This window comes from Enterobacter sp. CGMCC 5087, from assembly GCF_003144775.1.
GTDB lineage: Bacteria > Pseudomonadota > Gammaproteobacteria > Enterobacterales > Enterobacteriaceae > Enterobacter > Enterobacter cloacae_M.
Genome location: NZ_QFXN01000207.1, coordinates 1 through 56088, shown reverse-complemented (window position 1 = coordinate 56088; position 56088 = coordinate 1). Strand labels below are relative to the sequence as shown.

Below are 56088 nucleotides of genomic sequence, written 5' to 3'. Positions count from 1 at the left end.
CTGCTTTCTGGTCGTGACGTGCTGGGCATGGCCCAGACTGGTAGCGGTAAAACTGCAGCATTCTCGCTGCCGCTGCTGAACAACATTGATCCGGACCTGCGTGCACCGCAGATCCTCGTCCTGGCTCCAACCCGTGAACTGGCTGTTCAGGTTGCAGAGGCCATGACGGAATTCTCTAAACATATGCGCGGCGTAAACGTGGTAGCCCTGTACGGCGGCCAGCGTTATGACGTGCAGTTACGCGCCCTGCGCCAGGGCCCACAGATTGTTGTCGGTACGCCGGGCCGTCTGCTGGATCACCTGAAGCGCGGTACTCTGGACCTCTCTAAACTGAGCGGCCTGGTACTGGATGAAGCAGATGAAATGCTGCGTATGGGCTTCATCGAAGACGTTGAAACCATCATGGCGCAGATCCCGGACGGTCATCAGACCGCGCTGTTCTCTGCCACCATGCCAGAAGCGATTCGTCGTATCACCAAGCGCTTCATGAAAGATCCTCAGGAAGTGCGTATTCAGTCCAGCGTAACCACTCGCCCGGACATCAGCCAGAGCTACTGGTCTGTGTACGGCATGCGCAAAAACGAAGCGCTGGTACGTTTCCTGGAAGCGGAAGATTTTGATGCGGCGATTATCTTCGTTCGTACCAAAAACGCGACCCTGGAAGTGGCTGAAGCCCTGGAGCGTAGCGGCTACAACAGCGCAGCGCTGAACGGCGACATGAACCAGGCCCTGCGTGAGCAGACTCTGGAGCGTCTGAAAGACGGTCGTCTGGATATCCTGATTGCAACCGACGTGGCAGCACGTGGTCTGGACGTTGAGCGTATCAGCCTGGTTGTTAACTACGACATCCCGATGGATTCCGAGTCTTACGTTCACCGTATCGGCCGTACCGGTCGTGCGGGTCGTGCTGGCCGCGCGCTGCTGTTCGTTGAGAACCGCGAGCGTCGTCTGCTGCGTAACATCGAACGCACCATGAAGCTGACCATTCCAGAAGCGGACCTGCCAAACGCAGAGCTGCTGGGCAAACGCCGTCTGGAAAAATTCGCCGCGAAAGTACAGCAGCAGCTGGAAAGCAGCGATCTGGATCAGTACCGCGCGCTGCTGTCGCAGATTCAGCCTGTTGCTGAAGGCGAAGAACTGGACATGGAAACCCTGGCCGCAGCACTGCTGAAAATGGCTCAGGGCGAACGTAGCCTGATCGTGCCACCAGATGTGCCGATGCGTCCTAAGCGTGAATTCCGTGACCGTGACGATCGCTTCGAACGTCGTGGCGACCGCAATGACCGTGGCCCACGTGGTGACCGTCCAGAGCGTGGTGGTGAAGACCGTCCACGTCGTGAACGTCGCGACGCAGGTGACATGGAACTGTACCGCATTGAAGTGGGCCGTGATGATGGCGTTGAAGTTCGTCACATCGTTGGTGCGATCGCTAACGAAGGCGACATCAGCAGCCGTTACATCGGTAACATCAAGCTGTTCGCATCTCACTCCACCATCGAGTTGCCAAAAGGCATGCCGGGCGAAGTGCTGCAGCACTTTACGCGTACCCGCATCCTGAACAAGCCGATGAACATGCAGCTGATGGGTGATGCACAGCCACGTCCTGACCGCGGTGGTGAACGTCGTGGCGGTGGTCGCAGCTTCGGTGGCGAGCGTCGTGAAGGCGGCCGCAGCGAAGGTCGCGGTGGTGAAGGTCGTCGTTTCTCCGGCGAGCGTCGCGAAAACCGTGGCCCACGTCGTGAAGAAGGCACCAGCCGCCGTCGTTTCGGTGACGCGTAAGCCTTACGCTTCTGACGTAAAGTAAAATATACAGCCCCGATATACCCTATCGGGGCTTTTTTTATTCCCTTTGTACTCTTGTACTGGTACAGTGCGTCACATTAAAATGCAGAACCGCATGATTGACTGGAGAAAAGGCTGTATGGCGACACTAACCACCACCCAAACGTCACCCTCGCTGCTTGGCGGCGTGGTGATCATTGGCGGTACCATCATTGGTGCCGGGATGTTCTCCCTGCCAGTGGTCATGTCCGGTGCGTGGTTCTTCTGGTCGCTGGCGGCGCTGGTGTTCACCTGGTTCTGCATGCTCCACTCCGGGCTGATGATCCTTGAGGCGAACCTGAACTACCGCATTGGCTCCAGCTTCGACACCATCACCAAAGATCTGCTGGGTAAAGGCTGGAACCTGGTGAACGGGCTGTCCATCGCGTTTGTGCTCTATATCCTGACCTACGCGTATATTTCGGCGAGCGGCTCGATTCTGCATCACACCTTCTCGGAGATGTCGCTGAACGTTCCGGCGCGTCTGGCTGGGTTGTGCTTTGCGCTGGCTGTGGCGTTTATCGTCTGGATGAGTACCAAAGCGGTGAGCCGCATAACGGCGATTGTATTAGGCGCTAAGGTCATCACCTTCTTCCTGACCTTCGGCAGCCTTCTGGGGCACGTGACGCCCGCCACGCTGTTTAACGTTGCCGAAGTGAACACCTCCTACACGCCGTATCTGCTTATGACGCTGCCGTTCTGTCTGGCGTCGTTCGGTTACCACGGTAACGTGCCGAGCCTGATGAAGTACTACGGCAAAGATCCCCGCACCATTGTGAAGTGTCTGGTCTACGGCACGCTGCTGGCGCTGGGTCTGTATGTTATTTGGCTTCTGGGGACGATGGGCAACATCCCGCGTCCGGAATTTATCGGCATTGCCCAGAAGGGCGGTAACATCGACGTGCTGGTGCAGGCGCTGAGCGGCGTGCTGAACAGCCGCAGCCTGGATCTGCTGCTGGTTATCTTCTCTAACTTTGCGGTGGCGAGTTCTTTCCTGGGCGTGACGCTGGGCCTGTTTGACTATCTGGCGGATCTGTTCGGCTTTGATGATTCTGCGATGGGGCGTTTAAAAACCGCGGTGCTGACCTTCCTGCCGCCGATTGTGGGCGGCCTGCTGTGGCCGAACGGCTTCCTGTATGCCATCGGTTATGCAGGGCTGGCGGCAACTATCTGGGCGGCGATTGTGCCGGCGCTGCTGGCGCGCAAATCACGTAAACGCTTCGGCAGCCCAAAATTCCGCGTCTGGGGCGGTAAGCCGATGATTACGCTGATTCTGGTATTCGGCGTTGGTAACGCACTGGTACACGTGCTGTCGAGTTTTAACCTGTTGCCCGTTTATCAGTAAAACGAGGGGTTGACCCCCTCACCCCGGCCCTCTCCCATAGGGAGAGGCAGAAAAGCAAAAAACTACCCCACCAACTCCTCTTTCACCTGCATCGCCAGTTCAAACGAATGCAAACGCGCCTGGTGATCGAAAATCTGGCCGTTAACCATAATCTCATCCGCCTGCGTTTCGCGCAGCACCGCGTCCAGCCCGTGACGCACTTTCGCCTTATCGCCAACCAGCGACATGCTCAGCGCCTGCTGCACGCCATACTGCTCGGAGGCGGACCACAGCTGATGCATATTCTCCACCGGTGGTGGAAGCTGGCCCGTCTCACCGCGGCGCAGCTTCACAAACGCCTGCTGCATTGAGGTAAACAGGAATTCCGCGTCGCGATTGCTGTCGGCCGCAATGATGTTGATACACACCATCGCGTACGGCTTCTCAAGACGCTCGGACGGTTTGAAGTTCGTTCGGTAAAGATGCAGCGCCTGATGCAGCATATCCGGTGCAAAGTGGGAGGCAAACGCAAACGGCAGCCCAAGCTGCGCGGCGAGCTGTGCGCTGTAGAGGCTTGAGCCTAACAGCCACACCGGGATCTTCTCACCGTAGCCCGGTACCGGACGCACGTGCGGGTTCGGATCGCGCGCGTCGAACCAGTCCACCAGTTCGGCCACGTCGCGCGGGAAGTTGTCGATATCGCCGCTCATATGGCGGCGCAGGGCGCGCATGGTCGGCTGATCGCTGCCAGGCGCACGACCAAGCCCTAAATCTATACGGCCCGGGTAGAGCGTATTCAGGGTGCCAAACTGCTCGGCAATCACCAGCGGGGCGTGGTTCGGCAGCATTACGCCGCCGGAGCCCAGGTGCAGGGTGGTGGTATTTGCCGCCAGATAGCCGATCAAAACCGAGGTCGCGGCGCTGGCGATGCCAACCATATTGTGGTGCTCGGCCAGCCAGTAGCGGTGATAGCCACGCTTTTCGGCCAGCTGAGCCAGATCCAGGGAGTGCGAAAAGGCTTCTCTTGCCGAGGAGCCCTGAGGGATCGGCGCCAGATCCAGCACCGAAAACGGAATGGTTTTGTCAGTCATAACAGCTCACTTTGTCGACGGTGAATCTTTAATACTGCATTAAAAAATGATAACCGTTGTTAACAAAGTGAGCCTTTTTTACGCCTGAAGTTCCAGCCCGGCCAGGCGCTTCCAGTAGCCGTTGCAGTCGCTATTTGCCGTCAGCGGCAACGGTGAGTCACCGTTTTCGTTGGCGCGGAAGGCGTCAAGCATAGCGAACACCCCGGTATCCAGCGGCGATAAACGCACCATATCCACCAGCCCGTCCATCGACGCCAGCTCGTTGCCGAGGTTATAGACATAGCCGCTCATGGTCTGAATACCGTTGAGGACAAACACCTGCTGATTCTCCTGCGACAGCATGCTGCGTCCGTTCGGGTACTTGATGCAGCAGGTTTCGCATTCGTCTTTCGGGCGGTCTTCCGAGCGTGCGGTGAAGCAGCGGGCGGAGTAGGCCAGCGGCAGATGGCCGTAGCTCAGCACTTCCACTTCAAACTGATTGCGAATGCCCAGCTCGTCGCACTGTTTAAGCAGGTTTGCCAGCCAGTCGCGGGAGAGCTCTACCGGCATGCACCAGCGCGTCATTCCCTGTTTGAGCAGCAGGCGCAGGGTTACGGCGTTGTAGCAGTTCAGGGCATGGCCCGCGACAAACGGCAGCTTGCGTTCAGCGCACATGTTCACCACGCCCAGATCGCTCGCTTCCAGCAGGAACTCACCGTTTTCGACGTAGCGCTTCAGCTCACCCAGTTCGGACGACGCCTGCACCAGCGCGAGCGTGGAGAGCACCACCTGCTTGCCGCTTCCGGCCAGGCCTTTCGCCATATCCAGCCAGTCGCCCACTTTGGTGGCGCGGCGCTTGCTGCACACCGCTTCACCGAGGTAAATCACGTCGGCGCTGCAGGTCGCGGCCTGTTGGTAAAAATCTTCCAGCGTCTCTTTTGGCCAGTAGTAGAGCACCGGTCCTAATGAATATTTCATGATGATCTCACTGCCATTTACGGTGATACGCGCCCAGCGTGGTTTGCGTGCCTTCGGACATCGATCCGAGCGTCTCCATCCATGCCTGCTGTGGAGCGTAGTTCTGCGGGTCCACCATGCAGCGGTCAATGGCCTGACGCCACACTTTCGCTACCTGGCTCACGTAGGCCGGGCTACGCTGACGTCCTTCGATTTTCACCGAGGCAATATTGGCCGCCAGCAGTTCCGGCAGTAGCTCCAGCGTGTTGAGGCTGGTCGGCTCCTCCAGCGCGTGATAGCGCTCACCGTCGACCAGATAGCGGCCTTTACACAGGGTTGGATAACCGGCGTTTTCACCGTCCTGGTAGCGGTCGATCAGCACCTCATTCAGGCGGGATTCCAGCCCCTGTGGGGTTTGCTGCCAGCGGACAAAGCGGGCAGGAGAGCAGGCCCCGACGGTATTCGGCGATTCACCGGTTAAATAAGAGGAAAGATAGCAACGGCCTTCAGCCATGATGCACAGACTGCCAAAGGCAAAAACTTCCAGCGGCACTGGCGTGACGCGTGCGAGTTGCTTAACCTGATGAATAGAGAGCACGCGCGGCAGCACCACGCGGGCCACGTCAAAGTGTTGATGATAAAAACGCACCGCCTCTTCGTTGGTGGCAGATGCCTGAACAGAGACGTGGCGCTCAATATGGGGATAGCGTTCTGCCGCATACTCAAGCATGGCGAGGTCGGCCAGGATCAGCGCATCGGCACCCAGCTGTGCCGCCATATCCACCGCGCGCTGCCAGCGGGCATAGCCGTCAGGATGAGCAAAGGTATTGATGGCGATATGCAGCTTGCGGCGGTGCTGGTGAACGAAGTTAACGGCTTCCTGAAGCTTTTTCTCCGTAAAGTTGAGGCCAGCAAAATGGCGGGCGTTGGTATCATCCTTCAGCCCGATATAGACCGCATCGGCCCCATTTTCGATGGCCGCCTTAAGCGCCGGAAGGTTTCCGGCTGGGCAGAGCAGCTCCATAATTTATCCTGATGTAGTCGATCGCAAAATTGTTAACGAGCTGGGATTTTAATTAACCCATACGCGACAATTTTTGATTTAAGGCAGCTAATGGCGTATTGATGACACCAATAATGAGGTACGGCTGACGACGGTTTGTTGATTTACGCCGCTATGTTGTGCTTCGGATATGGCAAAATAGCAGGACTATAGATATCAGGGAGTAAAGCTCGTGCTGGATAAACTGCGTTCACGTCTCGTACAATTTGGACCATCAATGCTGAGCGTGCCGGTCAAGCTGGCGCCGTTCGCGCTAAAACGCCAGGTGCTGGAGCAGGTCCTGAGCTGGCAGTTCCGCCAGGCGCTGCAGGACGGCGAGCTGGAGTTCCTGGAAGGCCGCTGGTTAAGCATTGAGGTGCGTGACATCGGGCTGAGCTGGTTTACCTCCGTTGAGAATGACCAGCTGATCGTACGCGAATCCGCCGACGCGGATGTGAGCTTTAGCGCCAACGCCAGCGATCTGCTGATGATCGCCGCGCGCAAGCAGGATCCGGATACGCTCTTCTTCCAGCGCCGTCTGGTGATTGAAGGCGACACGGAACTGGGCCTGTACGTGAAGAATTTAATGGATGCCATTGAGCTGGAGCAGATGCCAAAAGCGCTGCGCGTGATGTTAATGCAAATGGCAGATTTCGTTGAGGCCGGGCTGAAAACCCCGCCGGACGGTAAACACACTTCAGTAGGTGAGCCATGCTGATTCGAGTCGAAATTGGGATTGATGCGCCGGGGATCGATGCGTTATTACGCCGCGCCTTTGCGAGCGATGCCGAAGCCCAACTGGTCCACGACCTTCGCGAAGACGGCCTGATTACGCTGGGGCTGGTTGCCACCGATGACGAAGGTCAGGTGGTGGGCTATGTTGCCTTCAGTCCGGTCATCGTTCAGGGCGAAGAGCTGCAGTGGGTCGGCATGGCGCCGCTGGCGGTAGATGAAAGCTATCGCGGGCAGGGTCTGGCGCGCCAGCTGGTCTATGAAGGGCTGGATTCGCTCAATGAGTTTGGCTATGCCGCCGTTGTCACGCTGGGCGATCCGGCGTTCTATGGCCGTTTAGGCTTTGAGCAGGCCGCGCATTACGATCTGCGCTGTCGCTGGCCGGGTACGGAATCCGCTTTCCAGGTCCACCGTCTGGCGGACGACGCGCTCAACGGCGTCAACGGCCTGGTCGAGTATCACGACCATTTCAATCGCTTTTAATCAGGCTCTCGCGTAGCGCCTCAAAGGAGCCGTCTCCGGTCACGAGGCGCTCTTTCTGGCGCTTCGTCAGCTGCTTGATGCGGTATTCCAGCCTGAGCGCCAGCGAACGGTCGCCGACGGCCGCTGAGAAGGCGAGCTGTAATTCCCCTTTCCCCCGCAGCGCTTTTGCCCCTTTTCCCGTTTGATGTTGTAAAAAACGCCGCGCCACATCGGTGGTGATCCCGGTGTAGAGTGCGTTATCAGCGGTTCGGACAAGATAGAGAAACCAGCACACGGTAAACGGATTCAGTATGTTAAGGTGAACGCACCATAGCATGAGAGAGAACGAAAATGGAAACACTGGCCGCCATTAACCGCTGGCTGGCAAAGCAGCATGTTGTCACCTGGTGCGTCTATGACGAGGGGGAGATGTGGTGCGCAAATGCATTTTACTACTACGATCCTGAGCGCGTGGCTTTTTATGTCATGAGCGAAGACAAAACGCGGCATGCGCAGATGACCGGCCAGCAGGCAAAGGTCGCGGGGACGGTAAACGGCCAGCCGAAAACGGTCGCGCTGATCCGCGGCGTGCAGTTCAAAGGAGAGATCCGTCGTCTGGACGGCGAAGAGAGCGACGCGCGCCGTAAGCTCTACACGCGCCGCTTTCCCGTTGCCGCTGCGCTAAAAGCCCCGGTGTGGGAAATCCGCCTCGATGAGCTGAAATTTACCGACAACACCCTGGGCTTTGGCAAGAAGCTGAACTGGTTACGCGCCGAGCAGGCGTAGCGCTTCGCGGTTAAACGCCGGGAGATCGTCCGGGGTTCGGCTGGTGATCAGCTGGTCTTTGTCGTTGACCACCTCCTGATCGTAAAACTCAGCCCCCGCATTTTTCAGATCGATAACGATCGGTTTCACGGCGGTCAGCTTACGCCCGCGGACCACTTCTGCGCTGATGAGCAGCTGCGGGCCGTGGCAGATGGCAAAGACCGGTTTGCCGGTGGAGACAAAGTCCCGGGTGAAGGTCACGAAGCGCTCGTCCCCGCGCAGGGAATCCGGGGAATGGCCGCCGGGTAACAGCAGAGCGTCGAAATCTGAGGGACTCACGTTATCGATGGTCTCATCGATGGTTACGGTCGCCTCGCCCTTATGGCCTGTCACCGTTTTACCCGCCTCTTTCTCAATGGTGATGACCTCATGTCCCGCCTTGCGGAACGCCTCTGCTGGAGAGGTGAATTCTGAATCTTCAAACTCGTCGGTAATCAAGACTGCGATTTTCTTGCCCATGCTTCCTCCGTTGTTTTGGCTTCAGACTGATTTTTCTCCGCTTGTGGTAAATACTTACCTGTAACAGACTTCTAAGTGTGGTCGACGACGCTGAGTTCGCAAACGGACAATTCTGTAAAGGGGAAAAGATGAGTCAGGTATTGATTACGGGTGCTACCGGGTTAGTAGGCGATCATCTGCTGCGGCTGCTGATTCAGGATCGCCGCGTGAACTATATCGCCGCACCGACGCGTCGACCGCTGGCGGATATATCCGGCGTCTTTAATCCGCACGATCCTCAGCTGACCGACGCGCTGGCGCAGGTGCAGGATCCCATTGATATCGCCTTTTGCTGTCTGGGCACCACGCGGCGGGAGGCGGGCAGCAAAGAGGCATTTATCCACGCCGACTATACGCTGGTGGTGGATACCGCGCTCACGGCGAAAAAGCTGGGGGCCAAACATTTTCTGGTGGTCAGCGCGCTGGGCGCCAGTGCCGGATCGCCTTTCTTCTACAACAAGGTGAAGGGCAAGATGGAGGATGCGCTGATTGCGCAGAAATGGGAGCAGCTGACGATTGTGCGCCCTTCGATGCTGATCGGCCACCGGGACGAACGCCGGTTTAACGAGTCGATATTTGCCCCGCTGTTTCGCATTCTTCCCGGCAGCTGGAAATCCATCGAGGCACGGGACGTCGCGCGCGCGATGTTAAAAGAGGGGCTGGCCCCGTCGAAAGCGGGCGTAAACATTATCCCTTCGGCAAAACTGCGTGAAATCGCGCAGGGCGAGGCGTAAACTCCCCCGGCTAATAACCTAATACTCTCCGGGGAATGCTATGACTGGTCAGTCTTCATCTCAGGCGGCAACACCTGTTCAGTGGTGGAAGCCCGCACTCTTCTTTCTCGTGGTCATCGTTGGCCTCTGGTACGTTAAATGGCAGCCGTACTACGGCAAAGCCTTCACCGCCGCCGAAACGCACAGCATCGGTAAATCTATTCTCGCTCAGGCTGAATCCAGCCCGCTTCAGGCGGCGTGGGACTATGCCATGGTTTACTTCCTTGCCGTCTGGAAGGCCGCCGTCTTAGGCGTGATCCTGGGGTCACTGATTCAGGTGCTTATCCCGCGCTACTGGCTGGTGAAAACCCTCGGGCAGCCGCGCTTTCAGGGCACGCTGCTGGGGACGATTTTCTCTCTGCCGGGCATGATGTGTTCCTGCTGCGCCGCGCCCGTGGCCGCAGGGATGCGCCGTCAGCGCGTGTCGATGGGCGGCGCGCTGGCGTTCTGGATGGGGAACCCGCTGCTTAACCCGGCAACGCTGGTGTTTATGGGCTTTGTGCTGGGCTGGCATTTTGCGTTCATCCGTCTGGTCGCCGGGCTACTGACCGTACTGGTGGTGGCGACGCTGGTGCAAAAACTGGTGAAGGATACTGCCGCAGAACCCGCAGCCGTTGAGCTGGACGTCAGCGAGCCGCAGGGGGAATTCTTTGCGCGCTGGGGCAGGGCGCTATGGCAGCTTTTCTGGAGCACCATCCCGGTCTATATCCTGGCGGTACTGGTTCTGGGGGCGGCGCGCGTCTGGCTCTTCCCGCATGCGGATGGCGCTATCGACAACACGCTGATGTGGGTCATTGCGATGGCCGTTGCAGGCTGTATGTTTGTGATCCCAACGGCGGCGGAGATCCCGATTGTTCAGACCATGATGCTGGCCGGTATGGGCACCGCGCCGGCGCTGGCGCTGCTGATTACGCTGCCGGCGATCAGCCTGCCGTCGCTTATCATGCTGCGTAAGTCGTTCCCGGCAAAAGCGCTGTGGCTGACCGCAGGGCTGGTGGCGTTGAGCGGGGTGATGGTGGGGAGTATTGCGTTGATGTAAAAAAATCCCGGTGGCGGTGACGCTTACCGGGCCTACAAAAAAATCCCCTCAAGCGAGGGGATTTTTTTTATTTGATGTAAGTAAACGCGGTGGTGACGTGCTTCACGCCGCTCACCCGGCTAGCGATATCGGCCGCCGCTTTCCCTTCACGGTCGGTCACCAGACCCAGCAGGAACACTTCGCCGTTTTCAGTCGTCACTTTCACGTTGGAGGATTTCACCTGGTCCGAGCCCAGCAGTTGGGAACGCACTTTGGTGGTGATCCAGGTGTCAGACGATGCGGTGCCCAGGCTGACAGGCTGTCCCTGGCGCACTTCGTTGAAGACTTCTGTCGTACCTTCTACACCCATCGCAATCTGTTTGGCGCGGGAGGCGAGTTCCATGTTAGGGGCCTGGCCTGCAAGCAGCACTTTGCCCTGATAAGCCGTCACATTGATGCGCGCTTCCTTCTTGATTTGTTCGTCTTTCGACAGCGCACTGTTGACGCGCAACTCCAGCGTACCGTCATCCACCTGCGTCCCCACGGAGCGCGGATCGGTCGCTGCTTTGGTGCCCACTGCAGCGGTGCCCACAACGGCCGCAGCGATACATCCCTGAAGCAGTAATGCAGACATAAGGACTGCGAGGGTCGATAAAGCCTTCATAAGTACTCCTTAATCATCCTGGTGAGGGAAAAGCGTGTTATCGATCAAATCACATAAGCAGTTCACCGTGAGCATATGCATCTCCTGAATACGCGCGCTCCGGTGAGAAGGAATGCGGATTTCCACATCCTGCGGCCCAAGCAGACCCGCCAGCTCCCCCCCGTCATAGCCGGTTAAGGCCACGATGGTCATGTCGCGGGTGACGGCGGCTTCAACGGCTTTGACAATATCCCGGCTATTGCCGCGCGTGGAGATGGCCAGCAGCACATCTCCGGCGTGACCCAGGGCTCGCACCTGCTTTGCGTAAATTTCGTCATGCAGACGATCGTTAGCAATCGCCGTTAAGACCACATTATCGGTATTAAGTGCAATGGCGGGTAAACTCGGGCGTTCTGTTTCAAAGCGATTGATCATGCTGGCAGCAAAATGCTGTGCGTTGGCGGCTGACGTGCCGTTGCCACAACAGAGGATTTTGTTGCCATTAAGCAGGGATTGCACCAGCGTCATTGCGGCACGCGAGATAGCATCCGGAAGGGCTTCCGCCGCGGCAATCTGAGTCTGGATGCTTTCTGTGAAGCACACTTTAATTCTTTCGAGCACGTTATCCCTTTTAAATCTTAATTATGCGTCTTCGCCAAAAGCGTTTTTAAGCCATTCGATCTCATTTCCGGTGAAGGCTATCACATCGAACCGGCAATCCACAGTATCAAAGCTCCCATTATGGCGGGCAAGCCACAAGTGGGCAGTCTGTAATAATTTATGTTGTTTGGCGAGCGTCACGCTGGCGGCAGCACCGCCAAAACGGGAGGACTGTCGAAAGCGGACTTCTACAAACACGATGACCTGACCGTCTTTCATGATCAGGTCGATTTCGCCGCCGCGCCCGCGGACGTTAGCGGCGATAAAGCGCAGCCCTTTGCCTTCAAGCCAGCGACGCGCCTTTAACTCCCACGCATCGCCGGTCTCTTTACGGCTTAACTGGCCGGGACGATTTGCCCCTGCTGGTATTTGAGCCATGATAACTTCCTGTTGATCACGCAGTCCTGAGTCGCGGTCAGATCGCCGGTGTTGCCGTTAAGCTCAAAGCCCGGCACCTGACGCATCTGGGTAAAGTGGTTCGCCAGCGCCCATGCATCGACACCCATTGCATACAGACGCGCCAGCGAATAATCGTTACGTACGGTACTCAGCGCCTGCTGCATCAGCGCCGGGTTGCTGCCTGCCAGCATCGGGATTTCGCTGTACTGCAGACCGTCCATTTCCAGACGGAAATCCGGGCCTGCGGTGCCCTGCGCGCTGCGCGAGCTGGCGTAGAGCGTTGCGCCGCTCTGGCTGCCGTTACGCATCGCGATCATCGGTTTGATAAAGGCGATCTCCTGCGGCGTGGCAACGATATAGGCCGCATCCACTTTGCCGCCACCGCTAATCTGCGCATCGGTAGGTGGGGCAGGGATCGTCAGGCCGCCAATCGTCACGCCCTGCTGCTGCGGCAGGCTTGCGGTGACCGGGCTACCGTTAAGCGCGATACCCGCCCCGCCGTTTACGCCCGCGCGCAGTTCAGAGACGGAACCGAATTTCTGCTGCAGCACCACGCCGCCGCCAAGCTTCTGCCACTCATCGGCAAAGGCATTGGCCACGCGATCGCCCAGCGCGCTGCGTGGGATGAGCAGTAGCGGAGCCTGCTTACCCTGCTCGTGAATATGACGCGCCGCATCGCGGGCTTCATCTTCAGGGGAAAGCGCGAAGTAGCAAATATTGGCCCGGTTCTGAACCTGCTCAGGCTGGTTGAGCGCCAGCACGTTCAGCGTGGTATTGCTCTTCATCAGCTCTTCCACGTTGTTTTTCAGCAGCGGACCGACAACGATGCTCGCCCCGTCCTGTTGAACCTGCGCCAGAACCTGGTCAAGCGGCTGCGAGCTGGTGTCGTAAATTTTCAACTCAGCGCCCGGGTTGGCGCTGGTGGTTGCCACGGCCTGCGGCTGCGCAGCAGGTTGGGCCGCGGGTTGTGCAGGCTGCGGTTGAGGCTGTTCTGCTGTTGCGTCAGACGCTGGCGCCGATTGCGTCTCGGTCGGAGCCTGAGTAGCAGGTGCTGTAGTAGCCGGGGCTGCTGCAGCCGGTGCAGCTGAAGCCGGAGGCGTCGTCGGAGCCGTCACCGGGTTTTGCATCGTACCCTGCGCCGGCGCTTGCGCCGTGGTCAGATCGCTGGTCTCCGCTGCGGACGGGCTGATAACGTCATTCACGTTAGCCGCCTGGGCCGCCTGCGCGGGAACCGCGCTGCCGGTTACCGACGTCGTGCCGTTTTTCGCTGCTTCAAAGCCCTGCTGAATGGTACGGCCAAACACTGCCGCCTGGCCGTTGAGCGGCAGAAGCAGGGCGATTTTGCTGGTGGACGCTGGCTTAAAGTTCTGCACGTTCACCAGCTGGGTTGGCAGCATTTTCGCCCCCGGGTTTTGCGGGTAGCGCGTCTGCCAGTCCGTAATACCGGCCTTCAGCATCTTTGGATCGCTGCGGTTGTTAAACCACATTTGCTGCAGATCCAGCCAGCCCTGCAGGACGTTTTCATCGGCGTTGATGACCAGCGCCTGCGCCTGTTCCTGGGTCATAGAGGCAAGCGCTTGCCAGGTGGCATCAATATTTTTCTGCTTATCAGCACCGCCGAGCAGCGGCTCTTGCGCGACGAGGGCGCGGAGCAGCGTCAGGGAAGGACGCCCCTGCTCCGCGGTAATGCCCGCCTGCCAGAAGCGAGCCTGCTGATTTTTATCCAGCGCGCTCACGTCAATATCCCCGAGGATCTTCTTCGCGGCGGCGTAATCTTTCAGCGCGACCTTCAGCTCGGCAGAGAGCAGGCTCTGCTCACGACGCTGGGCGTCGTTAAGATCTTTTGGCAACTGGTTAAACAGTTCGGCTGCCTGCTGGGTTTTACCCTCTTTCAGCAGTGCACGAATGGCGAGTAATTGCCAGTTGGTCTTGGTATCATTTGAACTCTGCGACATTTGTTGCAGATAAAAGCCAGAATCAGCCTGAGCAGAACCCTGAAGATGGGCGGTGCTCTGGTCAGGTGCCTGGGTGCCACAGCCTGCAAAGATCAGGGCTGCCAGCAGAAGAGGCACGCTGCGCGTGGCTTTTTTTCGAAGAAACGTTAACGGTACCATACTGTATCCAGTGATTTTTTTTACGCAATGCTCAATATTAAATCGGCAATACGGACGAAACAATGAAACAACACGAAACGGCAGATAATTCTCAAGGCCAGCTTTATATTGTACCTACTCCTATCGGGAATTTGTCTGATATTACCCAACGTGCGCTCACCGTACTGCAAGCTGTTGATTTAATTGCTGCTGAAGATACCCGCCACACCGGCTTACTGCTGCAACATTTCGCGATTAATGCCCGTTTGTTTGCTCTGCACGATCACAATGAGCAACAAAAAGCCGAAACGCTGGTGGCGAAGCTGAAAGAGGGACAGAACATTGCCCTGGTCTCCGATGCCGGTACGCCGCTGATCAACGATCCCGGCTATCACCTGGTGCGTACCTGTCGTGAAGCCGGTATTCGCGTTGTGCCGCTGCCGGGGCCGTGCGCTGCCATTGCTGCGCTGAGCGCGGCGGGTCTGCCGTCTGACCGTTTCTGCTATGAAGGTTTCCTGCCAGCCAAATCCAAAGGCCGTCGCGACGTGTTAAAAGACCTGGAAGCGGAACCGCGCACCCTTATTTTTTACGAATCCACGCACCGCCTGCTGGAAAGCCTGGAAGACATGGTGACCGTCTGGGGAGAAGCCCGCTACGTGGTGCTGGCGCGCGAGCTGACCAAAACCTGGGAAACCATTCACGGTGCCCCAGTGGGTGAACTGCTGGCGTGGGTGAAGGAAGACGAAAACCGCCGCAAGGGCGAAATGGTGCTGATTGTCGAAGGGCATAAGGCGCAGGAAGACGCGCTCCCTGCCGACGCGCTGCGCACGCTGGCGCTGCTGCAGGCGGAACTGCCGCTGAAGAAGGCCGCTGCGCTGGCGGCGGAAATTCACGGCGTGAAGAAAAATGCGCTGTATAAACATGCGCTGGAGCAGCAGGGGGAGTAATCCCCTGCCGCCTGTTTTGCCGGGTGGCGGCTGCGCCTGACCCGGCCTGCAGATCGTTATGCGTCTTTTAGCTAACTGGCACCGCCTCAAACACCAGCGTTTCCAGCGGCTGCAGCGTAATCACCACCGCGTTTTTATACTCCTCCGGTACGGTTGAATTACTGCCGTACACCGCTTTCAGACGAAACTGCGCCGCGTTCCCTGTCGGGATTTCAAAATCTTTCGTCAAATCCAGGTAGTAGCTTTGCGGTTTATCCGACGGGTTACGCAAGCCGAGAATCGCTTTGTCCTTGCTCCAGGATGCCCAGCCGTAAACCTGCAGCGCGGTTGGATCGCCACCAATCCAGTGCGTATCCACCAGCACGCCGGCGTTTTCCCGCGACCACTTCGCGGCCCGCGCCAGGGTATCCCACTTCGCCTTGTTCAGCATTGAAGGGGTGATATACAGCTCCTGCAGCTGCGTGCCGGTCACGAAGTAGCTCCAGACCTGATCGGCAAAGTCGCTGTCCGTTTGCACCTTCTCCAGCCCGTAATAGGCGTTTTCCGCGCTGATGATCCCGTGATACATCAACGAGTTCAGCGGGAACAGCGGCCCTTTGCGAACAATGGAGCGGTACGTTTCCGCATCGCGGTAGGTCATCCACTGCTGAACCGGCGTGCCGGGGCCGTACAGGTTGATGTCATCGCCCTGCCGCCAGATGGAATCAGCGTAGAACAGCCAGGACGGGCTGGCGTTGGTACCGGTCGTCAGGTTAATAAACAGATTCGGGTTGGCGCTTCGCATGTTGTGTAGCAGAGCGATAGAGGCGTCAAAATCCGAGGCGAACGGGCTGCCCTTAATATGCGAATTGGCATTACCCATCCCGTCCAGCTTGAACGAGGTAATGTGTTCGTTTTTAATAAGCTTAACGATCTGCTCATTGAAGTTTTTAAAATAGTTTGGACCTGACAGCGCCAGCTTCCCGTCTACCGTTTCGAAACCGTACTCTTTTGCATGCGAGACGCGAGTGTCGCGCGGTTTGTTATATCCACCCCACGGCGAGAGCCACAGTCCAACCGAGCTGTGCATGCTGTCGGCTTTTTCCCGAACTTTGCCAAAACCGTTGCTGAATGCCGGGCCAAACAGCCAGCGTCCGGTCAGGTCATCCCAGCCATCGTCAAGCAGGAACGCATTCAGCGCCACGCCGCGCCCGGTGATAAATTCCTTATTCCATTCATCCATCCGCCCCAGCACGTCCTGCTCGGAGTAGGGCGTAAAGAAGCCGATATCCATCCAGCTGTTGTAGTGTAAATAGGGCTTATACGGACGCGGGCGGACGGCATCAATAAACTGGTTTACGCTGCGGCGCAGCTGGCTGGTCTCCGGGAAGGTGCCGAACCAGGTGGTAAAGCTGACCGGCGACTCTGGCTGAATCGGCGTTTTCAGCTCTACGTTGAGATTGGTGGTCGCTTCATAGGCGTAAGTGTTAACGATGGGCTTGTCCGGCAGAATAAAGAACGAGTCTGCGACGATCGGCGAGCTGTTAATCGCCCCGTCTACGTAAGGTGCCTGAGCCTGCTTTTTGGTCGGGAAGAAGGTAATTTTCGCCACGTCTCGCGGCTGACCAACGGCGGCAACGGTGTAGTCGATGCTGGCGTATTTCCCCTTCACCAGGTTCAGCTTTACCGTTACGTTAAAGTCCGGATGGGTGAAATCGATGACCAAGCCGCTGTCCTGCTTTTCGACATGCTTGATTTTAAAATCAGCGGTGTGGATTTTCGTCTCGTCCGGCAGCGTCAGGAAGAACAGCTCCTGCGGCGTGAGCGGATGGTTAGCCCTGGTGTCCTTAACCACTACCGTTGAGTTTGCATCATCAAATGACAGAGCAATATTGTCGTTACCGAGCGCGTAGTTCGCGGCCACAGCGCTATGGGAAACGCACATGGCCAGCACTGAGAGTGCGAGGATTTTTTTCATCAGCGTAAGCTCCTTTTTAATCAGGCTTCTGCCGGAAGCAGCAATCGGTTTGCCGATCCGCAAACGGCGATCTTGCTTCTGACCACCTCTTTCATGGCGTCCATGCCGACCCGCATATAGAAGCGCGGATCGTTGCCCTGCGGGTTTTCGGCAAACCAGGCCTTAACCGCGTCAGAGAAAGCAATCTTCAGCTCGGTCGCCACGTTGACTTTGCACACGCCCAGCTCTATGGTGCGGCGAACAAACTCATCCGGCACATCGCTCGCGCCGTGCAGCACCAGCGGCACGGTGACCACTTCACGGATTTCCGCCAGCCGCTGGAAGTCGATTTTCGGGCGTTTGGTATACAGGCCGTGCGCGGTGCCGATGGCGACGGCAAGGCTATCGACACCGGTTAGCTCAACAAAGCGCTTCGCCTCCTGAGGATCGGTCAAAAATGCACTTTCCGCATCCACGCTCATGTCATCTTCCACACCGCCCAGGCGGCCCAGTTCGGCCTCTACGCTGCAGTCGTTGAGGTGGCAGAAATCGACCACCGACTTCACCAGCTTCACGTTTTGTTCAAACGGGTAGTGGCTGCCGTCGATCATCGCGCTGCGCACGCCCGCGTTGACCTTGCGGCGAATATCGTCCAGCGATTCGTGGTGATCGAGGTGCAGCGCCAGCGGCATGTCGTAGGTGTGGGAGTAGGCGCTGCACAGGGCGTAGATCTCTTCCAGCGCAATATGCTTAAAGGTGCCCGGCGTGCCCGCGAGGATCACCGGCGATCGCATTTCGCTGCACGCTTCGAGGATCGCCTGGATCGTCTCCGCGTTGTGGATGTTGAACGCCGGAACGGCGTAGCCTTTTGCCTGCGCGTCCTGCAGAAGATATTTCGTCGAGATAATACTCATAATCAGATCCTCTTAAGCCTGCCACGGATGAATAACGACGCCCTGCACCACGCGGTTGACCGTCCCGCTGGCCGATGGCGTATCGGGCGTAATGCCTGCGCTAAGCGACTGGGTGAGCGCAAAGACCTGGGCATACATCAGGAAGCAGAACGCCTGTTCCATATCGATAAACGGACGTGAAGGCGGCAGCAGAATGTGCGGACCCGCTTCAATGACCGGATCGTTTTCAGCGGCGATGGCGACGACGCGCAGGGCCTGGCGATCGCGGCGCAGCTCGGCCAGCAGATCCAGATCGTACTGACGCGTATATGGATGGCTGGAGATGAACACCACCACCAGCGTTTCATTGTCGACCAGCGACTTCGGCCCGTGACGGAAGCCCGTAGGGGAGTCGTAAAATGCCGCCAGCTTGCCCGCCGTCAGCTCCAGCACCTTCAGCGCCGATTCGCGCGCCGCGCCCTGCAGGCCGCCGCTTCCCAGATACACGATCCGTTTCCACGGTTCGCTGCCAAAGACGCCGTGGCTGAAATCCCCGAGCGAGGTGAGGATCGCCTGACAGCGATCGGCGACGTCGCGGAAGGTGTGGCTATTGATCGTTTCCGGGGCGAACACGGACAGACAGCTCGCCATCATGGTGGTGATGCTGCTGGTCATCGCGAACCCGCGATCGTGCGTTTCGGCAGGCATCAGCAGGGCAAAGGCGTTATCGCTGTCGACGGCGTTCTGGTACAGGCTCCCCGCCTCGTTGCAGGTAATGGACAGGTGATAGCACTCCGGCACGAACTGGTTTGCCAGCTCAACGGCCGCGACGCTTTCCGGACTGTTGCCGGAGCGGGCAAACGAAACCAGCAGCAGCGGGTGCCCAGGGCTGAAGTAGTCCATCGGGTTCGTGACCAGATCGGTTGTCGGGATGGCGGTGAAGTTTTTCCCGGTGTGGCTTGAAAGCCATGGCGCAATGATATCGCCGATAAAGGCGGACGTGCCCGCGCCGGTCAGGACGATCCGCAGATCGCGCTTGCGCAGCAGCGGCGTCAGGAAACTGTCGATCGAAGCACGCAGGTTATCGATGTTGTTGAGCGAACGGATCCAGCTGGCAGGCTGCTGGCGGATCTCTTCCTCGGTCCAGGTGCCGGTTGCGGTGGCGGTAGTGGTTTGTGGCATAACTCAGTCCTTAGTCGTGTGAATTCCACATCAGACGCTGGCAATCGTGTCGCTATCTTTCGTTTCGTTTCACTTGTTCACTTAAGCAGTTAAATAAAATCTATAGAAAAGAAATCGAAACTTCAATGAAAGAAAAGAAATAAAACGAAAAGTGTGATCGTGAAAGGAAAGGGAAAGTTTAAGGAAAGGAAAAGAAAGGCCTTACGGTTTCAGGCCGTAAAGCCAAAAGGAGACACAATGAAAGGGCTAAAGGGGAAGAGCCTGGCCCTGAATCCAGATCCGCTGGAGGTGTAAACCTCCGTCCAGCGCAATAATATTGGCGCGTTTGCCCGGGGCTAAGGATCCAAGCTGACCGTCAACGCCTAGCAGCCGGGCAGGGTGCAGCGAGGCCATATGGATCGCCTCTTCGGCTGTTACGCCCGCATACTCCACCATATTTCTGACCGCGGCATCCAGCGACAGCGTGCTGCCCGCCAGCCCGCCGGAGCCGGTTCGAACCACGCCGTTTTGCATCGTGACCTCTTCACCGCACAGGGTATACCGACCGTCCGGCATACCTGCCGCCTGCATGGCATCGGTAATCAGCACCACGCGATCCTGAGCGCAGCAGCAGCATAAGCGCATCGCCCCCGGATGGACGTGGTGGCCGTCGGCAATCAGCTCCAGCCACGCCCGTTTGTCCGTCAGCCCTGCGCCGACCATGCCGGGCTCTCTGTGGTGCAAACCCGTCATACCGTTGTAGCAGTGCACTAGCCCGTCGGCACCCGCATCAAACGCGGCGAGAGTTTGCCGGAAGGTGGCAGCGCTGTGGCCCAACATCACGCGTATGCCGCGCTGTTTAAGATGATGAATCGCCTGTAGCGCGCCGGGTTTTTCCGGCGCGAGCGCCACCACACGTAGCGTGCTCTGTGAAACGTCAATCAGCCTGTTCAGCTCGGCGATATCCAGCTCCCGGAACAGCTCGGGCGGATGCGCCCCTTTGTTCTGGGGCGTAAAGTACGGTCCCTCCAGATAGCTGCCCAGGATCTGCGCGCCGGGGCCGCCGGACTGACTGCGCCGGGCGATACGCATCAGTGCGCTGTGGATGGCTTCCATCGGCGCGGTCACGGTGGTGGGCAGAAATGCGCCCACGCCTTCACGCGCTTTATGCATCGCCAGAGTGTCCAGCACGTCAGGCGCATCATCCATGACGTCCACGCCCGCGCCGCCGTGGACGTGCGTATCGATATACGCCGGGCAAAGCAGCTCCGCATCGCGCGCCGTAACGCCCGCCGGGATGGGTTCAATCACCGCAACCGCGCCGCTTTCAATGCGTAGCTGGTGGTCGTCCAGCCAGCCCTGTTCGGTAAGGATCCGTCGCGCGCGCAGCAGCTGGCTCATATCCCTTCCTCAGCCGAGGCTTCCTCGCTACAGCGCCCCAGCTCGTCGACCAGGCTCGTCAGGCCGCGGTGCCCGCACTCCAGCGCCTGCAGACGAAACGCCTCGCTGCTTAATCCGTCGCGCTCCAGCACCATCTCCAGCAGCAGCTGCAGGTTGGTGCCGGTGATGACTTCACTGCCCGGCCGTTGCATCGCGAGCGTTGACGCCACGCGGAACGGCGTGCCGCCGAGCAGGTCGGTGAGAAACACAATATCGTGCTGCGCATCGAGTTCGCTTACCGCCTGCTCAAGCTGAGCGGTCAGCCGCGCGGTGGTGGAGGTTTCCGGAAAATCGATGGCGATAAACTGCGGCTGTTCGCCCAGGATCTGCTTCATCGCCTGCTCAAGCCCGCTGGCAAAACCGCCGTGACCCGTCAAAATAATGCCTAACATCGCAACCTCTTTGCTTTTACAGGAAGTGACAGAATTTACCGACAACGCCCAGCAGCACGGTGATACCGATCAGCCGCAGCGGGCTCCAGCCGCGGCGTACCAGCCAGAACATGGTCAGGGTGTAGACCAGCGGCAGGAACGCGGGCATCAGCTTGTCGATGACGTCGGCCTGCAGTTTGACGACCGCATCACCCGCCTTGATTTCGAGCGTGGTATTGAGGCGGACGTAGGCTGCCACCAGCGCGCCGATCACCGTCATCCCCACGATAGACGCCGCGTGGCCGACCTTTTTGGTGTTGGCTTTAATCAGCGGAATGGCCGCGACGCCCATCCGGTAAGCGTAGTGCGCCAGGCCAAAGCGCAGGCCGAGGTGTACCACGTTAAACAGCACCATAAAGACCACCGCGCCCAGAATCGATCCCTGCAGCGCCAGGCTGGCACCAATACCGCCGCAGATGGGCAGCAGGGTCAGCCAGAACATGGCGTCGCCAATACCGCCAAGCGGCGCGCCGACGGCAATTTTGGTGCTCTGGATGCTGTTCACATCCTGCTTGGATCGCTCCATCGCCAGAATGATGCCGATAACAAAGGTCACCAGGAACGGGTGGGTGTTAAAGAAGCCCATATGGCCTTTCATCGCCCGCGCCAGGTCCCGCTTGTTGGTGTGGATCTTTTTCAACGCGGGCAGCACCCCGTACAGCCAGCCGGAGGCCTGCATACGTTCGTAGTTAAACGAGGCCTGCAGCAGCATGGAACGCCAGGCCACGCGGTTGATATCCTTTTTCGTCAGCTCGGCACCGATGTTCTGGTCTTCGTAGACGTTTTCATTCACGCCGGTCAGCAGCGTCTCTTCGCTTTCAGACACGCCCGGCAGGGTGGTGTGGTTAGATGCCATCTTCGAATTCCTCTTTCTGAGCTGCGGGAGCCGTCGGTTCAGGTGATTTACGCATCAGGTCGATCAGCGCCATGGCCAGCGCGGCCGCCGCAATCGCCAGCACCGGAAGCTTGAGCCAGGCGGCGGCGACAAAACCGATAATGAAGTAAGGGATGTAGACGTTTTTCATCATGATCTTCAGCAGCACGGCGAAGCCAATGGCTGGCATGATGCCGCCCGCGACGCCGAGGCCGTCAATCAGACGCGCTGGCAGAACGTCAATGGCGGTTTTCGCATGTTCCGCACCGAAGTAGATTGGCAGGAACGCGCACAGAAAATAGAAGATGCCGAGCGCCAGCAGCGCAAGATAGTTAACCCGTTCAATGCCGTTGGTGTCTGCATTGGCCGCCATGCGATCGCAGCGCGACATGACGCCGGACATCACCGAGAAGAGGAACGTAATCCCCATCTGCACCGCCACGGCAAACGGCACGGCGACGCCAACCGCGACTTCTGGCTTCACGCCGGTGCTGATGGCAAATGCGGTCCCCACGATGGTGCCGATAATGACGTTAGGCGGCTGGGCACCGGCGAGCGGGGCCAGCCCCATCCAGACCAGCTCTAACGTACCGCCGGTCAAAATGCCGGTGTGCAGATCGCCCAGAATCAGGCCGACCAGCGGCCCGAGCACCACCGGGCGGTGCATGTGCGTTAACCCGTTAAACATATCCAGACCGGCGATAAAGGCGAGTATGCCCAACCCCAGCGCCTGCAACAGACTGATTTCCATTGTGAATCCCTCAGAGCAGTTTAAAGAGATCCAAAGCAGTTTCTGTTGGAACGCCCTGAACGAAGCATTCCACACCGGCCGCTTTCAGGCCGTTGAACGCGTCAATATCGTTCGCGTCGACAGAGACCGTTTTGGCAATTTGTTGTTTGCCACTGGCGTAGTGCATATTTCCGACGTTGATACGGGTGATGGGTACGCCACCCTCAACCAGCTTCAGAAAATCGGCGGGTGATTTGCAGACCAGCAGGATTTTCTGGCGGTCAGCGGCGCGGTGAATGTTGTCGATGACCTTTTGCAGCGACCAGAAGCGCACGGCGATCCCTTCCGCGAGCACCATTTCCATCAGGTTCTGTTGAACCGGATCCTCAGCGACCTCGTCGTTAGCGACCAGCACCAGGTTTGCCCCCGCAAACCCCACCCACTGCACGCCCACCTGACCGTGGATCAGGCGTTCGTCGATGCGGCATAAGACAATGTTTGGCATAGCGTTTTCCTCTTTTTTAATTATGCGTCTTGAGTCGTTACGCCTTCGCAGGCGGCGTGGTACTGCTGGAGTATGTCCTGAATGTGGTCGATGATGAGTTCCCGTGGCGTTGACTTGAGAGCGCCCTCGCGAACTTTGCTGTACTGCAGCGGCAGGTACTGGCTGATCAGCGGCAGGGGAACAGGCTCGTCTGCCAGGTTACGCACCAGCCGTGCAAAGGCGTCGTCAATTTGGCTGTCAGGCCAGTAGTAGCGCACGCGGTCAGAGTAGCTGTAGCCGCGCGCCAGGCGACGCGCGTTGCCGTCACCGTGGTAATGGCTTTGCCAGTATTCCGGGCGGTCGAGCATGACGTTTTCCAGCACGTGACGCAGGCCGGAGCTGGCTTTTGCCGGCAGCAGCTCCTCTTCAATGGCGGCCAGCGAGAACAGCGCCTCGCGCAGGGCGAAGGTCAGGGCGGGGCCAACTTTCAGAATGGCAAAGTGATCGTTAACCAGCTGGCGCAGCGCCTGCGGCGTCTGGTAGTCGGTGGAATGCGCTTCAAACACCAGCGTATCGTAGGCTTCAACCATTTTGCTCAGGGCCACGGCTTTCTGCGGCTGATAGTCGCAGACGTGCGCGTGGTCGAACTCCACGCCAGGCTGGACCACCAGGCCAATAATGCGCGGCCAGATGTCGCTTAAGCCTTCCTTTTCGAACGCGTGGCGGTGCGCTTCAAGCGTGGCGCGGGCCGCGTCCGGCGTGGTGACGGCAAGTTCGGTGAGCGTCTCGTGCGCGCCGCCGGGAACCGGCACTTCCGTGCCGATAACGTAGACCAGATCGGATTCACCAAACTGCTCGCGACAGGTCGCTTCGGCAATTTTCGCCAGGCGTGCGGCGCGTCCGGCGACGAGCTCGTCGGTCAGGGGAACCGGGTCGTCCTCGCAGGACATGCTGCAGTCCAGGTGGATCTTTTTGAATCCGGCGGAAACATAGCTTTTGATCAGATCGTCAGCATTTGCCATCGCCTGTTCCGCAGGGAGATTTTGCCAGCGGTTAGGGCCCAGATGATCGCCGCCGAGGATCAGTTGTGACGTCGGAAAACCGAGCGACTCGGCCAGCCGGCAGACAAACGCGTGAAAATCCGCAGGCGTCATGCCGGTATAGCCGCCAAATTGATCCACCTGGTTGGAGGTCGCCTCGATCAGCAGCGGCGTCTGATGCGAATGCGCGTAACGAATGGCAGCTTCAAGTACCAGCGGATGTGCGGAGCAGACGGCATAGATCCCGTTCGAATTCCCTCGTTTATGTTGTTCCACCATTTCTGTCAGATGTTTCACTTTCCTCTCCATTTCGGATGGTAATGATACTTGTCTTTCGTTTTGTTTCATTTAATCCTGCATCATGGTGATATAAAAATAAAACGAAAGATAATAGTTTTCCGATCTGTTTCACAAAAGAAACATAATGAAAGGTTTCAGCGCAGTGTTGGCTTGCGTCTGTACGTAAGGCGGGACTTGCATTCCCGAAAAAGAAAGGCCTTAATAGGCAAAACGAAATGAAACGAAAGACTATTTATTAAGGAGCTCGTATGAGCAGCACCGATTCATCCGCGGAAAAGCGCATCACCGGCACCAGTGAAAGGCGAGAGCAGATCATTCAGCGGTTGCGGGCGCAGGGAAGCGTGCAGGTTAACGATCTGTCTCATCTGTACGGCGTATCGACGGTGACGATCCGCAACGACCTGGCGTTTCTGGAGAAGCAGGGTATTGCCGTTCGCGCCTACGGCGGGGCTTTGATTTGCGAAGGCAATGTACCGGGCGCTGAGCCTTCCGTGGAGGATAAAAGCTCGCTGAATACGGCGGTGAAGCGCAGTATCGCGCAGGCCGCTGCCGCGCTGGTTAAACCCGGGCACCGTATTATTCTGGACTCCGGCACCACGACGTATGAAATCGCCCGCATGCTGCGCCAGCACACGGACGTGATTGCGATGACCAACGGGATGAACGTGGCGAATGCGTTGCTGGAAGCGGAAGGGGTGGAATTGCTGATGACCGGCGGGCACCTGCGCCGTCAGTCGCAATCCTTCTACGGTGACCAGGCAGAACAGTCGCTACAGAATTACCATTTTGACCTGCTGTTCCTCGGCGTTGACGCCATCGATCTCGACCGTGGCGTAAGTACGCATAACGAAGACGAAGCACGACTGAACCGCAAAATGTGCGAGGTTGCGGAGCGTATTATCGTTGTCACGGACTCCAGCAAATTTAACCGCTCAAGCCTGCATAAAATCATTGATACGCAAAGGATTGATATGATTATTGTCGATGAAGGCATTCCGGCGGAGAGCCTGGACGGGCTGCGGAAAAGCGGGATTGAGGTGGTGCTGGTTTAAGGGGGCTTTCCCCTCACCCTAACCCTCTCCCCATAGGGGAGAGGGGACCGTTCGGTGCGGTTGGGAATATGAATCACGTCACCGGTGCCGGGTTGAACACCGCCAGCTGATTATGTAATCCCCATTGATCCGAGAAGGTTTTCTTCCGCCCGCTGGCGACATCCAGAATGAAGTGGAACAGTTTCCAGCCCACGTCCTCAATGCTCTCTTCCCCGGTGGCGATAGTGCCCGCGTTGATATCCATTAAGTCATACCAGCGGTTTGCCAGCTCGGTGCGGGTCGCCATCTTGATCACCGGTACCGCCATCAGGCCGTACGGCGTGCCGCGCCCGGTGGTAAAGACCTGCACCGTAATGCCGGATGCCACCTGCTGCGTGCCGCAGACGAAATCGCTGGCCGGCGTTGCCGCGTAGATCAGGCCGCGTTTCGTCGGGCGCTGGCCCGGAGAGAGCACTTCCACAATCGCGCTTTGGCCGGATTTGGCAATCGACCCGAGGGCTTTTTCCACTACGTTGGCCAGGCCGCCTTTTTTGTTCCCCGGTGAGGGATTTGCGCTGCGGTCGGTTTTGCCCATATCAAGATAGCTATCGTACCAGGCCATTTCCTCGAGCAGGCGCTTGCCGACCTCTTCATTAACGGCGCGTGGCGTGAGCAGATGGATGGCGTCACGCACTTCGGTCACCTCGGAGAACATCACCGTGGCGCCGCAGCGCACAAGCAGATCGGACGCATAGCCCACCGCCGGGTTGGCCGTCACGCCGGAGAAGGCATCGCTGCCGCCGCACTGTGTTCCCACTACCAAATCAGACGCCGGGCAGGTTTCGCGCTGGCGCTTGTTGAGCTTGTCCAGATGGCGTTCAGCCACCTGCAGGATATCGTCGACCATTGAGCGGAAACCCACGTGGTGCTCGTCCTGCAGACGCACGATGCTGGCCTCGTCTGCCGGAATGGCTTTCACATCTTCGGTGCCCTGCAGCAGGCGCTCTGGCTGCAATTTTTCACACCCCAGACCGATGACCATCACCTCGCCGCCAAAGTTTGGGTTCAGGGCGATATTGTGGATGGTACGGATAGGCACTACGGCAGCGGGGGCGTTAATCGCCACGCCGCAGCCGTAGAGGTGGTTCAGGCCCACCACGCCGTCGACGTTCGGGTATTTCGGCAGCAGATCGCGTTCGATGATTTTCACCACGTAATCCACTACGCCCGCCACGCAGTGCACGCTGGTGGTAATGCCGAGCAGATTCTTGGTGCCGACGCTGCCGTCCGCGTTGCGGTAGCCTTCGAAGGTATAGCCCTCCAGCGGAGGAAGCGGTTCCGGCACGCGGGTCGCCAGAGGAAGCGTGTTTAGCGGCGGCGCTTCCGGCAGCGCCACCAGCGACTCCTCAACCCAGCTTCCCTGTGGTATAGAGCGAACGGCATAGCCGATGACTTCACCGTAACGTACGATTTCGCTGTTAGCAGGGATATCCACCAGGGCGACTTTATGTCCCTGCGGAATATGCTCAATTAGTTCCAGCCCGTCCGGGAAGCGGGTGCCCGCTTTTAAGCCATTGTCGTTGACAATAATCGCCACATTATCGGTGTCGTGGACTTTTATATAAAACGCCGTCGGCGATGCCTGTCGAATTTCAATGTCGGCCATTGTTCAGTATTCTCCAGCAAAGTGTCTGATAATAAATTCAGCCAATTTTCTAATGGTAGAAATAAATACGCGGCTTTCAGAAATAAAGCATGTCAGCATAGGGGATATGAAAATGTGATCGCGATCGCTCCAGAAACAGTAATGCCTGATTCTGTGCATTAGCGCCCAGCGCCTTGTGCATATGCAAAAAAAATTTATCGAAGTGTAACGCAATACTTGAGCATTAAAACAATGTGCGGTTGTGGATTGCGTCTTATACTGAATGACGATTTTATAACGCCAAAATACGTCAGAATAATAAATATAATGCTGGTGCGGTGTCTGAATAAATAAAGTGATGCTGATATAGGCTGCGGAATTAAAAAGGTAAATACGATGAGTAATGATATCTTCCCGAATAAATTTAAAGCGGCCCTCGCGGCACACCAGATTCAGATTGGCTGCTGGTCCGCGCTGGCAAACCCTATCAGCACCGAAGTGCTGGGCCTGGCCGGTTTTGACTGGCTGGTGCTGGACGGCGAACATGCTCCGAACGATATCAGCACCTTTATTCCACAGCTGATGGCGCTGAAAGGCAGCCCCAGCGCCCCGGTAGTGCGCGTGCCCACCAACGAGCCGGTGATTATCAAGCGCCTGCTGGATATCGGTTTCTACAACTTCCTGATCCCGTTTGTGGAGACGGAAGAACAAGCGGCCCTGGCCGTAGCCTCAACGCGCTATCCGCCAGAAGGGATCCGCGGCGTTTCCGTTTCGCATCGCGCCAATATGTTTGGCACGGTGCCGGACTACTTCGCGCAGTCCAACAGCAACATCACCATTCTGGTTCAGATCGAGAGCCAGCAGGGCGTTGATAACGTTGACGCGATTGCCGCCACAAACGGCGTGGACGGGATCTTCGTCGGCCCAAGCGATCTGGCTGCCGCCTTTGGCCATCTGGGTAACGCCAGCCACCCTGACGTGCAGCGCGCGATCCAGCACATCTTTGCCCGCGCTAAAGCTCACGGCAAACCGTGCGGCATTCTGGCGCCGGTTGAGGCTGATGCCCGTCGCTATCTGGAGTGGGGAGCCACGTTTGTAGCCGTCGGCAGCGACCTCGGCGTATTCCGCTCGGCCACGCAGAAATTAGCCGACGCTTTTAAAAAATAACCATCATTGAGGAAACAGATTATGACGCTGAAAGTGGGTTTTATTGGCCTGGGCATCATGGGTAAACCAATGAGTAAGAACCTCATCAAAGCGGGTTACTCACTGGTGGTATCCGATCACAATCCGCAGGCCGTGGCAGAGGTGATAGCGGCTGGCGCTGAAACGGCTACCACCGCGAAGGCCATTGCCGAGCAGTGCGATGTTATTATCACCATGCTGCCAAACTCACCGCATGTTAAAGAAGTTGCGCTGGGTGAGAACGGCATTATCGACGGTGCGAAGCCGGGCCTGGTGTTGATTGATATGAGCTCTATTGCACCCCTCGCAAGCCGTGAAATCAGCGAGGCGTTAAAAGCGAAGGGCGTCGATATGCTGGATGCACCGGTCAGCGGCGGTGAGCCGAAAGCGATCGACGGCACGCTGTCGGTGATGGTCGGCGGCGATAAAGCCGTGTTTGATAAATACTATGACCTGATGAAAGCGATGGCGGGCTCCGTGGTGCATACCGGGGACATCGGGGCGGGTAACGTGACCAAGCTGGCAAACCAGGTGATTGTGGCGCTGAACATTGCCGCCATGTCCGAAGCGCTGACGCTGGCAACCAAAGCGGGCGTCAACCCGGATCTGGTCTATCAGGCCATTCGCGGTGGTCTGGCGGGCAGTACCGTGCTGGATGCCAAAGCGCCGATGGTCATGGATCGTAATTTCAAACCCGGTTTCCGCATCGACCTGCATATCAAAGATCTGGCCAACGCGCTGGATACGTCACACGGCGTAGGGGCACAGCTGCCTCTGACCGCGGCGGTCATGGAGATGATGCAGGCGCTGCGTGCGGATGGCCTGGGCACGGCTGACCACAGCGCGATTGCGTGCTACTACGAAAAACTGGCAAAGGTGGAAGTGGCGCGTTAATCACGCCTTGCCCACACCTGAGGGTGACAGCGGCGCGCAAACCCTCTATACTGCGGGCCGAAGCTGACCAGACAGTCGCCGCTTCGTCGTCGTCCCTTTTGGGGGAGACGGGCGGAGGGGAGGAAAGTCCGGGCTCCATAGGGCAGGGTGCCAGGTAACGCCTGGGGGGGAAACCCACGACCAGTGCAACAGAGAGCAAACCGCCGATGGCCCGCGCAAGCGGGATCAGGTAAGGGTGAAAGGGTGCGGTAAGAGCGCACCGCGCGGCTGGTAACAGTCCGTGGCACGGTAAACTCCACCCGGAGCAAGGCCAAATAGGGGTTCACATGGTACGGCCCGTACTGAACCCGGGTAGGCTGCTTGAGCCAGTGAGCGATTGCTGGCCTAGATGAATGACTGTCCACGACAGAACCCGGCTTATCGGTCAGCTTCAACTTCTTAAAAAACCCCGCCTCGGCGGGGTTTTTGCTTTCCGGGTGTTGCTGGACGGGTAAGCGCAGCGCCGGACAAACGACATCAATTCTCATATTTGCGACATTAAGCACATTTCACTGCTTTTGTGCCTTTCGTATCGATCCTGTACCTGTATACGATCGCCATCACAAAATTTCGCGCTAAAAAACACACGATTTTTAGTATTGATAATTTGTTATGTTTGTTACTTTTATGATCGCGAATCTTTTCTCGTTTGATATGCATATATTGAAATCAAATACATTTCTCCCGTGAATATGTGACGAATTCCACTCTTTTCCGCAGACCTGAAAATTTGCATCGGAAAAATTTAATAAATTGAAAGAATGTTTCAAACAAATAGCGGTTATTTATTGGCCTTTAATTGCCTGAAAGATCGTCTTTATTGATTTTTTTAATGCTGAGAAATTTATCAAGGTTATCGCCATAAAATAAATTTATTACTACTGCTTTTATTGATCGATATCAGCGTAATGGTGTGGTTGTATTTATTCATGTTATTGATAACAAATGTGTTTTTTGGTTGTTGTTGTTCCTGTGAAGCGTGCGGAAAAGCAAATTGTGAGTGACAGCACATACCCCCTTAAACACTATTAGGTAGAATCCGCTCCGTCATAGGGAAATAAGCGCAGAATATTATGAACACTATTATTCTACCGAAAACACAGCACCTCGTGGTATTTCAGGAAGTCATTAAAAGTGGCTCCATAGGTTCTGCAGCAAGACAGCTTGGCCTGACGCAACCCGCCGTCAGCAAAATCATCAGCGATATTGAGTCCTACTTCGGCGTGGAAGTGATGGTGCGTAAAAACACCGGCGTAAAACTCACTGCCGCGGGTCAGGTTCTGCTCTCGTACTCAGAGTCGATCACCCGCGAAATGAAAAACATGGTGAGTGAGATTAACAGCCTGAGTTTCAGCACCGTTATGGACGTCTCCTTTGGCTACCCGTCGCTGATCGGCTTTACCTTCCTGTCCGAGATGATCAAAAAATTCAAGGAAGTGTTCCCGAAAGCACGCGTCTCGATGTATGAAGCCCAGCTCTCCTCTTTCCTTCCGGCCATTCGCGACGGTCGTCTGGATTTCGCTATCGGCACGCTAAGCGATGAAATGCTGCTGCAGGATCTGCACGTCGAACCGCTGTTTGAGTCCGAGTTTGTGCTGGTCGCCAGCAAAACGCGAACGTGCACCGGCCCGACGACACTGGCATCGCTCACGCACGAGCAGTGGGTGATGCCGCAAACCGATATGGGCTACTACAAAGAACTTCTGACTACTCTGCAAAACAACCACATCAGCATCGAAAACATCGTCCAGACTGATTCCGTCGTCACCATTTATAACCTCGTGCTGAATGCCGATTATCTGACGGTCATTCCCCGCGACATGATTGCCCCGTTCGGTTCCGACCAGTTTATCGTGCTGCCCGTGGAAGATGAATTACCCGTAGCGCGTTATGCCGCCGTGTGGTCAAAAAATTACAGGATTAAAAAATCGGCGTCAGTATTAGTTGAGCTGGCAAAACAGTATTCGTCGATGAATATCGAAAGACGACGATGAATAATAAGTAATTATTTTAAAAACATCCAGAGCTTATCTCTGTAACGCTCTGATACCCTGACTTTGCCTGAAAAGAATGAATTATTATAACGAGGATATTATGCATATTACCTACGATCTCCCGGTAACGATTGAAGATATTCAGGACGCCAGAAAACGACTGGCAGGAAAAATATATAAAACCGGTATGCCGCGCTCGAATTATCTTAGCGAACGCTGCAAGGGCGAAATATTCCTGAAGTTTGAGAACATGCAGCGTACCGGCTCGTTTAAGATCCGCGGCGCGTTTAACAAATTAAGCTCGCTGACCGACGCTGAAAAACGCAAAGGCGTTGTCGCCTGCTCCGCGGGGAACCACGCGCAGGGTGTGTCCCTCTCCTGCGCGATGCTCGGCATCGACGGCAAAGTGGTGATGCCGATGGGCGCGCCGAAGTCTAAAGTGGCCGCGACGCGCGACTACTCGGCGGAAGTTGTGCTGCACGGCGAGAACTTCAACGACACCATTGCCAAAGTCAGCGAAATCGTCGAGATGGAAGGGCGTATTTTTATTCCGCCATACGATGATGCCAAAGTGATCGCCGGGCAGGGCACCATCGGTCTGGAAATTCTCGAAGATTTATACGACGTGGATAACGTTATTGTGCCTATCGGCGGCGGCGGTTTAATTGCCGGGATTGCGACGGCAATTAAATCCATCAACCCCACCATTAATATCATCGGCGTGCAGTCAGAAAATGTTCACGGCATGGCGGCATCGTATCAGGCCGGAGAAATAATGAGCCATCGCGTTACCGGCACGCTGGCCGATGGCTGTGATGTTTCTCGTCCCGGTAATTTACCGTTCGAAATTGTTCGCGAGCTGGTTGATGACATTGTGCTGGTCAGCGAAGACAACATTCGCGACAGCATGATCGCGCTTATTCAGCGTAATAAAGTGGTGACGGAAGGTGCCGGCGCGCTGGCCTGTGCCGCGTTATTAAGCGGCAAGCTCGATCGCTATATTCAGGGTCGTAAAACCGTCTGCATTATTTCCGGTGGCAATATCGATCTCTCCCGTGTTTCCCAAATTACCGGCTTCGTTGACGCATAAAGGTGACCTATGAGCAACACAGAAAGCATTATCGTTGGCCAGACAAAAACGTCCTCCTGGCGTAAGTCTGATACCACCTGGACGCTTGGCCTGTTTGGTACCGCCATTGGCGCAGGCGTGCTGTTCTTCCCCATTCGCGCTGGCTTTGGTGGATTGATCCCTATCCTGCTGATGCTGGTTCTCGCGTTCCCGATTGCGTTTTACTGCCACCGCGCGCTGGCGCGTTTGTGCCTCTCCGGCAGCAACGTCTCGGGCAACATCACCGAAACGGTGGAAGAGCACTTTGGAAAAACCGGCGGGGTGGTGATCACCTTCCTCTACTTCTTCGCTATTTGCCCGCTGCTGTGGATTTACGGCGTCACCATTACCAACACCTTTATGACCTTCTGGGAAAACCAGCTCCAGCTACCTGCGCTGAACCGCGGCGTGGTGGCGCTGTTCCTGCTGCTGCTGATGGCCTTTGTTATCTGGTTTGGTAAAGACCTGATGGTGAAGGTCATGAGCTTCCTGGTGTTCCCGTTTATCGCCAGCCTGGTGCTGATTTCCCTGTCGCTGATCCCTTACTGGAACTCGGCGGTGATTGACCAGGTCAACCTGAGCGATATCGCCTTCACCGGTCATGACGGCATTCTGGTCACGGTGTGGCTGGGTATCTCCATCATGGTCTTCTCCTTCAACTTCTCGCCTATCGTCTCCTCGTTTGTGGTCTCCAAGCGCGAAGAGTACGAGCCGGAGTTCGGGAAAGCGTTCACCGAGCAGAAATGTTCCAAAATCATCGGTCGCGCCAGCCTGCTGATGGTGGCCGTGGTGATGTTCTTCGCCTTTAGCTGCCTGTTTACGCTCTCTCCGCAGAACATGGCGGACGCTAAGGCGCAGAACATTCCGGTGCTCTCTTACCTGGCGAACCACTTTGCGTCAATGTCTGGCACCAAATCGACGTTCGCGACGGTACTGGAATACGGTGCCTCCATCATCGCGCTGGTCGCTATCTTCAAATCCTTCTTCGGTCATTACCTGGGCACGCTGGAAGGGCTGAACGGCCTGATCCTCAAGTTCGGCTACAAGGGCGATAAGAAGAAAGTCTCCGTTGGCAAGCTGAACACCATCAGCATGGTGTTCATCATGGGCTCCACCTGGGTTGTGGCCTACGCCAACCCGAACATTCTGGACCTTATTGAAGCCATGGGCGCACCAATCATCGCCTCTCTGCTGTGCCTGCTGCCGATGTATGCCATCCGCAAAGCACCGGCGCTGGCGAAGTACAAAGGGCGTACCGAGAACATTTTCGTTACCGCGGTCGGGCTGCTGACCATTCTGAATATCGTTTACAAACTGTTCTAACCCATTGCTCAGGAAGAGCGGAGTCACATGATGATTGAGTTTCCGGTTGTACTGGTTATTAACTGCGGATCGTCCTCTGTTAAGTTTTCGGTGCTCGACGCCAGCAGCTACGATGCCCTGATGACGGGCATTGCAGATGGGATCAACACCGAGAAGGCCTTTATTTCCGTGAACGGGGGTGAGCCGGCCAGACTGGCTCACCAGGACTACGAAGGGGCGCTGGCTGCCATCGCCCTGGAGCTGGAGAAGCGTAACCTGATGAGCAGCGTGGCCTTAATTGGCCACCGCATTGCGCACGGGGGAAATCTCTTCAGCGAGTCGACCCTGATCACGGAAGAGGCGATCGCGCAGATCCGACAGGTTTCCCCGCTGGCGCCACTGCATAACTACGCCAACCTGAGCGGCGTGGAAGCCGCAGAGCGTCTGTTCCCGGGCGTGCAGCAGGTGGCGGTATTTGATACCAGCTTCCACCAGACGCTGCCGCCGCAGGCGTATCTGTACGGATTGCCGTACCGCTATTTTGAAGAGCTGGGCGTGCGCCGCTACGGCTTCCACGGCACCTCTCACCGCTACGTGGCCGCGCAGGCGCATACGCTTCTCGGGCTGTCCCCCGATGACAGCGGCCTGGTGATTGCCCATCTCGGCAACGGAGCCTCCATCTGCGCGGTGCGCAACGGCGAAAGCGTCGACACCTCGATGGGGATGACGCCGCTGGAAGGGCTGGTAATGGGGACGCGCTGCGGCGACGTGGACTTCGGCGCGATGGCGTGGATTGCCCAGCAGACCGGCCAGTCGTTCGAGGATCTGGAGCGCGTGGTCAATAAAGAGTCCGGGCTGCTGGGGATCTCCGGCATCTCCTCCGATTTACGCGCGCTGGAGAAAGCCTGGCACGAAGGCAACGAGCGTGCGCAGCTGGCTATCCATACCTTCGTTCACCGCATTGCGCGGCATATCGCCGGGCACGCGGCGTCGCTGCACCGCCTGGATGGGGTGGTCTTTACCGGCGGCATTGGCGAAAATTCGAAGCTTGTCCGCGCGCTGGTGGCGGAACATCTGAAAGTCTTCGGCATCATCCTCGACGACGCCAAAAATGCCCTGCCGGGGAGCGCGGGAGAGCGCGTGATCTCCACCGAATCGTCCCGCGTGGCCTGCGCGGTTATCCCTACCAACGAAGAAAAAATGATCGCGCTGGACGCCCTCCGTCTTGGAAAGGTTACCCCGGCCGCGGCTTACGCCTGATAAAGCGAGAAACACATGAAAGTAACAATCGATACGGGCGTCGCGCCCTACAGCGACGCATGGGCCGGGTTTCGCGGTGAAGAATGGAAAAACGCCGTCAACGTCCGCGATTTTATTCAGCATAACTACACCCCTTATGAAGGTGATGAAGCTTTCCTCGCGCAGGCGACGCCAGCAACGACGGCGCTGTGGCAGAAGGTAATGGTCGGCATTCGCCAGGAGAATGCCACCCACGCCCCGGTGGATTTTGACACCAACATTGCCACCACCATTACGGCCCACGGGCCGGGCTATATCGACCAGGATCTGGAGACGATCGTCGGCCTGCAAACCGATAAGCCGCTCAAGCGCGCGCTGCATCCTTATGGCGGGATCAACATGATCCGCAGCTCGTTCGAAGCCTATGGCCGGGAGATGGATCCGCAGTTCGAATACCTGTTTACCGACCTGCGCAAAACCCACAACCAGGGCGTGTTTGACGTCTACTCCCCGGAGATGATGCGCTGCCGTAAATCCGGCGTGCTGACCGGTCTGCCGGACGGCTACGGGCGCGGACGCATCATCGGCGATTATCGCCGCGTGGCGCTGTACGGGATCGCTTATCTGGTGCGCGAGCGCGAACTTCAGTTTGCCGATCTGCAGGGCAGGCTGGAGCGCGGTGAAGATCTGGAGGCGACGATCCGCCTGCGTGAAGAGCTGGCGGAGCACAGGCGCGCGCTGCTGCAGATCCAGCAGATGGCGGCGAACTATGGCTTTGATATTTCACGTCCGGCGATGAACGCCCAGGAAGCGGTGCAGTGGGTCTATTTTGCCTACCTTGCAGCGGTGAAATCCCAGAACGGTGGGGCGATGTCGCTGGGGCGCACGGCCTCGTTCCTCGATATCTACATTGAACGCGACATGCAGGCGGGGCGCCTGAATGAAGTCCAGGCGCAGGAGCTGATCGACCACTTCATCATGAAGATCCGCATGGTGCGCTTCCTGCGCACGCCGGAGTTCGACACGCTCTTCTCCGGCGATCCGATCTGGGCGACGGAAGTGATCGGCGGCATGGGGCTGGACGGGCGCACGCTGGTGACCAAAAACAGCTTCCGCTATCTGCATACCCTGCACACCATGGGGCCTGCGCCGGAGCCGAACCTGACGATCCTCTGGTCTGAACAACTGCCGATCGCGTTCAAGAAATACGCCGCGCAGGTGTCGATCGTCACCTCTTCGCTGCAGTATGAGAACGACGATCTGATGCGTGCGGACTTCAACAGCGACGACTACGCCATTGCCTGCTGCGTCAGCCCGATGGTGATCGGCAAGCAGATGCAGTTCTTTGGCGCGCGCGCCAACCTCGCCAAAACGCTGCTGTACGCGATCAACGGCGGGGTGGACGAGAAGCTGAAGATCCAGGTCGGCCCGAAAACCGAGCCGCTGCTGGATGACGTGCTGGATTACGATACCGTGATGGCGAGCCTCGATCACTTTATGGACTGGCTGGCGGTGCAGTACATCAGCGCCCTGAACCTCATTCACTACATGCATGATAAGTACAGTTACGAAGCCTCGCTGATGGCGCTGCATGACCGCGACGTCTATCGCACCATGGCCTGCGGCATTGCCGGGCTGTCCGTGGCGGCGGATTCCCTGTCGGCCATTAAATACGCCACGGTGAAGCCAGTGCGCGACCACACCGGTCTGGCGGTCGATTTTGTGATTGAAGGGGACTATCCGCAGTACGGCAACAACGACGACCGCGTGGACAGCATCGCCTGCGACCTGGTGGAGCGCTTTATGAAGAAAATTCAGGCGCTGCCAACCTACCGCAACGCGGTGCCAACCCAGTCGATCCTGACCATCACCTCCAACGTGGTATACGGCCAGAAGACCGGGAACACGCCGGACGGACGCCGCGGCGGCACGCCGTTTGCGCCAGGCGCGAATCCGATGCACGGCCGCGACAGAAAAGGGGCCGTGGCCTCGCTAACGTCGGTGGCCAAGCTGCCGTTCACCTATGCGAAAGACGGGATCTCCTACACCTTCTCCATCGTGCCGCAGGCGCTGGGCAAGGACGAGCTGGTGCGCAAAACCAACCTGGTGGGGCTGCTGGACGGGTACTTCCATCACGAAGCGTCCATTGAGGGCGGGCAGCATCTGAACGTCAACGTCATGAATCGGGAAATGCTCCTCGATGCCATCGCGCATCCCGAGAATTACCCGAACCTGACGATCCGCGTTTCAGGCTATGCGGTGCGTTTTAACGCCCTGACGCGCGAGCAGCAGCAGGATGTGATTTCGAGGACGTTTACGCAATCTATCTGATGACATCCAGGTCTCATGCCCCCTCAACCCTGGGGGCATTTTTTTGCCCGCTAAACATACAAAATTGTTTATATAATTATTCACACATATTCATCCGCTCTTGAAAAACAATACGCCTGCTTTTCCCTATCACAGCATGTAAGGACAGTAAGATGATGAAAATGACCCGTATTGCGCTGGTCGCCGCCTCGCTGGCAGCGTGCAGTTTTACGGCACAGGCCGCGAACGTTGAGGCTGCCCCGTCTCCCTCGCAGGATCCGCTGGTACAGCACCTGAAGCTCAGCAATGAGCAGGTTAAGAAGATTGAAGATCTGCATAAGCAGCTGGAACAAAATGTCAGTAAGATCCCGATGACGGGCGTGAAGGACGGCGCGCTGATCGACATGTTCCAGGCGGGTAAATGGGACGAAAGCACGGTGAAAAGCCAGCTTGCTGCCTTTAGCAAAATTGAAGAGCAGACCCGCTATTACCGCGTGAAATATTACTTCGACGTCAGCCAGGTGTTGACGCCGGAACAGCGTAAGCAGATTAGAACCGATATGGCTAACGCGCTGGCAGAGTGATTTCGTACGTCGTGAACAGCGCCGGATGATTCTGCCGTGGATCGATCGGTTCCCTCTCCCACTGGGAGAGGGTTAGGGTGTGAGTATTTTTTAAACCGGCAAATCAATCAGCAGCGCGCGCAGCGGCGTATCCGCCACCAGGGTGATGTTCGCTTCATCACGAATAAACGCCCCGTCGCCGCAGGTGAGCGCTTCTTTCTCTTCCGTGTGCGTCACCGCATGTACCGTACCGTGAATAGACTGTAAATAGGCGCGCGGACCATGAAGCTGGAAGCTCGCCTGTTCACCTTTCTTCAGTTCGATATGGTGCAGCCACACCTGCTGGCGCAGCTGCAGGCTACCTTTACTGCCGTCCGGCGATGCAATCAGCTGCTGCTTATCGCCCGTTAAATCTAACTTCTGCACCAGCGGATTTTCACGCTCGGGGCAGGCGTCCAGCCACAGCTGCATACGGGTCAGCGTTTTATCTTTGCTGAGGTTATGCTCGCTGTAGCTGATGCCCGGCTGCGTGGAAATTAACAACGCTTCGCCAGCCTTTGCCTGGACATGATTGCCCTCGCTATCGCGGTATTCTGCCTCGCCTTCCAGGATCAGGTTCAGGATATCGACTTTCGGGTACGTACGCGGCTGGAAGGAGGCGCCCGGGGCGAGCACTTCCTGATTCAACACGCGCAGTGAAGCGTAACCGAGGAGTTTAGGGTCAAAGTAGTGTCCAAAGGAAAAGGTGTAGCGGGCCTGCAGCCAACCGAAATCGGCTTGTCCGCACTGTTTAGCTGTTCTTGTCGTAATCATAAACTTGACCTCTCTTTACACTAAAACAATGGTAAAGGTATGGACGCTGCATTGTTAGCCAGATATTCTGCCCGGTATGTTCAAATTTCCTGAATGAGAACGAGATGGCTAAAGAGAGAGCATTGACGCTTGAGGCGCTTCGCGTTATGGACGCGATTGACCGGCGCGGCAGTTTTGCGGCGGCGGCAGATGAGCTGGGGCGCGTTCCGTCTGCGCTAAGCTACACCATGCAGAAGCTGGAGGAAGAGCTGGACGTGGTGCTGTTTGACCGCTCCGGTCATCGAACAAAATTCACCAACGTGGGACGAATGCTGCTGGAGCGCGGCCGCGTGCTGCTGGAAGCGGCGGACAAGCTCACGACAGACGCCGAAGCGCTGGCGCGCGGCTGGGAAACCCATCTGACGTTAGTTACCGAAGCGCTGGTGCCGACTGAAGCGCTGTTTCCGTTGGTGGACCGCCTGGCGGCGAAGGCCAATACGCAGCTATCAATCATCACCGAGGTGCTGGCAGGCGCGTGGGAACGTCTGGAAACGGGCAGGGCGGATATTGTGATTGCGCCGGACATGCACTTCCGTTCCTCATCGGAAATCAACTCGCGCAAGCTCTACAGCGTGATGAACGTCTATGTTGCCGCACCCAATCACCCGATTCACCAGGAGCCGGAGCCGCTCTCTGAAGTGACGCGCGTGAAGTATCGCGGCGTGGCGGTAGCGGACACCGCGCGCGAGCGTCCGGTGCTGACGGTGCAGCTGCTGGATAAGCAGCCTCGTCTGACGGTCACCTCACTGGAAGACAAACGTCAGGCGCTGCTGGCCGGTCTGGGCGTGGCGACGATGCCGTACCCGTTTGTCGAACAGGATATTGCTGAAGGGCGGCTGCGCGTAGTCAGCCCAGAATATAGCCACGAGGTGGATATCATTATGGCGTGGCGCCGTGACAGCATGGGCGAAGCCAAATCATGGTGTTTACGCGAAATTCCGAAGCTTTTCACGCAATACAATAAATAAAATCGTAATTGGTAGACCCGGTAAGCGTAAGCGCCACCGGGCTTTTTTTATGCGCCGATCTTAGGATCCGGACCAAAGCGGTTTTCGCCCGGCGTCCCGCTCTGGCAGTTGAAGATCAAAATCACGATCCAGCCAACAAGCGGGATCAGCAGCAGCAGTAGCCACCACGCTGAACGATCGGTGTCGTGCAGTCGACGGAACAGCACCGCCCAAGATGGCAGCAAGACTAACAGGCCGTAAATGGTGGTCAGCACGCCTTCACCGCCAGCCCGCTCCCAGCCAAGAATTTTATCCACAATACCCAGCACCATAATGAGAATGAAGTTCACCAGAACGAACATCCAGTACTCTTTGCGGCGGGCACGGCCACCAAATCCAATGTAGTTACGCAGTACTTTTAAATACCAGTCCATTTTCCTTGCCTCATTAGTCAGTCAATCACTTGTTTTCTAAGCGATCGAGGTAAGGATAGATGGAGATTGTGAATTAAAAAAGGGCATCTGGTGATGCCCTTCGTATTTATCCAAATCGGACGTCGCGCCCGTGAGGTTCATCCAGATCCTGCCACGGCCCAATGGAGATAATGCCCGTCGGGTTGATGGTTTTATGGCTGCGGAAATAGTGGGTGCGGATATGGTCGAAGTCGACCGTGTCGGCAATACCCGGCATCTGGTAGATGTCGCGCAGGAAACCATGCAGGTTCAGGTAATCGCTGATGCGGTGCTTGTCGCACTTAAAGTGGGTGACATAGACCGGATCGAAGCGCACCAGCGTGGTCCACAGGCGAATGTCCGCTTCCGTCAGGCGATCGCCCGTCAGGTAGCGATGCTGGCCCAGGATCTGCTCGAGACGCTCAAGCGATTCAAACACCTTTCCGACCGCTTCGTTATACGCTTCCTGGCTGGTGGCGAAACCGGCCTTGTAGACACCGTTGTTGACGTTGTCGTAAATCCAGCTGTTCAGCTCGTCAATTTTCTCACGCAGCTCAGCCGGATAGTAATCTCCGGCACGGGCGCCGTGCGCGTCAAACGCGGTATTGAACATGCGGATGATTTCCGCAGACTCATTGCTGACAATCGTCTGGTTTTTCTTGTCCCACAGGACCGGCACGGTAACGCGCCCGGTGTAGTGAGGATCGGCGCGCAGATAGAGCTGGTAAAGGAAATCGTGGTGGTAAAGATCGTCGCCGGTCGCCGCGGGGAAATCACTGTCAAACGTCCAGCCGTTTTCCAGCATCAGCGGGTTCACGACCGAAACCGGAATTAAGGATTCGAGACCTTTAAGCTTGCGCACAATCAGCGTGCGGTGTGCCCACGGGCAGGCAAGCGAAACATAAAGATGATAACGGTCTTTCTCAGCCGCGAAGCCGCCTTCGCCGCTCGGGCCTGGCGCACCGTCGGCGGTCAGCCAGCTACGGAAGGCCGAAACTGAGCGCTTGAAGCGACCTCCGGTGGATTTGGTGTCATACCAGACATCCTGCCATACGCCGTCTACGAGTTGTCCCATTTTTTCTCCTCCGTCAGATAGCAAAAGCGAGGAGATGTCTCCTCGCTTTGTGTTCATTCAGTATAGCGTGCTTACCACTTCTTATTCAGAACGCGGTCAATGCTGTATGCGCCCGGGCCAGTGACGGCCAGCAGCAGGAAGCCACCCGCGATGGTCAGGTTTTTCATGAACATCAGAGAGTTCACGCCTTCCGCAAAGTTGCTGTGGAAGATGAACGCTGTCAGCACGGTGAAGCCTGCGGTAAACAGCGCGGTGGTACGGGTCAGGAAGCCGAACAGTACCGCCAGGCCGCCGCCGAACTCAAGAAGAATGGTCAGTGGCAGCAGGAACCCCGGAACGCCCATGGCTTCCATATACTGCTGGGTACCCGCATAACCGGTGATTTTTCCCCAACCTGCCACGATGAACAGAATTGGCATCAGAATACGCGCGACCAGTACACCAACATCTTCTAATTTTTTCATTTTACTCTCCAGGAAACCACATGAGCGGCTGAACATTATTTGTCTGCAATTCCGGGTAGATACCGCGGCGTTGCTGTCGATGGAGAGGATAATAAACGGGGCGGGTGGTAATTGTTAGCAAGGAAAACTGTCAATCTTCTTCAAAGATATTGAGTAAGGGGCGTGCGCGCTGGTGCCCTTATCCCAACCCTCTCCCACAGGGAGAGGGCGCAAAAACAAAAAACGGTAACCTGAGTTACCGTTTTGCTTTTATTACCGCAGCTGCTGCTGCCGCAACGTGGTTTTCACCAGACGCCAGGCGCTCCAGGCGCCGAATCCACGACGTGCCCAGCGGATGAGCATGTTCGGATGACGAACCGTCCAGATCGCCATCACGCTGCTGCCGACCAGCGCCCATGAGCGCAGGCTCAGGAAGGTGTTCCAGCCGCGGTCAAACCGTCGCGTCGCGTCAATCCAGTCGCGGCGGCTGGCAGACAGATCCAGCCTTTGCTGCTGGATCTGGCTTAACAGGTACGCTTTTCGCTTCTGACGTTCCGCTTTATCGCTCACGGCTTGTCATCCTCCAGCAGAGCGCGATCGTTTGCCAGCTCCTGACGCGTATGGCGCAGGAAAGTGGATTTGCGCGCTTTACGCAGCGTCCAGATACCGCCTATCAACGCGGCGACCAGTAGAACGACGGTGGTGGCAATCATCGCGTTAAGACGATACTGCGGATCGATGGCCCAGATGATTAACACCATCAGGCTCATCAGACCAAACGCGGCGAAGAGCATGGTCAGTCCGAGCATCAGCAGCATCTGGAAGAGGTTCGCTTTCTCCTCTTCCAGTTCGACCACTGCCAGCCGGACGCGCGTTTCGGCAATCCCGACCAGCGTCGTTAAAATACGCTGGCCGATGCCGAGGACGTTGTTAGCAGGCCCTTGTGCGTGACGAGGATCTTCCATATCAACGACGCGTCAGAAGGACACCCAGTACCACACCCACTGCGGCACCAATCCCTACACCCGTCCATGGATTATCACGCACATATTCGTCCGCGCGGGCAGCCGCTTCGCGGGTCTGTTTCGCCAGCGCATCACCGGTTTCACCCAGGCGATAGCGGCTCTCTTTCAGCGCCTGCTCCGCCTTGCTGCGCAGCTTGCTGACCTCTTCTTTTGACTTGTCAGCAGAGGAGTTCAGCACCTCTTCAAGGGTATCGGCCAGGGATTTCAGTTCAGCGCGCAGATGTTCAGACGTCGTATCTTTTGACATGATTCTCTCTCCTGTTGAGATTTCCGTTAACTCAATAATCGCGAGCTTCCAGCGCTTTCAGGTCATCCTGCGCTTCTTTCAACTTCTTCTCGCGCTTGGCAATTTTTTCCGCATCTCCTTTCTCTTTCGCTTCCTGCAGGTCGCGACGGCGCTCGGCTATCTCGTCCTTCTGTTCAGCGATTTTCTTCTGGTGGTCGGCACGAAGCTTGCTGTCTGAACAGTTCGCTTTCACTTCGCTCAGCGCTTTTTTAAGACCATCAACACGGTGCTGATTGTTATGCTTTTCGGCATAACCGATCTCACGCTGAATATCCTGTTCTTTCTCCTGACAGAGAGAGTTTGCGAAGGATGCTGTGCTTAAAGAAAAAAGGGCCAGAGCCAGAGTCATGCGGAATTTCATTATCGAAACCTTCCATTGTGTTGCGGCGTTTGCCGCTATCCAAAGTTATGCGGAGTACATTGAGGGGTGCTCCGCGTACTTAAGCATAGTAAGTAAACGGGGGATTCACCAAAGTGAGTGAAAAGATTCGGAATCCTGGAAGTTATCCAAACCGATGCGACGTATCGCGAATCAATGACAGCCAGGCTGCAGGCTGGCTGTCATCTTCCTGCTGGGCAATGATATACCCGTGCGGCAGCGTACGGTCGAGAACCACTTTCGCGGCGGCACTTTGCGCACGGGAATCAAACTTGATCAGTAAAACGTCGTCCTGCGGGGTAATGCTCTTAAAGCGGATCCCGTTCGCGTCCAGATGATGCCAGACAGAAAAACCGTCAGGCACGCTGGCGCCCTGGTTTACCGGGCGGATGGCCAGCGTCGATTCCTGATGGGAAAGCGCGCTCCATGCCAGCAGCATGGCGCTGAGGACGATCAGCGTAATCACGGCAACGGCAAAACGGCGCAGGGCGAGCGGTGAGATAACCATCGTTAGCCTCTGGCTCCGTATTTCTTCTTCCATAGGACAACCAGTGAGCCAATCAGGCCGAAGACCAGCAGAACCACAGGAAGCAGCATCAGGCAGGACATCAGCTGGTCTTCATATTTCATAAAGACCGGCGTTTTACCCAACGCATAGCCGAGCGTCGTCAAAATAAGCACCCATAGCAGGCCGCTCATCCAGTTAAAGAACTGGAAGCGCGCGCTGCTCAACCCCGACAGACCGGCAATGGTCGGCAGCAGGGTGCGAACAAAGGCGATAAAGCGGCCAATCAGCAGCGCGGAAAGCCCGTGCTTGTGGAACAGGTGGTGCGCCCGTTGGTGATAATGCGCGGGAAGATGAGAGAGCCAGTTCTGGACGATACGGGTATTGCCCAGCCATCGTCCCTGGATATAGCTCACCCAGCAGCCGAGACTGGCCGCCACGGTCAGTAATAAAATGGTGTGTGGAAACGCCATCGCCCCTTTGGCACACAGCACGCCGACAAGCACCAGCAAACTGTCACCGGGCAGGAAGGCAGCAGGCAGCAAACCGTTCTCTAGGAACAGGATCATAAACAAGACGAAATAGAGCATGCCAATCATGGAAGGGTTGGCCAGCGTTTCAAAATCCTGCGCCCAGAGGGCATGCAGCAGTTGGGTCAAAAGTTCCATTCAGTGTTCCTGGAAATCGGTTAACGTCACGCCTGTTATCCGGGACAAACAGCACGGCGACGTTGTTGTGATTTCATTATGGTCGCTCGCGGACACATTGCGGTGTGGCCAACACTGTTCCCTGTTAATTGGCTGGTTAGCAAGCACTAACTTACAAAATAAGGAATTGAATCCAATTGTAACAAAGCCCAACGTTCTGCGTCACAGAATTTGCAGGGGTGAGTTGATTTTGGCGTAAGCCCAGGAAGTGAGCGAGGGGATTTACAAAGGCTGACACTATATATGTTTTGCTTACCCATATAAGCCGGAAGGCGCAACGTAGCGCCTGCCAGCAGAAAGGTCATCTATTTTGCGGCACTGGAAGCCGTATCGAGATGAACAACCGGATTATCGGCAAAAAGATAGCGGTCAGCGTTAAATTCGAAGTCATCGCTGGTTTCGTTGAACAGCATCTGCTTGGTGTTTTCCAGGTGCTGCCACATCGCCAGCTTAGCGGCATGCGGATCTTTACGAATCAGCGCCTTAAGGATTTGGTCGTGATCGTCGCACCAGTTGTCGACGGTACGGGAATCGATATGGTCGTGTAGTTTTTTCCAGTACGGGTTGTGAACGCGCTGAGTCCACATTTTTTCTACGATAGCCGCCAGCGCCGTATTTTGGGTTGCCAGGGCGACCTGAACGTGGAACTGCAGATCCCACTCTGAATCGCGGAAACATTTTTCCTTACGGGCATTCTCCTGGATTTCCATCAGCTTCATGATGTCCTGCTTGGTCACCTGCGTCGCCGCAAACTCAGCAATATTGCTTTCGATCAGCTGGCGAGCCTGGAGCAGCTCAAACGGGCCATAGCTGGCGAATTCCAGACTTTCGTCCGCGACGGGAGAGTGTTTAGGCAGATTAGAAATCACGTGAATGCCGGAACCTTTGCGTACCTCAACGTAGCCTTCCACTTCCAGCATGATAATCGCTTCACGCACCACGGTGCGGCTGACGCTTTTTTCATCCGCGATGAAGCGCTCGGCGGGAAGTTTATCACCGACAAGATAGACCCCTTGCTCGATGCGATCTTTCAGCTCCGCAGCAAGTTGTTGATATAAACGACGTGGTTCGGTGATTTCCATATGCGCTCCAGGCAGGGTACGGCAGATGATTTGTTATACCACTTTTGCGTGCCACTCTCCAGATTTTGCCATTAAAAAAGCCGCCCGGAGGCGGCTTAGTTGAAACGTATTTTCGCTAACTCTGCGTAGCCGGTTTGCCGAGCGACTCCTTCGCCAGCTCTTCTGCCGATTTGCTTTTCAGCACCGTCCAGATAACCACTGCACCCATCAGGTCAAAGATCGCCAGCACCGCGAACAGCGGGCTGAAGCCGATGGTATCCGCCAGCGCGCCGACCACCAGTGCAAACATGGTGCTCGCGGTCCAGGCGGCCATGCCGGTCAGGCCGTTGGCGGTTGCCACTTCGTTACGACCAAAGACGTCAGACGAGAGCGTAATCAGCGCGCCGGACAGGGACTGGTGAGCAAAGCCACCGATGCACAGCAGGGCAATGGCGACGTACGGGCTGGTGAACAGGCCGATCATGCCTGGGCCGATCATCAGCAGCGCGCCCATGGTCACCACCATCTTACGAGAAACGATCAGGTTCACGCCAAACCAGCGCTGGAAGAGCGGTGGCAGGTAGCCGCCCACGATACAGCCCAGGTCAGCGAACAGCATTGGCATCCAGGCGAACATCGCGATCTCTTTCAGGTTAAAGCCGTAAACTTTAAACATGAACAGGGGGATCCACGCGTTAAAGGTACCCCAGGCCGGTTCAGCCAGGAAGCGCGGCAGGGCGATACCCCAGAACTGACGGGTGCCCAGGATCTGCCAGACGGTCATTTTTTTGCCGTTGTTGGTCTGATGCTGCGCTTCCTGACCGCCAATGATGTATTCACGTTCTTCTTCGGAGAGTTTTTTCTGATCGCGCGGGTGTTTATAGAAAAACAGCCACGCCATCGCCCAGGCAAAGCTCAGCACGCCTGAGATGATGAACGCCATCTGCCAGCTGTGCATCACGATGGCCCACACCACCAGCGGCGGCGCTATCATCGCCCCAATGGACGAGCCCACGTTGAAGTAGCCGACCGCAATGGAACGCTCTTTCGCCGGGAACCACTCGGAGCTGGCCTTCAGACCCGCCGGGATCATCGCGGCTTCTGCCGCACCGACCGCACCGCGCGCCAGCGCCAGTCCACCCCAGCTGCCTGCCAGCGCGGTTGCACCGCAGAACACCGCCCAGGCGATGGCGAAGAAGGCATAACCGATTTTGGTTCCGAGAATATCCAGCACATAGCCCGCAACAGGCTGCATGATGGTATAAGCCGCGGAATAGGCGGCAATGATGTAGGAGTATTGCTGCGTGGAGATATGCAGCTCTTCCATCAACGTTGGCGCTGCTGCTGCCACCGTGTTACGCGTCAGGTAGCCCAGCACGGTGCCTAACGTCACCAGTGCGATCATATACCAACGTAACCCTTTAATTTTACGCATCTAAAACCTCATCGTTATGTTATTTCCGCGCCAGAGCACGGCAACCTCTCAACCGTTTCCGGGAGCAGTTGTGTAACGGGAGGGGCGTAACCAGGAGCATGTCCCGGAACGGCCCGAACCTTGCCATAAGTAAGCGTGCATAAGTCGGTATCCGTACCGTTAAACCCGATGTCTCTCACACCGGTAATGCATTCCGTCGGCTTATAGTTTGCGACGGCGAAAAGATAACTTGTCATACAGCTTTAAAAGGTGAGTGACATCACAAATGTATGATTCTTTGTGGGGACATTAATCATCGCGCGCAAAGCCAGTACTGGCGGGGTCTGCAGAAGGGTTTACTCCATTGAGGGTAATTTATTTGTTGGCGTTTATTGATCTCACTCACGAAAAAAGCTTCGGTTGGTGGAAATTGGTGTGATAACTTTGCAGCATATGAACATACGCTTTCTGCGCTCCCGTAATGAGGAAGACGATAATGACGCCGTTTATGACCGAAGACTTTCTGTTAGATACCGAATTTGCTCGCCGCCTGTACCACGACTACGCAAAAGACCAGCCGATTTTCGACTACCACTGCCATTTACCGCCGCAGCAGGTTGCCGAAAATTATCGCTTCAAAAACCTGTATGACATCTGGCTGAAGGGTGACCACTACAAATGGCGTGCCATGCGCACCAACGGCGTGGCTGAGCGCCTGTGTACCGGCGATGCGACCGACCGCGAGAAGTTTGACGCCTGGGCGGCAACCGTACCGCACACCATCGGCAACCCGCTCTACCACTGGACCCATCTTGAGCTCCGCCGTCCGTTTGGCATCACCGGCAAGTTGCTTTCCCCAACGACCGCGGATGAAATCTGGGATCGGTGCAACGCGCTGCTGGCGCAGGATAACTTCTCCGCGCGCGGCATCATGAAGCAGATGAACGTGAAGATGGTGGGCACTACCGACGATCCGATCGACTCCCTGGAGCATCATGCCGTTGTCGCGAAAGACACCTCTTTTGATATCAAAGTGCTGCCAAGCTGGCGCCCGGACAAAGCCTTCAACATTGAGCAGGCCACCTTCACCGACTACATGGCGAAGCTGGCGGAAGTGTCCGATACCGACATCCGTCGTTTCACCGATCTGCAAACCGCGCTGACCAAACGTCTGGATCACTTCGCGGCGCACGGCTGCAAAGTGTCTGACCACGCGCTGGACGTAGTGCTGTTTGCGGAATCAAACGAAGCCGAGCTGGACAGCATTCTGGCGCGTCGTCTCTCTGGCGAAGGCTTAAGCGAGCACGAAGTGGCGCAGTTTAAAACGGCGGTGCTGGTATTCCTCGGTGCGGAATACGCGCGTCGCGGCTGGGTACAGCAGTACCACATCGGCGCGCTGCGCAACAACAACCAGCGCCAGTTCAAACTGCTCGGTGCTGACGTGGGCTTCGACTCCATCAACGACCGTCCGCTGGCGGAAGAGTTGTCAAAACTGCTGAGCAAACAGAACGAACAAAACCTGCTGCCAAAAACCATCCTGTACTGCCTGAACCCGCGCGATAACGAAGTGCTGGGTACCATGGTCGGCAACTTCCAGGGCGAAGGAATGCCGGGCAAGATGCAGTTCGGTTCCGGCTGGTGGTTCAACGATCAGAAAGACGGCATGGAGCGTCAGATGACGCAGCTCGCGCAGCTGGGCCTGCTGAGCCGTTTTGTCGGCATGCTGACCGACAGCCGCAGCTTCCTGTCCTATACCCGTCATGAATATTTCCGCCGCATTCTGTGCCAGATGATTGGCCGCTGGGTACACGCGGGCGAAGCGCCAGCGGATATCCAGCTGTTGGGCGAAATGGTGAGAAACATCTGCTTTAACAATGCGCGTGACTACTTCGGCATTGAACTGAACTAAGGCCGTTTGAGGTTGATATGCAATACATCAAAATCCATTCGCTGGATAACGTGGCCGTCGCGCTGACGGATCTCGCTGAAGGCGACGTGGTGACCGTTGATAACCAGAGCGTCACCCTGCGTCAGGCGATCGTTCGTGGACACAAGTTTGCCCTGATCCCCATTGCGAAAGGGGAGAACGTTGTGAAGTACGGTTTGCCCATCGGCCATGCGCTGGCGGATATTGCGCCGGGTGAATACATTCACTCACACAATACCCGCACCAATCTGAGCGATCTGGACGAGTACAGCTATCAACCTGATTTACCCGCAGAAGAGCGTCAGGCGGCGGATCGTGAGGTGCAGATCTACCGTCGCGCCAGCGGCGACGTGGGGATCCGCAACGAGCTGTGGATCCTCCCGACCGTCGGCTGCGTCAACGGGATTGCGCGGCAAATTCAGACGCGTTTCCTGAAAGAGACCAACGATGCCGAAGGCACTGACGGCGTGCATCTGTTCAGCCACACTTACGGCTGCTCGCAGCTCGGCGACGACCACATCAATACCCGCACCATGCTGCAAAACATGGTGCGTCACCCGAACGCGGGCGCGGTGCTGGTGATTGGCCTCGGCTGCGAGAATAACCAGGTGGACGCCTTCCGCGACACGCTGGGCGAGTTCGATCCTGAGCGCGTGCATTTTATGGTGTGCCAGCATCAGGACGACGAAGTGGAAGCGGGCGTTGAACAGCTTCACCAGCTTTATGAGGTGATGCGCCACGACAGGCGCGAGCCGGGCAAGCTGAGCGAGCTGAAGTTTGGGCTGGAGTGCGGCGGGTCTGATGGCCTTTCCGGTATTACTGCCAATCCGATGCTGGGCCGCTTCTCGGATTACGTGATTGCCAACGGCGGCACGACGGTGTTGACCGAAGTGCCGGAAATGTTCGGCGCGGAGCGTATTTTGATGAGCCACTGCCGCGACGAAGAGACCTTTGAGAAGACCGTCACCATGGTGAACGACTTCAAACAGTACTTCATCGCCCACAATCAGCCGATTTACGAGAACCCGTCGCCGGGTAACAAAGCGGGCGGGATCACCACGCTGGAAGAGAAATCCCTCGGCTGCACCCAGAAAGCGGGCGCGAGCCAGGTGGTCGACGTGCTGCGCTACGGCGAGCGCCTGAAAACCCACGGTCTGAACCTGCTGAGCGCACCGGGCAACGATGCGGTCGCCACCAGCGCGCTGGCGGGTGCCGGCTGCCATATGGTGCTGTTCAGTACCGGTCGCGGTACGCCGTACGGCGGTTTTGTGCCGACGGTGAAAATCGCTACCAACAGCGAGCTGGCGGCAAAGAAAAAGCACTGGATCGACTTTGATGCGGGCCAGCTGATTCACGGCAAAGCCATGCCGCAGCTGCTGACGGAGTTCGTGGATACTATCGTGGAATTTGCTAACGGCAAGCAGACCTGTAACGAGAAGAACGACTTCCGCGAGCTGGCGATCTTCAAGAGTGGTGTGACGCTTTAATCGGTGCGGCCTGATGCCCTCACCCTGACCCTCTCCCATGGGGAGAGGGTACAAACACTAAAAACGGCAACCGTTGGTTGCCGTTTTGCATTTACCCTGTAGGCCCGGTAAGGCGTAGCCGCCACCGGGCTTTTGTTGTTAACTGCGCAGGGCATTCTTCGCTAAACGCGCGTCTTCCGCCTGACAGGCCGCTGCGGTAAACAGCACGTCGGTAGAGGAGTTCAGCGCGGTTTCACAGGAGTCCTGCAGCACGCCGATGATAAAGCCGACGGCCACAACCTGCATCGCAATCTCGTTCGGGATGCCGAACATATTACACGCCAGCGGGATCAGCAGCAGCGAACCGCCCGCCACGCCGGATGCGCCACAGGCACACAGCGACGCCACCACGCTCAGCAGCAGCGCGGTTGGCAGATCCACCGGAATGCCCAGCGTATGCACCGCCGCCAGAGTCAGCACGGTAATGGTGATTGCCGCGCCCGCCATGTTCACGGTTGCGCCCAGCGGGATCGACACGGAATAGGTATCGCGGTCCAGGTTCAGCTTCTCCGCCAGCGCCATGTTAACCGGAATGTTCGCCGCAGAGCTGCGGGTGAAGAAGGCATACACGCCGCTCTCGCGCAGGCAGGTCAGCACCAGCGGATACGGATTGCGGCGGATCTGCCAGAACACCAGCAGAGGGTTGATCACCAGCGCCACCAGCAGCATACAGCCGACCAGCACAACCAGCAGCTGCGCGTAGCCCCACAGCGCGTCGAAACCGGTGGTTGCAAGCGTAGAGGAGACCAGCCCGAAAATACCGATTGGCGCAAAGCGAATCACCAGCTTCACCATAAAGGTCACGGCGTTGGACAGATCGTTGACCAGGTTTTTCGTGGTGTCGTTACCATGACGCAGCGCGAAGCCCAGACCAATCGCCCAGACCAGGATGCCAATGTAGTTTCCGCTCATCAGCGCGGTGATGGGGTTAGAAACCATGCTCATCAGCAGTCCGCGCAGCACTTCGACAATGCCGGATGGCGGCGTGATGTCACCGGCCGCGCTGGTCAGGTGCAGCGTGGACGGGAACAGGAAGCTGAACACCACGGCCGTTAAGGCCGCTGAGAAGGTTCCCAGCAGATACAGGAACAAAATAGGGCGAATGTTGGTTTTTTGTCCGTGCTGGTGGTTGGCAATCGACGCCATGACCAGCATCAGAACCAGTACCGGTGCGACGGCCTTCAGCGCGCCAACGAAAAGGGTCCCGAGCAGCCCCGTGGCCTCCGCCGCAGGTTTTGACACCATCGCCAGCAGAATACCCAGCACCAGCCCGACCAGAATTTGTTTAACGAGGCTGCCCTGCGCCAGGCGCGCGAACAGTCCGCTTGATTGTGTGCTCATACGTATTTCCTGAGTGAAATTGCGTTCCATCCCGGATGTGCTCTTAGTCACATTTATGTCCGGATGTAAGTAAATGTTTGCCTGGTCGAGTATAGGGAATGCGCGAAAGGAAGGAAGCGTAAAATGCTGGATTTTACGTGTTGCATCATATTTTTTAACTGCTGCGTTACAAAAGTGTGTTCACCCTCTCCCTGTGGGAGAGGGTCGGGGTGAGGGCATCAGCCCTTTTATTCCACCTGCTGCTTCTTATCGTGCTGGCGGTTAACCCAGGTATTGATAATCAGCGTCACGATCAGGATGCCAAACACCACGCCGAGCGAAATGGCGATCGGGATATGGTAGAAATCGACGATCAGCATCTTGATACCGATAAACACCAGGATCACCGACAGACCGTACTTCAGCATTGAGAAGCGCTCCGCCGCGCCTGCCAGCAGGAAGTACATCGCACGCAGGCCGAGAATGGCGAACAGGTTTGAGGTCAGGACGATGAACGGGTCGGTGGTCACCGCGAAGATCGCCGGAATGCTGTCCACCGCGAAAATCACGTCGCTCAGCTCAACCAGAATCAGCACCAGCAGCAGCGGGGTGGCAAACAGCAGGCCGTTCTTGCGCACGAAGAAGTGCTCGCTCTCGATCTTGTCGGTCATGCGCAGGTGTCCACGGATCCACTTCACCAGCGGGCGATCGCCAATCGCGGAGCCGTCCTCTTTCGCCAGCGCCATTTTGACCCCGGTGAACAGCAGAAACGCGCCGAAGACGTACAGCAGCCATTCGAACTGGGTAATCAGCCAGCTGCCGGCGAAGATCATGATGGTACGCAGGATAATCGCGCCCAGCACGCCGTAGACCAGCACGCGTCGCTGCAGGGCCGCAGGCACGGCGAAATAGCTGAACAGCATCAGCCAGACGAAGACGTTATCCACCGCCAGGGCTTTTTCAATCAGATAGCCGGTGAGGAAGGCGAGTGCCTGAGGATCGGCCACCGCGCGGCCTTCGGTCGAGGCCAGATACCACCAGAAGGCGGCACAGAAAAGCAGGGAGAGGGTGACCCACACCAGCGACCAGGCGGCGGCCTGTTTCATGGTCATGCCGTGCGCGCCGCGACGCCCCTGCAAAAAGAGGTCGATCGCCAGCATGATGAGCACGACAACCGCGAATCCGCCCCACAACATTGGAGTGCCGACAGAATGCATACTATTTTCCTTACACATAAAAAACAAAAACGGCCATGGTCAGAAGACGATAGCCGTTAGCTTTTTATGCATAGACCTCGCCTTCCGGCAAGGTCTCACTTACAACCACGAAGGTTGCCCGGCGACCGGATGCGTGTTTAACGCATCGTAATGACGATCCACCGACGAAGAAGTTACTCCCCTTTGCAGGTAACAAAATATGTCAGACCATTGGTTTCGTCAATGGTCTGCGCCGTTTCATTACACAGCTTTACGCGATAGCTTCCGCGCTCACGCCGTCAGCCGGGAACACCACGCCTGTCTGACGGCGGATCTCCGTCTGCAGCTTCGCCGTGGTGCGGCTCACCGCAAGGCCTGGGTGATTCACTTCGTTGTCTTCCACCAGACGGGCGAAGACCTCTGCCTCATAGAGCATAGTGTTAATATGCTGAGGCTGCGTCAGCTCCTGCGCTTTGCCGCCGCGCGGCACAAAGCTCACCTTCTGGCATTCGGAGATCTTCTCGATAACCAGCGAGCCCGCTTCGCCCTGAATTTCGCTCGGCAGCGCGGAATCGCTCACCTTGGAGTGCTGCAGCGTGACGCTGAAATCACCGTAATCCAGCACCACTACACCGTGCGCATCCACGCCGCTCTCCAGCAGGCTGGCGGTGGCCGTCACGCCATGCGGCTCGCCCCACAGGGCCACGGCAGAGGCCAGGCAGTAGAAACCTATGTCCATAATCGAGCCGTTAGAGAAGGCCGGATTAAAGGTGTTCGGGTTCTCGCCGTCGAGATAGCGCTGGTAGCGCGACGAGTACTGGCAGTAGTTGATAAAGGCTTTACGCACCTTGCCAATTTTCGGCAGGGACTGCTGCAGCAGCAGGAAATTCGGCAGGCTGGCGGTTTTGAAGGCTTCGAACAGCACCACCTGGTTTTCGCGGGCAAGCGCAATGGCCGCTTCCACTTCCTCAATATTTGACGCCAGCGGCTTCTCGCAAATCACATGTTTTTTGTGGCTGAGGAACAGCTTCGTTTGCGGGAAGTGCAGGGAGTTCGGGCTGGCGATATACACCGCGTCAATGGCGTCGCTTTGCGCCATGTCATCAAGCGAGGTGAAGAGATGCTCAACGAGGTAATCGTTGGCAAAACTCTGCGCCTGCTCAAGGCTGCGGGAATAGACTGCGGTAAGTTTCAGTTTGCCGGTTTCGTGGGCGGCGTCGACGAACTGGCGCGTGATCCAGTTCGTTCCAATGACTGCGAAACGTATCATAAACGTTTACGTACTCCGTAGCGGGGAACCTTTAGCCACTGTAGCACGTCATCATGACAATTCGCGTGCGCTATTCCGCATTACCATTTAACGATAAATGCGTAAGCCACAGCCGGGTATCAAACTCCAGCTGGTGGTACTGCGGCTCCATGTGGCAGCACAGGGAATAGAACGCTTTGTCGTGCTCTTTCTCCTTCAGGTGCGCCAGCTCGTGGACGACGATCATCCGCAGAAAGGCTTCCGGCGCGTTACGGAAAACCGTCGCGACGCGGATTTCGGCCTTCGCCTTCAGCTTGCCGCCCTGTACGCGGGAGACGGCGGTGTGCAGGCCGAGCGCGTTTTTCAGCACGTGGATCTTGTTGTCATACATTACCTTGTTGATCGGCGGCGCGCTCCTCAGATACCGGCTTTTCAGATCCTGCGTATACTGCCAGAGGGCCTTATCGGTCGCGAAATCGTGGGTGCCGGGATAGCGTTTTTCCAGCACCGCGCCGAGCTTCTGCTCGGCAATCAGGCTGCGAACCTGAGTCAGTAAATGCTCCGGATAGCCCTGGAGATAAGTAAGTTGGTTCATCAACGCCCCAAATCGACAATAAAACGGGTATACTCACGCACCCTTTTCAGGGATACGCCAAATTTTACCATTCAGGAGGGCCGATGAGCCACTTAGACAACGGTTTCCGTTCACTCAACCTTAAACGTTTCCCGGAAACGGATGACGTTAACCCGCTTCAGGCGTGGGAAGCGGCGGATGAATATCTGCTGCAGCAGTTGGATGAGACTGAAATCCGCGGCCCGGTTTTGATCCTGAATGACGCCTTTGGCGCGCTGGGCTGCGCCCTGGCGGAGCACACGCCTTACAGCATCGGCGATTCCTACCTGAGCGAGCTGGCGACGCGTGAAAACCTGCGCCATAACGACATCGAAGAATCCAGCGTGAAGTTCCTCGACAGCACCGCGGACTACCCGCAGGCGCCGGGCGTGGTGCTGATCAAAGTGCCAAAAACCATGGCGCTGCTGGAGCAACAGCTGCGCGCGCTGCGTAAGGTCGTGACGCCGGAAACGCGCATTATCGCGGGAGCCAAAGCGCGCGATATTCACACCTCGACGCTCGAGCTGTTCGAGAAGGTCCTCGGCCCGACCACCACGACGCTGGCCTGGAAAAAAGCGCGCCTGATCAACTGTACCTTCAGCGCACCGGAGCTGACCGACGCGCCGGAGACCCTGAGCTGGAAGCTGGAAGGGACCGACTGGACCATCCACAACCACGCGAACGTCTTCTCCCGCACCGGGCTGGATATCGGCGCGCGTTTCTTTATGGAACATCTGCCGGAAAATCTGGAAGGTGAGATTGTCGATCTGGGCTGCGGTAACGGCGTGATTGGCCTGACGCTGTTGGCGAAGAACCCGGACGCCAGCGTGGTGTTCAGCGACGAATCGCCGATGGCGGTGGCCTCCAGCCGTCTGAACGTGGAAACCAACATGCCGGAAGCGCTGGACCGCTGCGAGTTTATGATCAACAACGCGCTGTCCGGCGTAGAGCCGTTCCGCTTCAACGCCGTGTTCTGCAACCCGCCGTTCCACCAGAAGCACGCCCTGACGGATAACGTCGCGTGGGAGATGTTCCACCACGCGCGCCGCTGCCTGAAAATCAACGGCGAGCTATACATCGTGGCGAACCGCCACCTGGACTACTTCCACAAGCTGAAGAAGATTTTCGGCAACTGCGTCACCATTGCGACGAACAATAAGTTCGTGGTGCTGAAGGCGGTGAAGCTGGGACGTCGTCGTTAAATAACCAGTGCAAGCTGGGTGCCCTGCGCAATTGCCCGCCGCGCGT

Annotated in this window: 56 protein-coding genes and 1 other RNA gene (1 of these 57 only partly in view); 22 read left to right on the top strand and 35 right to left on the bottom strand. The window is 57.0% G+C overall.

All coding sequences use genetic code 11. The features are described 5' to 3' along the window. Together DEO48_RS17285 and mtr are read left to right on the top strand one after the other, a co-directional pair. Positions 1-1779, top strand: partial view of a DEAD/DEAH family ATP-dependent RNA helicase gene (locus DEO48_RS17285; RefSeq protein ID WP_109845830.1) — the 3' portion only. The gene continues 117 nt to the left of window position 1, outside the view; only the last 1779 of its 1896 coding nucleotides appear in the window; its start codon lies off the left edge, out of view; the stop codon is at positions 1777-1779. A 142-nt stretch (positions 1780-1921) separates the two neighbouring features. Then, complete coding sequence (gene mtr / locus DEO48_RS17280) at positions 1922-3166, top strand: tryptophan permease (RefSeq protein ID WP_109845833.1); 1245 nt, start codon at positions 1922-1924, stop codon at positions 3164-3166. Positions 3167-3228: 62 nt separating this feature from the next. On the opposite strand, the gene DEO48_RS17275 is transcribed toward mtr, so the two are convergent. The 3 genes from DEO48_RS17275 to DEO48_RS17265 form a co-directional block, all read right to left on the bottom strand. Next, positions 3229-4236 carry an LLM class flavin-dependent oxidoreductase gene (locus DEO48_RS17275; protein WP_047646424.1) on the bottom strand — a complete coding sequence of 336 codons (1008 nt, stop codon included), beginning with the start codon at positions 4234-4236 and terminating at the stop codon, positions 3229-3231. 78 nt (positions 4237-4314) lie between these two features. Next, complete coding sequence (locus tag DEO48_RS17270; protein WP_109845829.1) at positions 4315-5193, bottom strand: U32 family peptidase; 879 nt, start codon at positions 5191-5193, stop codon at positions 4315-4317. A 7-nt stretch (positions 5194-5200) separates the two neighbouring features. Further along, on the bottom strand, positions 5201-6196 hold the full coding sequence (locus tag DEO48_RS17265; RefSeq protein ID WP_047743559.1) for a peptidase U32 family protein: 996 nt from the start codon (positions 6194-6196) through the stop codon (positions 5201-5203). A gap of 211 nt (positions 6197-6407) precedes the next feature. On the opposite strand from DEO48_RS17265, the gene DEO48_RS17260 reads away from it, so the two are divergent. Further along, a complete protein-coding gene (locus DEO48_RS17260; protein WP_109845828.1) occupies positions 6408-6932 on the top strand; it encodes an SCP2 domain-containing protein in 525 nt (174 codons plus the stop codon). Beyond that, positions 6926-7429, top strand: coding sequence for a GNAT family N-acetyltransferase (locus tag DEO48_RS17255; protein ID WP_023309324.1), 504 nt, complete (start codon positions 6926-6928; stop codon positions 7427-7429). The genes DEO48_RS17260 and DEO48_RS17255 overlap by 7 nt, the downstream gene beginning before the upstream one ends. Here DEO48_RS17255 and DEO48_RS17250 read toward each other — a convergent pair. Then, positions 7416-7745 (bottom strand): GIY-YIG nuclease family protein, encoded by a 330-nt coding sequence (locus tag DEO48_RS17250; RefSeq protein ID WP_023309323.1) that lies wholly within the window; start codon positions 7743-7745, stop codon positions 7416-7418. The two genes, DEO48_RS17255 and DEO48_RS17250, sit on opposite strands and share 14 nt — an antisense overlap. 14 nt (positions 7746-7759) lie before the next feature. On the opposite strand from DEO48_RS17250, the gene DEO48_RS17245 reads away from it, so the two are divergent. Continuing rightward, positions 7760-8194: a YhbP family protein gene (locus tag DEO48_RS17245; RefSeq protein ID WP_109845827.1), complete on the top strand. Its 435-nt coding sequence runs from the start codon at positions 7760-7762 to the stop codon at positions 8192-8194. Here the strand turns inward: DEO48_RS17245 and DEO48_RS17240 are convergent. Further along, the gene (locus DEO48_RS17240; protein ID WP_023333577.1) at positions 8174-8692 is read right to left on the bottom strand and encodes a type 1 glutamine amidotransferase domain-containing protein; all 519 of its coding nucleotides are present in this window, start codon (positions 8690-8692) and stop codon (positions 8174-8176) included. The genes DEO48_RS17245 and DEO48_RS17240 overlap by 21 nt on opposite strands. A gap of 128 nt (positions 8693-8820) precedes the next feature. Here DEO48_RS17240 and DEO48_RS17235 point away from each other — a divergent pair, with 128 nt between their 5' ends. Next, on the top strand, positions 8821-9465 hold the full coding sequence (locus tag DEO48_RS17235) for an NAD(P)H-binding protein (protein ID WP_109845826.1): 645 nt from the start codon (positions 8821-8823) through the stop codon (positions 9463-9465). 40 nt (positions 9466-9505) lie between these two features. Further along, positions 9506-10543, top strand: a complete 1038-nt coding sequence (locus tag DEO48_RS17230) for a permease (protein ID WP_109845825.1) — start codon at positions 9506-9508, stop codon at positions 10541-10543. Between the two features lie 67 nt (positions 10544-10610). Here DEO48_RS17230 and dolP read toward each other — a convergent pair whose 3' ends face one another. The 4 genes from dolP to DEO48_RS17210 are packed head-to-tail and all read right to left on the bottom strand — an operon-like array spanning position 10611 to position 14338. Further along, complete coding sequence (gene dolP / locus DEO48_RS17225; protein WP_028017061.1) at positions 10611-11186, bottom strand: division/outer membrane stress-associated lipid-binding lipoprotein; 576 nt, start codon at positions 11184-11186, stop codon at positions 10611-10613. A 9-nt stretch (positions 11187-11195) separates the two neighbouring features. Beyond that, entirely contained in the window at positions 11196-11786 is a 591-nt protein-coding gene (gene diaA / locus DEO48_RS17220) for a DnaA initiator-associating protein DiaA (protein ID WP_003861754.1), read from the bottom strand. Between the two features lie 21 nt (positions 11787-11807). After that, positions 11808-12203: a YraN family protein gene (locus DEO48_RS17215; protein ID WP_028014533.1), complete on the bottom strand. Its 396-nt coding sequence runs from the start codon at positions 12201-12203 to the stop codon at positions 11808-11810. Next, positions 12161-14338, bottom strand: coding sequence for a penicillin-binding protein activator (locus DEO48_RS17210; protein WP_109845824.1), 2178 nt, complete (start codon positions 14336-14338; stop codon positions 12161-12163). Before DEO48_RS17210 ends, DEO48_RS17215 begins: the two co-directional genes overlap by 43 nt. 62 nt (positions 14339-14400) lie before the next feature. On the opposite strand from DEO48_RS17210, the gene rsmI reads away from it, so the two are divergent. Beyond that, positions 14401-15264: a 16S rRNA (cytidine(1402)-2'-O)-methyltransferase gene (rsmI, locus tag DEO48_RS17200; protein WP_023309315.1), complete on the top strand. Its 864-nt coding sequence runs from the start codon at positions 14401-14403 to the stop codon at positions 15262-15264. Between the two features lie 67 nt (positions 15265-15331). Here rsmI and DEO48_RS17195 read toward each other — a convergent pair whose 3' ends face one another. From DEO48_RS17195 to kbaZ, 9 genes are all read right to left on the bottom strand, one after another. Continuing rightward, the gene (locus DEO48_RS17195; RefSeq protein ID WP_109845823.1) at positions 15332-17221 is read right to left on the bottom strand and encodes an enterotoxin; all 1890 of its coding nucleotides are present in this window, start codon (positions 17219-17221) and stop codon (positions 15332-15334) included. Between the two features lie 20 nt (positions 17222-17241). Beyond that, positions 17242-18114 carry a tagatose-bisphosphate aldolase subunit KbaY gene (gene kbaY, locus DEO48_RS17190; RefSeq protein ID WP_045134778.1) on the bottom strand — a complete coding sequence of 291 codons (873 nt, stop codon included), beginning with the start codon at positions 18112-18114 and terminating at the stop codon, positions 17242-17244. A 12-nt stretch (positions 18115-18126) separates the two neighbouring features. After that, a complete protein-coding gene (locus tag DEO48_RS17185) occupies positions 18127-19275 on the bottom strand; it encodes an SIS domain-containing protein (protein WP_109845822.1) in 1149 nt (382 codons plus the stop codon). 246 nt (positions 19276-19521) lie between these two features. Then, positions 19522-20655, bottom strand: coding sequence for an N-acetylglucosamine-6-phosphate deacetylase (gene nagA, locus DEO48_RS17180; RefSeq protein ID WP_109845821.1), 1134 nt, complete (start codon positions 20653-20655; stop codon positions 19522-19524). Next, a complete protein-coding gene (agaF, locus tag DEO48_RS17175; RefSeq protein WP_109845820.1) occupies positions 20652-21086 on the bottom strand; it encodes a PTS galactosamine/N-acetylgalactosamine transporter subunit IIA in 435 nt (144 codons plus the stop codon). The genes nagA and agaF overlap by 4 nt, the downstream gene beginning before the upstream one ends. Before the next feature lie 16 nt (positions 21087-21102). Then, positions 21103-21981: a PTS N-acetylgalactosamine transporter subunit IID gene (gene agaE, locus DEO48_RS17170; protein WP_109845819.1), complete on the bottom strand. Its 879-nt coding sequence runs from the start codon at positions 21979-21981 to the stop codon at positions 21103-21105. Next, positions 21971-22750, bottom strand: a complete 780-nt coding sequence (agaW, locus tag DEO48_RS17165) for a PTS N-acetylgalactosamine transporter subunit IIC (protein WP_023309308.1) — start codon at positions 22748-22750, stop codon at positions 21971-21973. Before agaW ends, agaE begins: the two co-directional genes overlap by 11 nt. Positions 22751-22760: 10 nt before the next feature. After that, on the bottom strand, positions 22761-23234 hold the full coding sequence (gene agaV / locus DEO48_RS17160) for a PTS N-acetylgalactosamine transporter subunit IIB (RefSeq protein ID WP_023309307.1): 474 nt from the start codon (positions 23232-23234) through the stop codon (positions 22761-22763). Positions 23235-23254: 20 nt separating this feature from the next. After that, on the bottom strand, positions 23255-24550 hold the full coding sequence (gene kbaZ / locus DEO48_RS17155) for a tagatose-bisphosphate aldolase subunit KbaZ (protein ID WP_231106844.1): 1296 nt from the start codon (positions 24548-24550) through the stop codon (positions 23255-23257). Positions 24551-24801: 251 nt separating this feature from the next. Here kbaZ and DEO48_RS17145 point away from each other — a divergent pair, with 251 nt between their 5' ends. Then, positions 24802-25605, top strand: coding sequence for a DeoR family transcriptional regulator (locus DEO48_RS17145; RefSeq protein ID WP_045355424.1), 804 nt, complete (start codon positions 24802-24804; stop codon positions 25603-25605). Positions 25606-25678: 73 nt separating this feature from the next. On the opposite strand, the gene garD is transcribed toward DEO48_RS17145, so the two are convergent. Then, positions 25679-27250 (bottom strand): galactarate dehydratase, encoded by a 1572-nt coding sequence (gene garD / locus DEO48_RS17140; RefSeq protein ID WP_109845818.1) that lies wholly within the window; start codon positions 27248-27250, stop codon positions 25679-25681. A gap of 375 nt (positions 27251-27625) precedes the next feature. Here garD and garL point away from each other — a divergent pair, with 375 nt between their 5' ends. The 9 genes from garL to DEO48_RS17095 all read left to right on the top strand — a co-directional run bounded on the left by garL (position 27626) and on the right by DEO48_RS17095 (position 37884). Next, entirely contained in the window at positions 27626-28396 is a 771-nt protein-coding gene (gene garL / locus DEO48_RS17135; protein ID WP_109845817.1) for a 2-dehydro-3-deoxyglucarate aldolase, read from the top strand. Between the two features lie 21 nt (positions 28397-28417). Further along, entirely contained in the window at positions 28418-29308 is an 891-nt protein-coding gene (garR, locus tag DEO48_RS17130) for a 2-hydroxy-3-oxopropionate reductase (RefSeq protein WP_109845816.1), read from the top strand. Positions 29309-29367: 59 nt separating this feature from the next. Further along, positions 29368-29744, top strand: an RNA gene (rnpB, locus tag DEO48_RS17125) — RNase P RNA component class A. A gap of 676 nt (positions 29745-30420) precedes the next feature. Next, on the top strand, positions 30421-31341 hold the full coding sequence (gene tdcA / locus DEO48_RS17120) for a transcriptional regulator TdcA (RefSeq protein ID WP_109845815.1): 921 nt from the start codon (positions 30421-30423) through the stop codon (positions 31339-31341). Positions 31342-31441: 100 nt separating this feature from the next. Beyond that, complete coding sequence (gene tdcB / locus DEO48_RS17115; protein WP_109845832.1) at positions 31442-32431, top strand: bifunctional threonine ammonia-lyase/L-serine ammonia-lyase TdcB; 990 nt, start codon at positions 31442-31444, stop codon at positions 32429-32431. A gap of 9 nt (positions 32432-32440) precedes the next feature. Next, on the top strand, positions 32441-33772 hold the full coding sequence (gene tdcC, locus DEO48_RS17110; RefSeq protein ID WP_029739656.1) for a threonine/serine transporter TdcC: 1332 nt from the start codon (positions 32441-32443) through the stop codon (positions 33770-33772). Positions 33773-33802: 30 nt separating this feature from the next. Next, positions 33803-35011: a propionate kinase gene (tdcD, locus tag DEO48_RS17105; protein ID WP_109845831.1), complete on the top strand. Its 1209-nt coding sequence runs from the start codon at positions 33803-33805 to the stop codon at positions 35009-35011. Positions 35012-35026: 15 nt separating this feature from the next. Next, on the top strand, positions 35027-37321 hold the full coding sequence (gene pflB / locus DEO48_RS17100) for a formate C-acetyltransferase (RefSeq protein ID WP_023309297.1): 2295 nt from the start codon (positions 35027-35029) through the stop codon (positions 37319-37321). Between the two features lie 152 nt (positions 37322-37473). Next, a complete protein-coding gene (locus tag DEO48_RS17095) occupies positions 37474-37884 on the top strand; it encodes a Spy/CpxP family protein refolding chaperone (protein ID WP_033146727.1) in 411 nt (136 codons plus the stop codon). Positions 37885-37974: 90 nt separating this feature from the next. Here DEO48_RS17095 and DEO48_RS17090 read toward each other — a convergent pair whose 3' ends face one another. Further along, positions 37975-38676, bottom strand: coding sequence for a pirin family protein (locus DEO48_RS17090; protein WP_023309295.1), 702 nt, complete (start codon positions 38674-38676; stop codon positions 37975-37977). A 104-nt stretch (positions 38677-38780) separates the two neighbouring features. Here DEO48_RS17090 and DEO48_RS17085 point away from each other — a divergent pair, with 104 nt between their 5' ends. Beyond that, complete coding sequence (locus DEO48_RS17085) at positions 38781-39683, top strand: LysR family transcriptional regulator (RefSeq protein WP_109845814.1); 903 nt, start codon at positions 38781-38783, stop codon at positions 39681-39683. Between the two features lie 47 nt (positions 39684-39730). On the opposite strand, the gene DEO48_RS17080 is transcribed toward DEO48_RS17085, so the two are convergent. The 11 genes from DEO48_RS17080 to DEO48_RS17030 form a co-directional block, all read right to left on the bottom strand. Further along, on the bottom strand, positions 39731-40096 hold the full coding sequence (locus DEO48_RS17080) for a DUF805 domain-containing protein (RefSeq protein ID WP_104950042.1): 366 nt from the start codon (positions 40094-40096) through the stop codon (positions 39731-39733). 106 nt (positions 40097-40202) lie between these two features. Then, complete coding sequence (locus tag DEO48_RS17075; RefSeq protein ID WP_109845813.1) at positions 40203-41189, bottom strand: glutathione S-transferase family protein; 987 nt, start codon at positions 41187-41189, stop codon at positions 40203-40205. Between the two features lie 71 nt (positions 41190-41260). Then, entirely contained in the window at positions 41261-41653 is a 393-nt protein-coding gene (locus tag DEO48_RS17070; RefSeq protein WP_023309292.1) for a DoxX family protein, read from the bottom strand. A 252-nt stretch (positions 41654-41905) separates the two neighbouring features. After that, positions 41906-42202 carry a YqjK-like family protein gene (locus DEO48_RS17065; protein ID WP_109845812.1) on the bottom strand — a complete coding sequence of 99 codons (297 nt, stop codon included), beginning with the start codon at positions 42200-42202 and terminating at the stop codon, positions 41906-41908. Then, positions 42199-42597, bottom strand: a complete 399-nt coding sequence (locus DEO48_RS17060; RefSeq protein WP_014885329.1) for a phage holin family protein — start codon at positions 42595-42597, stop codon at positions 42199-42201. Before DEO48_RS17060 ends, DEO48_RS17065 begins: the two co-directional genes overlap by 4 nt. Before the next feature lies 1 nt (position 42598). Continuing rightward, entirely contained in the window at positions 42599-42904 is a 306-nt protein-coding gene (locus tag DEO48_RS17055) for a YqjD family protein (protein WP_008503141.1), read from the bottom strand. Between the two features lie 31 nt (positions 42905-42935). Beyond that, positions 42936-43304 carry a DUF1090 domain-containing protein gene (locus DEO48_RS17050; RefSeq protein WP_008503142.1) on the bottom strand — a complete coding sequence of 123 codons (369 nt, stop codon included), beginning with the start codon at positions 43302-43304 and terminating at the stop codon, positions 42936-42938. Between the two features lie 142 nt (positions 43305-43446). Then, positions 43447-43830, bottom strand: coding sequence for an EnvZ/OmpR regulon moderator MzrA (gene mzrA, locus DEO48_RS17045; RefSeq protein WP_023309290.1), 384 nt, complete (start codon positions 43828-43830; stop codon positions 43447-43449). Positions 43831-43832: 2 nt separating this feature from the next. Continuing rightward, entirely contained in the window at positions 43833-44495 is a 663-nt protein-coding gene (gene yqjA / locus DEO48_RS17040) for a DedA family general envelope maintenance protein YqjA (RefSeq protein WP_023309289.1), read from the bottom strand. 344 nt (positions 44496-44839) lie between these two features. Further along, entirely contained in the window at positions 44840-45616 is a 777-nt protein-coding gene (gene exuR / locus DEO48_RS17035) for a transcriptional regulator ExuR (protein WP_023309288.1), read from the bottom strand. A 115-nt stretch (positions 45617-45731) separates the two neighbouring features. Next, a complete protein-coding gene (locus DEO48_RS17030) occupies positions 45732-47030 on the bottom strand; it encodes an MFS transporter (protein WP_109845811.1) in 1299 nt (432 codons plus the stop codon). A 475-nt stretch (positions 47031-47505) separates the two neighbouring features. Between DEO48_RS17030 and uxaC the strand changes: the two genes are divergently transcribed. Both uxaC and DEO48_RS17020 read left to right on the top strand, forming a co-directional pair. Then, positions 47506-48918: a glucuronate isomerase gene (gene uxaC / locus DEO48_RS17025; RefSeq protein ID WP_109845810.1), complete on the top strand. Its 1413-nt coding sequence runs from the start codon at positions 47506-47508 to the stop codon at positions 48916-48918. Positions 48919-48935: 17 nt separating this feature from the next. Further along, a complete protein-coding gene (locus DEO48_RS17020; RefSeq protein ID WP_109845809.1) occupies positions 48936-50423 on the top strand; it encodes a UxaA family hydrolase in 1488 nt (495 codons plus the stop codon). A gap of 138 nt (positions 50424-50561) precedes the next feature. Here DEO48_RS17020 and sstT read toward each other — a convergent pair whose 3' ends face one another. The 4 genes from sstT to DEO48_RS17000 form a co-directional block, all read right to left on the bottom strand. Beyond that, positions 50562-51803, bottom strand: coding sequence for a serine/threonine transporter SstT (gene sstT, locus DEO48_RS17015; RefSeq protein WP_029739668.1), 1242 nt, complete (start codon positions 51801-51803; stop codon positions 50562-50564). Positions 51804-52030: 227 nt separating this feature from the next. Beyond that, positions 52031-52999 carry a TerC family protein gene (locus DEO48_RS17010; protein WP_023309283.1) on the bottom strand — a complete coding sequence of 323 codons (969 nt, stop codon included), beginning with the start codon at positions 52997-52999 and terminating at the stop codon, positions 52031-52033. A gap of 250 nt (positions 53000-53249) precedes the next feature. Further along, positions 53250-54248 (bottom strand): Gfo/Idh/MocA family protein, encoded by a 999-nt coding sequence (locus DEO48_RS17005; RefSeq protein ID WP_109845808.1) that lies wholly within the window; start codon positions 54246-54248, stop codon positions 53250-53252. A 70-nt stretch (positions 54249-54318) separates the two neighbouring features. Beyond that, positions 54319-54822 carry a YgjP-like metallopeptidase domain-containing protein gene (locus DEO48_RS17000; protein ID WP_109845807.1) on the bottom strand — a complete coding sequence of 168 codons (504 nt, stop codon included), beginning with the start codon at positions 54820-54822 and terminating at the stop codon, positions 54319-54321. Between the two features lie 83 nt (positions 54823-54905). On the opposite strand from DEO48_RS17000, the gene rlmG reads away from it, so the two are divergent. Beyond that, on the top strand, positions 54906-56042 hold the full coding sequence (rlmG, locus tag DEO48_RS16995) for a 23S rRNA (guanine(1835)-N(2))-methyltransferase RlmG (RefSeq protein ID WP_109845806.1): 1137 nt from the start codon (positions 54906-54908) through the stop codon (positions 56040-56042). Positions 56043-56088: the final 46 nt, after the last annotated feature.

Excerpts from the sequence above, each read along its gene's own strand:
- mtr (WP_109845833.1), top strand. The coding sequence starts at position 1,922 with ATGGCGACACTAACCACCACCCAAACGTCACCCTCGCTGCTTGGCGGC.
- DEO48_RS17275 (WP_047646424.1), bottom strand. The coding sequence starts at position 4,236 with ATGACTGACAAAACCATTCCGTTTTCGGTGCTGGATCTGGCGCCGATC.
- DEO48_RS17270 (WP_109845829.1), bottom strand. The coding sequence starts at position 5,193 with ATGAAATATTCATTAGGACCGGTGCTCTACTACTGGCCAAAAGAGACG.
- DEO48_RS17265 (WP_047743559.1), bottom strand. The coding sequence starts at position 6,196 with ATGGAGCTGCTCTGCCCAGCCGGAAACCTTCCGGCGCTTAAGGCGGCC.
- DEO48_RS17255 (WP_023309324.1), top strand. The coding sequence starts at position 6,926 with ATGCTGATTCGAGTCGAAATTGGGATTGATGCGCCGGGGATCGATGCG.
- DEO48_RS17250 (WP_023309323.1), bottom strand. The coding sequence starts at position 7,745 with ATGCTATGGTGCGTTCACCTTAACATACTGAATCCGTTTACCGTGTGC.
- DEO48_RS17245 (WP_109845827.1), top strand. The coding sequence starts at position 7,760 with ATGGAAACACTGGCCGCCATTAACCGCTGGCTGGCAAAGCAGCATGTT.
- DEO48_RS17240 (WP_023333577.1), bottom strand. The coding sequence starts at position 8,692 with ATGGGCAAGAAAATCGCAGTCTTGATTACCGACGAGTTTGAAGATTCA.
- DEO48_RS17235 (WP_109845826.1), top strand. The coding sequence starts at position 8,821 with ATGAGTCAGGTATTGATTACGGGTGCTACCGGGTTAGTAGGCGATCAT.
- DEO48_RS17230 (WP_109845825.1), top strand. The coding sequence starts at position 9,506 with ATGACTGGTCAGTCTTCATCTCAGGCGGCAACACCTGTTCAGTGGTGG.
- dolP (WP_028017061.1), bottom strand. The coding sequence starts at position 11,186 with ATGAAGGCTTTATCGACCCTCGCAGTCCTTATGTCTGCATTACTGCTT.
- DEO48_RS17215 (WP_028014533.1), bottom strand. The coding sequence starts at position 12,203 with ATGGCTCAAATACCAGCAGGGGCAAATCGTCCCGGCCAGTTAAGCCGT.
- DEO48_RS17210 (WP_109845824.1), bottom strand. The coding sequence starts at position 14,338 with ATGGTACCGTTAACGTTTCTTCGAAAAAAAGCCACGCGCAGCGTGCCT.
- rsmI (WP_023309315.1), top strand. The coding sequence starts at position 14,401 with ATGAAACAACACGAAACGGCAGATAATTCTCAAGGCCAGCTTTATATT.
- DEO48_RS17195 (WP_109845823.1), bottom strand. The coding sequence starts at position 17,221 with ATGAAAAAAATCCTCGCACTCTCAGTGCTGGCCATGTGCGTTTCCCAT.
- kbaY (WP_045134778.1), bottom strand. The coding sequence starts at position 18,114 with ATGAGTATTATCTCGACGAAATATCTTCTGCAGGACGCGCAGGCAAAA.
- DEO48_RS17185 (WP_109845822.1), bottom strand. The coding sequence starts at position 19,275 with ATGCCACAAACCACTACCGCCACCGCAACCGGCACCTGGACCGAGGAA.
- nagA (WP_109845821.1), bottom strand. The coding sequence starts at position 20,655 with ATGAGCCAGCTGCTGCGCGCGCGACGGATCCTTACCGAACAGGGCTGG.
- agaF (WP_109845820.1), bottom strand. The coding sequence starts at position 21,086 with ATGTTAGGCATTATTTTGACGGGTCACGGCGGTTTTGCCAGCGGGCTT.
- agaE (WP_109845819.1), bottom strand. The coding sequence starts at position 21,981 with ATGGCATCTAACCACACCACCCTGCCGGGCGTGTCTGAAAGCGAAGAG.
- agaW (WP_023309308.1), bottom strand. The coding sequence starts at position 22,750 with ATGGAAATCAGTCTGTTGCAGGCGCTGGGGTTGGGCATACTCGCCTTT.
- agaV (WP_023309307.1), bottom strand. The coding sequence starts at position 23,234 with ATGCCAAACATTGTCTTATGCCGCATCGACGAACGCCTGATCCACGGT.
- DEO48_RS17145 (WP_045355424.1), top strand. The coding sequence starts at position 24,802 with ATGAGCAGCACCGATTCATCCGCGGAAAAGCGCATCACCGGCACCAGT.
- garD (WP_109845818.1), bottom strand. The coding sequence starts at position 27,250 with ATGGCCGACATTGAAATTCGACAGGCATCGCCGACGGCGTTTTATATA.
- garL (WP_109845817.1), top strand. The coding sequence starts at position 27,626 with ATGAGTAATGATATCTTCCCGAATAAATTTAAAGCGGCCCTCGCGGCA.
- garR (WP_109845816.1), top strand. The coding sequence starts at position 28,418 with ATGACGCTGAAAGTGGGTTTTATTGGCCTGGGCATCATGGGTAAACCA.
- tdcA (WP_109845815.1), top strand. The coding sequence starts at position 30,421 with ATGAACACTATTATTCTACCGAAAACACAGCACCTCGTGGTATTTCAG.
- tdcB (WP_109845832.1), top strand. The coding sequence starts at position 31,442 with ATGCATATTACCTACGATCTCCCGGTAACGATTGAAGATATTCAGGAC.
- tdcC (WP_029739656.1), top strand. The coding sequence starts at position 32,441 with ATGAGCAACACAGAAAGCATTATCGTTGGCCAGACAAAAACGTCCTCC.
- tdcD (WP_109845831.1), top strand. The coding sequence starts at position 33,803 with ATGATTGAGTTTCCGGTTGTACTGGTTATTAACTGCGGATCGTCCTCT.
- pflB (WP_023309297.1), top strand. The coding sequence starts at position 35,027 with ATGAAAGTAACAATCGATACGGGCGTCGCGCCCTACAGCGACGCATGG.
- DEO48_RS17095 (WP_033146727.1), top strand. The coding sequence starts at position 37,474 with ATGATGAAAATGACCCGTATTGCGCTGGTCGCCGCCTCGCTGGCAGCG.
- DEO48_RS17090 (WP_023309295.1), bottom strand. The coding sequence starts at position 38,676 with ATGATTACGACAAGAACAGCTAAACAGTGCGGACAAGCCGATTTCGGT.
- DEO48_RS17085 (WP_109845814.1), top strand. The coding sequence starts at position 38,781 with ATGGCTAAAGAGAGAGCATTGACGCTTGAGGCGCTTCGCGTTATGGAC.
- DEO48_RS17080 (WP_104950042.1), bottom strand. The coding sequence starts at position 40,096 with ATGGACTGGTATTTAAAAGTACTGCGTAACTACATTGGATTTGGTGGC.
- DEO48_RS17075 (WP_109845813.1), bottom strand. The coding sequence starts at position 41,189 with ATGGGACAACTCGTAGACGGCGTATGGCAGGATGTCTGGTATGACACC.
- DEO48_RS17070 (WP_023309292.1), bottom strand. The coding sequence starts at position 41,653 with ATGAAAAAATTAGAAGATGTTGGTGTACTGGTCGCGCGTATTCTGATG.
- DEO48_RS17060 (WP_014885329.1), bottom strand. The coding sequence starts at position 42,597 with ATGGAAGATCCTCGTCACGCACAAGGGCCTGCTAACAACGTCCTCGGC.
- DEO48_RS17055 (WP_008503141.1), bottom strand. The coding sequence starts at position 42,904 with ATGTCAAAAGATACGACGTCTGAACATCTGCGCGCTGAACTGAAATCC.
- DEO48_RS17050 (WP_008503142.1), bottom strand. The coding sequence starts at position 43,304 with ATGAAATTCCGCATGACTCTGGCTCTGGCCCTTTTTTCTTTAAGCACA.
- mzrA (WP_023309290.1), bottom strand. The coding sequence starts at position 43,830 with ATGGTTATCTCACCGCTCGCCCTGCGCCGTTTTGCCGTTGCCGTGATT.
- yqjA (WP_023309289.1), bottom strand. The coding sequence starts at position 44,495 with ATGGAACTTTTGACCCAACTGCTGCATGCCCTCTGGGCGCAGGATTTT.
- exuR (WP_023309288.1), bottom strand. The coding sequence starts at position 45,616 with ATGGAAATCACCGAACCACGTCGTTTATATCAACAACTTGCTGCGGAG.
- DEO48_RS17030 (WP_109845811.1), bottom strand. The coding sequence starts at position 47,030 with ATGCGTAAAATTAAAGGGTTACGTTGGTATATGATCGCACTGGTGACG.
- uxaC (WP_109845810.1), top strand. The coding sequence starts at position 47,506 with ATGACGCCGTTTATGACCGAAGACTTTCTGTTAGATACCGAATTTGCT.
- DEO48_RS17020 (WP_109845809.1), top strand. The coding sequence starts at position 48,936 with ATGCAATACATCAAAATCCATTCGCTGGATAACGTGGCCGTCGCGCTG.
- sstT (WP_029739668.1), bottom strand. The coding sequence starts at position 51,803 with ATGAGCACACAATCAAGCGGACTGTTCGCGCGCCTGGCGCAGGGCAGC.
- DEO48_RS17010 (WP_023309283.1), bottom strand. The coding sequence starts at position 52,999 with ATGCATTCTGTCGGCACTCCAATGTTGTGGGGCGGATTCGCGGTTGTC.
- DEO48_RS17005 (WP_109845808.1), bottom strand. The coding sequence starts at position 54,248 with ATGATACGTTTCGCAGTCATTGGAACGAACTGGATCACGCGCCAGTTC.
- DEO48_RS17000 (WP_109845807.1), bottom strand. The coding sequence starts at position 54,822 with ATGAACCAACTTACTTATCTCCAGGGCTATCCGGAGCATTTACTGACT.
- rlmG (WP_109845806.1), top strand. The coding sequence starts at position 54,906 with ATGAGCCACTTAGACAACGGTTTCCGTTCACTCAACCTTAAACGTTTC.